This window comes from Pseudomonas sp. IT-P4, from assembly GCF_949767755.1.
Lineage (GTDB): Bacteria > Pseudomonadota > Gammaproteobacteria > Pseudomonadales > Pseudomonadaceae > Aquipseudomonas > Aquipseudomonas monachiensis.
The window spans coordinates 54,173-111,843 of sequence record NZ_CATKPX010000019.1 but is presented as its reverse complement, the minus strand read 5'-3'; the positions used below and the strand labels follow the sequence as shown (position 1 = coordinate 111,843).

The 57,671-nt window shown below is 60.7% G+C and carries 49 protein-coding genes (2 of these 49 running past the window's edge); 34 read left to right on the top strand and 15 right to left on the bottom strand.

What is annotated here, in order from left to right:
* Window positions 1-1,220: the 5' portion of a type VI secretion system tip protein TssI/VgrG gene (tssI, locus tag ACM6IT_RS04845; RefSeq protein ID WP_223542074.1), read on the bottom strand. It extends 631 nt beyond the left edge of the window; 1,220 of the gene's 1,851 nt are visible here — the first part of the coding sequence; it begins with the start codon at window positions 1,218-1,220; its stop codon lies off the left edge, out of view.
* 719 nt (window positions 1,221-1,939) lie between these two features.
* Here tssI and ACM6IT_RS04840 point away from each other — a divergent pair.
* The 5 genes from ACM6IT_RS04840 to ACM6IT_RS04820 all read left to right on the top strand — a co-directional run bounded on the left by ACM6IT_RS04840 (window position 1,940) and on the right by ACM6IT_RS04820 (window position 5,258).
* Entirely contained in the window at window positions 1,940-3,400 is a 1,461-nt protein-coding gene (locus ACM6IT_RS04840; protein WP_414917623.1) for a DUF6861 domain-containing protein, read from the top strand.
* An 8-nt stretch (window positions 3,401-3,408) separates the two neighbouring features.
* Entirely contained in the window at window positions 3,409-3,738 is a 330-nt protein-coding gene (locus ACM6IT_RS04835) for a hypothetical protein (protein WP_046820293.1), read from the top strand.
* Window positions 3,739-3,800: 62 nt separating this feature from the next.
* The gene (locus ACM6IT_RS04830; RefSeq protein WP_414917622.1) at window positions 3,801-3,968 is read left to right on the top strand and encodes a hypothetical protein; all 168 of its coding nucleotides are present in this window, start codon (window positions 3,801-3,803) and stop codon (window positions 3,966-3,968) included.
* Window positions 3,969-4,017: 49 nt separating this feature from the next.
* Window positions 4,018-4,281 carry a hypothetical protein gene (locus ACM6IT_RS04825; protein WP_414917621.1) on the top strand — a complete coding sequence of 88 codons (264 nt, stop codon included), beginning with the start codon at window positions 4,018-4,020 and terminating at the stop codon, window positions 4,279-4,281.
* A gap of 68 nt (window positions 4,282-4,349) precedes the next feature.
* Window positions 4,350-5,258 carry an immunity protein Tsi6 family protein gene (locus ACM6IT_RS04820; RefSeq protein WP_414917620.1) on the top strand — a complete coding sequence of 303 codons (909 nt, stop codon included), beginning with the start codon at window positions 4,350-4,352 and terminating at the stop codon, window positions 5,256-5,258.
* Between the two features lie 425 nt (window positions 5,259-5,683).
* Here the strand turns inward: ACM6IT_RS04820 and ACM6IT_RS04815 are convergent, their stop codons facing one another.
* From ACM6IT_RS04815 to ACM6IT_RS04800, 4 genes are all read right to left on the bottom strand, one after another.
* Complete coding sequence (locus ACM6IT_RS04815) at window positions 5,684-6,157, bottom strand: hypothetical protein (RefSeq protein ID WP_414917619.1); 474 nt, start codon at window positions 6,155-6,157, stop codon at window positions 5,684-5,686.
* 39 nt (window positions 6,158-6,196) lie between these two features.
* The gene (locus ACM6IT_RS04810) at window positions 6,197-6,403 is read right to left on the bottom strand and encodes a hypothetical protein (RefSeq protein ID WP_056723991.1); all 207 of its coding nucleotides are present in this window, start codon (window positions 6,401-6,403) and stop codon (window positions 6,197-6,199) included.
* Between the two features lie 117 nt (window positions 6,404-6,520).
* The gene (locus ACM6IT_RS04805; RefSeq protein WP_056723989.1) at window positions 6,521-7,063 is read right to left on the bottom strand and encodes a CbrC family protein; all 543 of its coding nucleotides are present in this window, start codon (window positions 7,061-7,063) and stop codon (window positions 6,521-6,523) included.
* A 28-nt stretch (window positions 7,064-7,091) separates the two neighbouring features.
* Window positions 7,092-7,619, bottom strand: coding sequence for a DUF4303 domain-containing protein (locus ACM6IT_RS04800; RefSeq protein ID WP_414917618.1), 528 nt, complete (start codon window positions 7,617-7,619; stop codon window positions 7,092-7,094).
* A 23-nt stretch (window positions 7,620-7,642) separates the two neighbouring features.
* Here ACM6IT_RS04800 and ACM6IT_RS04795 point away from each other — a divergent pair, with 23 nt between their 5' ends.
* Window positions 7,643-7,879: a DUF6966 domain-containing protein gene (locus ACM6IT_RS04795; protein ID WP_414917626.1), complete on the top strand. Its 237-nt coding sequence runs from the start codon at window positions 7,643-7,645 to the stop codon at window positions 7,877-7,879.
* A gap of 35 nt (window positions 7,880-7,914) precedes the next feature.
* Here ACM6IT_RS04795 and ACM6IT_RS04790 read toward each other — a convergent pair whose 3' ends face one another.
* On the bottom strand, window positions 7,915-10,080 hold the full coding sequence (locus tag ACM6IT_RS04790; RefSeq protein WP_414917617.1) for a M48 family metalloprotease: 2,166 nt from the start codon (window positions 10,078-10,080) through the stop codon (window positions 7,915-7,917).
* 702 nt (window positions 10,081-10,782) lie between these two features.
* On the opposite strand from ACM6IT_RS04790, the gene ACM6IT_RS04785 reads away from it, so the two are divergent.
* From ACM6IT_RS04785 to ACM6IT_RS04675, 23 genes are all read left to right on the top strand, one after another.
* Window positions 10,783-11,535, top strand: coding sequence for a hypothetical protein (locus ACM6IT_RS04785; RefSeq protein ID WP_056723983.1), 753 nt, complete (start codon window positions 10,783-10,785; stop codon window positions 11,533-11,535).
* Window positions 11,536-11,603: 68 nt separating this feature from the next.
* The gene (gene tssB / locus ACM6IT_RS04780) at window positions 11,604-12,137 is read left to right on the top strand and encodes a type VI secretion system contractile sheath small subunit (RefSeq protein ID WP_007978739.1); all 534 of its coding nucleotides are present in this window, start codon (window positions 11,604-11,606) and stop codon (window positions 12,135-12,137) included.
* A 10-nt stretch (window positions 12,138-12,147) separates the two neighbouring features.
* Window positions 12,148-13,650: a type VI secretion system contractile sheath large subunit gene (gene tssC / locus ACM6IT_RS04775; RefSeq protein ID WP_056723981.1), complete on the top strand. Its 1,503-nt coding sequence runs from the start codon at window positions 12,148-12,150 to the stop codon at window positions 13,648-13,650.
* Window positions 13,651-13,675: 25 nt separating this feature from the next.
* Complete coding sequence (tssE, locus tag ACM6IT_RS04770) at window positions 13,676-14,158, top strand: type VI secretion system baseplate subunit TssE (RefSeq protein ID WP_034150988.1); 483 nt, start codon at window positions 13,676-13,678, stop codon at window positions 14,156-14,158.
* The gene (gene tssF / locus ACM6IT_RS04765; RefSeq protein ID WP_414917616.1) at window positions 14,158-15,990 is read left to right on the top strand and encodes a type VI secretion system baseplate subunit TssF; all 1,833 of its coding nucleotides are present in this window, start codon (window positions 14,158-14,160) and stop codon (window positions 15,988-15,990) included. Before tssE ends, tssF begins: the two co-directional genes overlap by 1 nt.
* Window positions 15,954-17,024 (top strand): type VI secretion system baseplate subunit TssG, encoded by a 1,071-nt coding sequence (tssG, locus tag ACM6IT_RS04760; protein ID WP_056723977.1) that lies wholly within the window; start codon window positions 15,954-15,956, stop codon window positions 17,022-17,024. Before tssF ends, tssG begins: the two co-directional genes overlap by 37 nt.
* Entirely contained in the window at window positions 17,021-19,624 is a 2,604-nt protein-coding gene (gene tssH, locus ACM6IT_RS04755; protein WP_056723975.1) for a type VI secretion system ATPase TssH, read from the top strand. Before tssG ends, tssH begins: the two co-directional genes overlap by 4 nt.
* A gap of 23 nt (window positions 19,625-19,647) precedes the next feature.
* Window positions 19,648-20,403: a type VI secretion system lipoprotein TssJ gene (gene tssJ / locus ACM6IT_RS04750; RefSeq protein ID WP_082562940.1), complete on the top strand. Its 756-nt coding sequence runs from the start codon at window positions 19,648-19,650 to the stop codon at window positions 20,401-20,403.
* A complete protein-coding gene (tssK, locus tag ACM6IT_RS04745; RefSeq protein ID WP_046042543.1) occupies window positions 20,400-21,743 on the top strand; it encodes a type VI secretion system baseplate subunit TssK in 1,344 nt (447 codons plus the stop codon). Before tssJ ends, tssK begins: the two co-directional genes overlap by 4 nt.
* Window positions 21,740-22,453, top strand: a complete 714-nt coding sequence (icmH, locus tag ACM6IT_RS04740; RefSeq protein ID WP_409079355.1) for a type IVB secretion system protein IcmH/DotU — start codon at window positions 21,740-21,742, stop codon at window positions 22,451-22,453. Before tssK ends, icmH begins: the two co-directional genes overlap by 4 nt.
* A gap of 30 nt (window positions 22,454-22,483) precedes the next feature.
* Window positions 22,484-26,356, top strand: a complete 3,873-nt coding sequence (locus ACM6IT_RS04735) for a type VI secretion protein IcmF/TssM N-terminal domain-containing protein (protein ID WP_414917615.1) — start codon at window positions 22,484-22,486, stop codon at window positions 26,354-26,356.
* 31 nt (window positions 26,357-26,387) lie between these two features.
* Complete coding sequence (gene tagF, locus ACM6IT_RS04730; protein WP_056723967.1) at window positions 26,388-27,314, top strand: type VI secretion system-associated protein TagF; 927 nt, start codon at window positions 26,388-26,390, stop codon at window positions 27,312-27,314.
* The gene (gene tssM / locus ACM6IT_RS04725) at window positions 27,311-29,785 is read left to right on the top strand and encodes a type VI secretion system membrane subunit TssM (protein WP_414917614.1); all 2,475 of its coding nucleotides are present in this window, start codon (window positions 27,311-27,313) and stop codon (window positions 29,783-29,785) included. The genes tagF and tssM overlap by 4 nt, the downstream gene beginning before the upstream one ends.
* Before the next feature lie 163 nt (window positions 29,786-29,948).
* Complete coding sequence (locus tag ACM6IT_RS04720; RefSeq protein WP_034150979.1) at window positions 29,949-30,467, top strand: Hcp family type VI secretion system effector; 519 nt, start codon at window positions 29,949-29,951, stop codon at window positions 30,465-30,467.
* A gap of 94 nt (window positions 30,468-30,561) precedes the next feature.
* Window positions 30,562-31,659 (top strand): type VI secretion system protein TssA, encoded by a 1,098-nt coding sequence (tssA, locus tag ACM6IT_RS04715; RefSeq protein WP_414917613.1) that lies wholly within the window; start codon window positions 30,562-30,564, stop codon window positions 31,657-31,659.
* Window positions 31,660-32,025: 366 nt separating this feature from the next.
* Window positions 32,026-32,616 carry an amino acid synthesis family protein gene (locus tag ACM6IT_RS04710; RefSeq protein ID WP_007978708.1) on the top strand — a complete coding sequence of 197 codons (591 nt, stop codon included), beginning with the start codon at window positions 32,026-32,028 and terminating at the stop codon, window positions 32,614-32,616.
* Between the two features lie 44 nt (window positions 32,617-32,660).
* Complete coding sequence (locus tag ACM6IT_RS04705) at window positions 32,661-33,494, top strand: alpha/beta fold hydrolase (protein ID WP_056723956.1); 834 nt, start codon at window positions 32,661-32,663, stop codon at window positions 33,492-33,494.
* Window positions 33,491-34,972 carry an aldehyde dehydrogenase gene (locus tag ACM6IT_RS04700; protein WP_414917612.1) on the top strand — a complete coding sequence of 494 codons (1,482 nt, stop codon included), beginning with the start codon at window positions 33,491-33,493 and terminating at the stop codon, window positions 34,970-34,972. Before ACM6IT_RS04705 ends, ACM6IT_RS04700 begins: the two co-directional genes overlap by 4 nt.
* A 12-nt stretch (window positions 34,973-34,984) precedes the next feature.
* A complete protein-coding gene (locus ACM6IT_RS04695) occupies window positions 34,985-35,470 on the top strand; it encodes a flavin reductase family protein (protein WP_056723952.1) in 486 nt (161 codons plus the stop codon).
* A 71-nt stretch (window positions 35,471-35,541) separates the two neighbouring features.
* The gene (locus tag ACM6IT_RS04690) at window positions 35,542-36,993 is read left to right on the top strand and encodes an NAD-dependent succinate-semialdehyde dehydrogenase (RefSeq protein WP_414917611.1); all 1,452 of its coding nucleotides are present in this window, start codon (window positions 35,542-35,544) and stop codon (window positions 36,991-36,993) included.
* Between the two features lie 19 nt (window positions 36,994-37,012).
* A complete protein-coding gene (locus ACM6IT_RS04685) occupies window positions 37,013-37,402 on the top strand; it encodes a carboxymuconolactone decarboxylase family protein (RefSeq protein ID WP_414912859.1) in 390 nt (129 codons plus the stop codon).
* An 88-nt stretch (window positions 37,403-37,490) separates the two neighbouring features.
* Window positions 37,491-38,243: a GntR family transcriptional regulator gene (locus tag ACM6IT_RS04680; RefSeq protein WP_046042558.1), complete on the top strand. Its 753-nt coding sequence runs from the start codon at window positions 37,491-37,493 to the stop codon at window positions 38,241-38,243.
* A gap of 1 nt (window position 38,244) precedes the next feature.
* Complete coding sequence (locus ACM6IT_RS04675) at window positions 38,245-38,808, top strand: NUDIX hydrolase (RefSeq protein WP_056723948.1); 564 nt, start codon at window positions 38,245-38,247, stop codon at window positions 38,806-38,808.
* Window positions 38,809-39,604: 796 nt separating this feature from the next.
* On the opposite strand, the gene ACM6IT_RS04670 is transcribed toward ACM6IT_RS04675, so the two are convergent.
* The gene (locus ACM6IT_RS04670) at window positions 39,605-40,444 is read right to left on the bottom strand and encodes an AraC family transcriptional regulator (RefSeq protein WP_223542257.1); all 840 of its coding nucleotides are present in this window, start codon (window positions 40,442-40,444) and stop codon (window positions 39,605-39,607) included.
* Window positions 40,445-40,541: 97 nt separating this feature from the next.
* On the opposite strand from ACM6IT_RS04670, the gene ACM6IT_RS04665 reads away from it, so the two are divergent.
* Complete coding sequence (locus ACM6IT_RS04665; RefSeq protein WP_414912860.1) at window positions 40,542-41,459, top strand: LysR family transcriptional regulator; 918 nt, start codon at window positions 40,542-40,544, stop codon at window positions 41,457-41,459.
* A 136-nt stretch (window positions 41,460-41,595) separates the two neighbouring features.
* On the opposite strand, the gene ACM6IT_RS04660 is transcribed toward ACM6IT_RS04665, so the two are convergent.
* Window positions 41,596-42,510 (bottom strand): LysR family transcriptional regulator, encoded by a 915-nt coding sequence (locus ACM6IT_RS04660; RefSeq protein ID WP_056723942.1) that lies wholly within the window; start codon window positions 42,508-42,510, stop codon window positions 41,596-41,598.
* Between the two features lie 71 nt (window positions 42,511-42,581).
* Here ACM6IT_RS04660 and ACM6IT_RS04655 point away from each other — a divergent pair, with 71 nt between their 5' ends.
* A complete protein-coding gene (locus ACM6IT_RS04655; RefSeq protein ID WP_414912861.1) occupies window positions 42,582-43,622 on the top strand; it encodes an AraC family transcriptional regulator ligand-binding domain-containing protein in 1,041 nt (346 codons plus the stop codon).
* Window positions 43,623-43,772: 150 nt separating this feature from the next.
* On the opposite strand, the gene ACM6IT_RS04650 is transcribed toward ACM6IT_RS04655, so the two are convergent.
* Complete coding sequence (locus ACM6IT_RS04650; RefSeq protein WP_056723939.1) at window positions 43,773-44,579, bottom strand: class I SAM-dependent methyltransferase; 807 nt, start codon at window positions 44,577-44,579, stop codon at window positions 43,773-43,775.
* A 172-nt stretch (window positions 44,580-44,751) separates the two neighbouring features.
* Here ACM6IT_RS04650 and ACM6IT_RS04645 point away from each other — a divergent pair, with 172 nt between their 5' ends.
* The gene (locus tag ACM6IT_RS04645; protein WP_223542260.1) at window positions 44,752-45,129 is read left to right on the top strand and encodes a hypothetical protein; all 378 of its coding nucleotides are present in this window, start codon (window positions 44,752-44,754) and stop codon (window positions 45,127-45,129) included.
* A gap of 271 nt (window positions 45,130-45,400) precedes the next feature.
* Here the strand turns inward: ACM6IT_RS04645 and ACM6IT_RS04640 are convergent, their stop codons facing one another.
* The 4 genes from ACM6IT_RS04640 to ACM6IT_RS04625 form a co-directional block, all read right to left on the bottom strand.
* Window positions 45,401-46,834 (bottom strand): sigma-54-dependent transcriptional regulator, encoded by a 1,434-nt coding sequence (locus tag ACM6IT_RS04640; RefSeq protein ID WP_056723936.1) that lies wholly within the window; start codon window positions 46,832-46,834, stop codon window positions 45,401-45,403.
* A complete protein-coding gene (locus tag ACM6IT_RS04635) occupies window positions 46,803-48,296 on the bottom strand; it encodes a sensor histidine kinase (protein WP_414912862.1) in 1,494 nt (497 codons plus the stop codon). Before ACM6IT_RS04635 ends, ACM6IT_RS04640 begins: the two co-directional genes overlap by 32 nt.
* Before the next feature lie 101 nt (window positions 48,297-48,397).
* On the bottom strand, window positions 48,398-49,513 hold the full coding sequence (locus ACM6IT_RS04630) for an SCO family protein (protein WP_056723933.1): 1,116 nt from the start codon (window positions 49,511-49,513) through the stop codon (window positions 48,398-48,400).
* Between the two features lie 184 nt (window positions 49,514-49,697).
* Window positions 49,698-51,143: a sensor histidine kinase gene (locus ACM6IT_RS04625; protein ID WP_056723931.1), complete on the bottom strand. Its 1,446-nt coding sequence runs from the start codon at window positions 51,141-51,143 to the stop codon at window positions 49,698-49,700.
* 280 nt (window positions 51,144-51,423) lie between these two features.
* Here ACM6IT_RS04625 and ACM6IT_RS04620 point away from each other — a divergent pair, with 280 nt between their 5' ends.
* Together ACM6IT_RS04620 and ACM6IT_RS04615 are read left to right on the top strand one after the other, a co-directional pair.
* On the top strand, window positions 51,424-52,770 hold the full coding sequence (locus ACM6IT_RS04620; RefSeq protein ID WP_223541959.1) for a hypothetical protein: 1,347 nt from the start codon (window positions 51,424-51,426) through the stop codon (window positions 52,768-52,770).
* Between the two features lie 35 nt (window positions 52,771-52,805).
* Window positions 52,806-55,052: an Ig-like domain-containing protein gene (locus tag ACM6IT_RS04615; protein ID WP_414917610.1), complete on the top strand. Its 2,247-nt coding sequence runs from the start codon at window positions 52,806-52,808 to the stop codon at window positions 55,050-55,052.
* A 641-nt stretch (window positions 55,053-55,693) separates the two neighbouring features.
* On the opposite strand, the gene ACM6IT_RS04610 is transcribed toward ACM6IT_RS04615, so the two are convergent.
* Window positions 55,694-57,100, bottom strand: coding sequence for an FAD/NAD(P)-binding protein (locus ACM6IT_RS04610; protein WP_414917609.1), 1,407 nt, complete (start codon window positions 57,098-57,100; stop codon window positions 55,694-55,696).
* A 14-nt stretch (window positions 57,101-57,114) separates the two neighbouring features.
* Window positions 57,115-57,671 carry the 3' portion of a helix-turn-helix domain-containing protein gene (locus ACM6IT_RS04605; RefSeq protein ID WP_414917608.1) on the bottom strand. Its footprint extends 7 nt past the window's final position, so only the last 557 of its 564 coding nucleotides appear in the window; the start codon falls outside the window, past its right edge — the gene reads right to left on this strand; it ends in the stop codon at window positions 57,115-57,117.

The following is a 57,671-nucleotide window of genomic DNA, read 5'->3' as shown; positions in this document are numbered from 1 at the left end:
TGAAACTGCACCTTCACGCGGCCGAGTTCGTCGGTGAAGATTTCCTCCCCCGGCGGACCGACGATGATCGCGGTTTGCGGGCCGGAGATGGTCGGGCGCGGGGTAGTGAGTTGAGGGCGGAAGACGATCTTTTTGCGCACGCAGGCGAAGGTGTTGTAGTAGCTCGCCTGATGCCCGCTGAGGTAGTTGTTGTGACCTTCGCTTTCGACGCTCATCAGCAGGAACTGTCGATCATCGGCGGGGCCTTGGTCGTGATCGTAATGCTGCAGCAGTTCGAAGGTGTAGCCGGGTTTCATCGCGCGGCAGTTACTGGCGCCATGAAAACTCTTGCCCTTGAGCTCAAGTGCTTCGACCCGCAGCCGCAGCAGCGTTTCGCCTTCGTCGTAGGTGCCGTGAGTGTACTGGCCGGGGAAGTCGTAGATTTCGAAGTCGTCGACATCGCCCTGCTTGTTCAGGCTCTTCATGGCGACCGGTAAGCGATTGGACGGCTGACGATAATCGAAGGTCTGGACCGCCATTTTCCCGGACTGCAACTGGCGATTGCCGCTCCATTGGGTAATGGAGTCGGCGGTCTCGGTGACCGATGCCGTGTGGTAGCGGATCTGCGGTTGTTCAGGCAACGGCACCAGGGTGCTGGAGTCGTCGCAGATGATCATGGTGTGGCCTTCGGCGGTGTGCTCGAAGTAGTAGAACATCCCCTCTTCTTCCAGCAGGCGCTGGACAAAATTGAAGTCCGATTCCCGGTACTGGGTGATATAGGTGTAATGCTTGAGCGGCTTGCTCAGGCGGAACTCGTGCCGGGAAAACGCCGGGCACAAGGCAAACACCTGGGTGACGACATCTTCCACCGTGCAACCCTGGAAAATGCGCGTGTCGAAGCGGTTCTTCAGCATGGAGAACCAGGGGTTCAGCGTCGCCGTATAGCGAGCCATGCCGCCGTCGCTGCCGATGCTGGCAAACCGCGTGAGATAGCCCGCCAGGTAACGGGGCGTGGCGTCTGCCAGCTCGATTTCCAGAACCACGTGCTGGCCCATCATCGACTTCAGCTCGACGTCGGAGTCCTGGCACACCAGCAGCAACTCGAAGTTGTACGCACGGGACAGACCTTCAGTCCCCTTGAAGGACTCAAGCAACAATTGCTGTTCGGGGTTGGCGAGGTTCTTGAACTTGAACAGGCGCCGATTTTGCGGGGAAAGCATTGCGGCAAGGTCCATCAACATGTGTATCTCCTTGAAAACAGTGGAAAGCTACCGCCCTCTCTCAACCACTGCACATAACGAATCAGATAAGAGGGTCAAAACCCTGTTTGCCGCAACATTGAACCAGGCGAACACTTCGCCACCCTATGTTTTCGGTCTGAGGCACGAATCATCTGCAAGTTCTGCCAGAGGCCACCTGCAAAAAATCCTTCATTTTCATCGATTTTTTTAAACACCGAATGAGATCCCTTACACGCCATTGTGCGTCAGGAACTGCGACCGCAAGGCAGTATGAAAGTGCCATTACCCGGCAAAATATTTGAGAAATTTGTCACACTTCTACAAGTTGCACTGGTTCTCGAACGCGGGAAGGAGACACCCATGTCATGCACTGTGTCAACCCGCACGCAGTGCATGCGGGCACTTCCACGCACTTCGAACTCAGTTCGGGATAATCCCTGAAAAATAATTATCGCCACGCTGGCCACCCAGAAACGCCGATATATCAAGGATGAACGGGAAGTTAAGTGCCACTGATTGGCAACTAATGCCTTATTGCCATCATTGCCGAATGTAACGCGAATAACAAAAAATGGGATCCATGTTGAAATTTTCAACTCGCCCCGCAGTCTGAAGCAGGGCTGATAGCCATCACTTTGGCAATGATGTGAAGTCGGATATTCGACAGCTCGACCGCAGCAACAAGGAAGCGCCTTTCCCCCAAGGACAGTGATGAGTAAATGGATCTTTTAGCCAACGTGCCCAGCTGGGCCGATGTCGAACGCAACCTCGACCAGAAATTCAGCGAGCTGAACCAGGGCGTCAACGACGGCTTGCAGAGCGCTCACGACAACTGGAACGGCTTCACCCGGCGTGTCAGCAATGGCGCGAGCCAGGCCTATGGCTACATGGGTGGTCACCGCATCGATGCGGTGCATCAGGCGATGACCCTCTCCTACCCGATCATCCAGATGGACCTCAAGCGCAAGTGGGCCTCGATTGAAATCGAGCAGATCCTGCCGGTGCTGCTGCAACTGGTCAAGGAAGTCTCGATGATTCTCGGCGGCAGCGTAGCGATCGGCACCGTGGCCGGCGGCGCAGCGGGGGCCTTCGCATTCGGCGTCGGCGCTGCCCCCGGAGCCGCTGCCGGGGCCGGTATCGGCTTGCAGGTCGGCAACCTGATTCTCATGGGCCTGGGCCTGTCAGCCATCGCCGAGTATTTTTACCAGGGCCTGCCCGCCTGCCTCTCGACCTTGCAGGAAGGCATCGCCACGGCCTGGCATGCCGAAGAAGGCGTCAAACCGTCCGGCCTGGACCCCAGCGGCGGTTCCGCCGCACTGGTACAGGAACGTATCGAACGCGCGGCACGACAACTGGCTCGCGGACAGGAGCAACTTGTACTGCTGCTACTCACCGCCATCGTCACCTACCTGACCCGGGGCCAGATGAAAGCGGGTGTGATGAACAGCATGGAAAGCATCGCGACCCGCAGTGCGAAGCTTCAGGCGGAGATATCGAACAAGGAGCTGGCGGGTTGGTTGGCAAGGAATGAGCACAAGTTGCTGGCTCGGGATGAGTTGCGGGTGAAGGAACCGGCGCCTCTTCAGAAGGCCGAGCCGGAGACAATGCGTGAGTATTACGCCAAGCAGGACCCTGACTTCGTTTCGGTGGAGGATCAGGTCAAGAAGGTCAAAACCTTCCAGACCAAGGGCTTGTCGAACGAGCAAATCGAAGGCTTCCTGAATACGCCTGACGGGGAAAAACTGCTGGGCAAACTGCAAGCGGCTGCCCCTGACGCTGATGCAACAACCATCTACTCACGGGCGTTCGACCAGGTAGCTTCCGGCTCCACCATCCCCGAAGTAAGGTTAATGGATTCGCCCCTTGTGAAAATCGTACCCGAAGGCCAAGGCGTTTCACCTTACTCGCCGTTCTTTACCACTCATGAGGAGCTACAGGCAGCCGCGAACTCCGGGAGGACACTGGCTGATTCGTTCGGATTGCCGTTGAGCAGCGAATCAACCACCTATTCGATCTACGAGATGGCACCATTGAAGCCAACCGAGGTTTTTGTCAGTAAAGTCGCCCCTACATCAGAATTGAGCGGTGCAATCCAGAGAACCGGTGAATCATTCCAATATCTGACACCTAACCGTGCCGAGTGGGGAACACCAAAATTGATCGGAACCACAGCTAACTAGAGCCTCCTATGGATATCGAAAAACTTAAAGAAAAGACCCTGAAGCTACGGGCAGCCATCGATGCATTAAAGGCAAAAGACCCTGCTGCAGCTAAATTGGATCTAGAACTGGCCCCTCTGATGGATTTGGCCGAGCGTGGTCAAATCCGCACACCTATGGAATGGCGGGATATCCCTGGACGCTATCTGTTCACTGAGGAGGGGTTGCAGCAATATGCAGAGCTTGAGCACGCTTTTGCGGAGTTTAAAATCGAACTGATCGGAGGAGAATCCCCGACGCTACGTCGACTGAAAGCCCAGATGGAAGAAAAGAAGAACAGTAATCCGAAACCTACATAAGCACATAAAATGCCGTAGCCCCTTGACTCAAGCAAGGCGTACTGCAACGCGGTAAGGATTGAATGGCTATTCAGAAAGGCGAGCGTTTCGCCAACGAAGACATTATTCCTGGCCACCGCCTTTTCGACGAAACAAATCTGAGAATGCTGGGTGATCTGAACGGCGCTTACGCGAACTTTTACATTGAGCTGATTGGTGGTCGCGACTGGTCATCGTACAAACTCATTTAATCCAGAATGCGCGAAGATAAAAACCGCCAACCACCAGATCAAGGACACGATGAAATTCAGTGACGTTTTCAAAAGCCGTGAACATATGTTTGCCTTAGGCGTCGAGGAGACTACAGGTCGCCTTTACCTGTCGATTCCAGTCAGCAACGGCATGGTCGACTACGAGGAGTATTACCAAATTGACCGGGCAAACTTCGATTTCTTCCAAACGGATCTTGATACGGCCCTGGCGTTTGCCATGAGCTGTCGCCGCAGAGAGCTGGATGGCCTGCTGATTGTGCAGCCGGGGGCCAATAGAGGAACGGCTATCTAAGGCAAGCTCGTCACTCCGGACCAATGGACCGCTGTCCTCGAAATCAAAATCCTTGAACGGCTACCTCCATGTCAAAACTGCTGAAGCGCTTGAAAACCTTTTTCAGACAAAAGCCCGCTCCTCCACCCGCCCCCACCGAGCAGGTTGTCGATGCAGCCACCTTGACCGAAGTGGACAAGCAACCTTCCCGAGTGGAAAGGAACCTGTCCTGGCTGCCGAGCAATCGTGAGCCAGAGGTTTTTGTACCGTTGATGCCCCCTGCCTGCCCGGACCTGACGCTAGTGGATGCCCTCCTGTTGCAGCGTTATCGGGTATTCGTCATCGCAAATGACCGGGCCGGATGGACATCAGAGGCGATGATAAACCGCGATAAAGCCAGCCAACTGGCTCGTGACTTGTACGGCAAGGGGACAGATATTGGTTATTGTCGAGGTACCGAATCCTCGTTCGAAATCTATTGGCTCATACAATGTGCGGCCATTGTTTCGCTGTTGGCCCATGGACCACAATCGGAACAATTCCTTACCTATAGAAAACATGTTGACTCCAATCGAGACTCTGCCCGGATTGGAGAGCAGGTCCGAATGTTTGATCAATACGTGGCGTCGCGCAGCAATCAAGACGTTGGTACCGAGAGGGACCGCCTCTTGAAAACGCCGACAACTGCCCTCGACTACATTGACAATGCGATCACCATCACCGCCCTGAGATACAACGGCTGTCCAGAATTCCAGATTTATTCAAGCTCGTTAATCCAGTTGCAATTCATCAAGAACGTGTTGCTGGGCGTTGAAAAAGATAAAGCCCGGTTGCACCAATTGACCATCGGCGTTTGGGCCAGCAAAGAGTTTGAAGCCGACGATCCTGAACTTGCTGGCGTAGTGGGGGATGCCTTCTACATAGGCATTCAGATCGCACGCGGTCTGAAGATTCAGCTGCCTAACGGGTTGCCACCGGAAAGTCTTCCTCGCACATGAAATTGCTGCGACTTCACGGATAACGCTAAAGGTAACGTAGTGACCGAAACGTGGTACCGCGGCGACAACGGAATCCTATGGATAGCGAATCGTAAGCGTCTGGCGAACACACCGTATTAAGCGTCCGGCAAAGTCATCTACCCAGCCCCGAAAAGCCCAGACAGGGTGTGCACTTAAATTTAAGTTGGCACCAGTTCCAGGTAGTGTGTCAGCGCTACCCAGCGCTTCAGGCTGTAATCGAGGGTTTTGGCGGTTGCCGCACTGTTGGGAACGTATTGGTTCAGCCATCAATGTTGTACTGGGCTTTGTATTGAATCGCCGGGTTCACGCCGATGGCGTTCGCCACCACTTCTTTTTATTCCGATGCAGTGGCCGGCGCTGGTGATTGCGGTTGTCTGCGCAGTGGTTGCCTTGCTGAAATAAGCTTACCGACCGCTCGGCAAGGGCGGTCGCGTTTCGACTTGCTCAAGGCTTACACGGTAGGTGGTGTAAGTGTCGCCGTCTTCAAGGTAGAGGTTGCTCCGGTAATTCGAGACTGCGCCTTTGAGTTTGATGTGCAGGCCGTTGGAGACACGCTGGATTACCACGTCCTTCAAGTCAGTGTCCGAAACCAGGAAGGCCGGGGTCTTGCCGAGGCGTACCGTCATCGCCTCATTATTCCTGCCGCCGCCATTGTTGACGTAGAACCTCAGGCTTTTGGGCTCATCTGGATCCCTGGCATCTTGAACGATGTAGATCGACTGCCCCGGAATGAAGTCTTGCTTCAGGACTACCTCGGAAGGAAATTCCGGTTTGTGCAGGTACGCATAGATGAAAACGCCTACAAGGCAGAGCAAAAAGATAATCAAGAGATACTTTTTAACCCTGACTACAAGAGTTTGCAGTTCGGTCTTGTTCATGGGATTCAACTGTAATCGAAGGTGAATAGCACCAAGCCTTCAATCGGCTCTGTTTGCACCGGCCGTCCGGTAATGGTAGCCATGGCACCCGTCCCGCTCGTTCAGCTCGCCGACAAAGCCCTCGTACGGTTCCAACGGGCTGAGCATGTGCAGCACGCCCGACCACTCGGGGTTTACGGTGCTGATATCTAAGCTGAACAAAGGGTGCAGATGGTTGGCCAGTTCCAGTTGATCGGCGACAAACACGTCTTCACAGGTGGGAACGGCAGCATGCCGGTGGAGACTTTGGTGAAGTCGGGGGTGTGATCGTCGGTCATCAGAGATTCTTCCTTGTGGGTCGCCACGGATTGAGCACTTTGGGTATCAATGGCTGTCTTGGTAAGCGCCCAGCGTGGCGCAGTGGCGACATTTGAACAGGTAGGCGGTAGGCCCATGATCCTTATCCAGGGCATTTAAGAACGCTCGCCACTGTGGACCGTCCTCCAATCCTGTTGAGTCCTGAACGGCGGCGATGGCTGCTGGGCCCAGTTCAAGCAACTCTGCATGGCCGGCCTTACCGACAAACTCGGCTGCGTCGTCGCAGTGAGTCAACCAGCACTCTTGCTGCCAGCCATTAAAACCAGGCGTGCGCTGGCTGACTTCGGCGATCTGCTCCTCGCTCAGCGTGTCTTCGCCGTCCAGGCCGATACTCTCGTCATCGACAAACGTTGCGCCCAGACGCTGGTGCGCACTCCCGTCGGCAATGCACCAAGGGCAGATGCAGTTTTCGTATTCATCAATGGCGTATACCGGGCCCACATAAATGTAGCCTCGCGCCTGATTGCAGCTCACGCAAGTGGCGTAAGAGGCTTGCACCGAACCGCTACCGACGGGATCGGGATGATAAATAAAGTGGGGCAGTGTCATGTACGCATCCTTGTTAAGTGCATGCCTTTCATTGCTCGACCCACTCTAACCATGTCTTGAATTCGAGGGCTTGCTCGGGGGTATTGAGTTGCGTAATCCAGGCGATTTCTTCCGGCACGCTTTGAGAGTCAGAGACTGCGAATACATAAATGGCGTTCTCAAACGCGCACGTCGTCAGCGGCTTCAAGGCCGCAACACAGTGTTCGAAGACGAGTGCGCGGTGACGTTCAAAATCTTCATCGGGAATCGAATCAGCCAAGTCCCACAACAGGCTCGACAGGACGTTGAAGTGTTCGCCACCGAAGGTTTCGTGGCTCCATTCAGCGGGTGACCATTTGAAATACGCCTGCTCAGCAGGTTCTTCAGCCTGCACGCGCGCCAAGTGATCAGCCGTGTTGAACGACGGCACCAGCGTCCGCGCATCCGCGTCTGAGTACAGCGCAAACCCACAGACATCGGCGGTGGGGTGCGCTTGGCGAAATTGCTCGATGGCCTTCTTGCACGCTACCTGAACATCTCGCTGAAAATGGTCGTTGATCTGGCCCGAGTCGCTCATTCAAAAAAGAACCTCATGAAACCATCCATATCCGTGCCCTCAACATCGCCGACCACTTCCCTGGCCCTGAACAGAAAGGCGGGCGGCCGCTGCCCCAGGATACGGCGTACGCGTTGTTTCATCTGATGTCGCTGTACGGCGGCATGGGCTCAATCAACGACGTTGTTCTGTATGAAAATGCAAAACCCTTGCTGGACGAAAACAACGAACTGCAAGGGCTGCTATCAGATCTTCATCAGCTTTGCGCAGGGAGCCATTGAACCCGGCGCCCCACGCTTGCCAATGCTGAAAGCCTTCAGGCCTGCTCGAATCGCTGCTGCAGCAAGTGCCGCGCAGTGCCTGCATTGAGGTAGGTGCCGATCAGTTCCGCCAATTGCTCATTCTTGAGCTTTTTGTCGTCCCGACAGAACTGAATCAACTGTAACTGGACCCAGCGCTTTTTCTTGTCGAGCTTCGCATCAGGCGAAAAGAACGAGCGCGAGGCCAACTCAGGCATCGGAGCATCGTCTTCCAGCAGCAGATTCAAGTGCAGCCCCTGGCCCATTTGCAGACCAAAATCAGCGACGTGCCGGATCGGCAGTGGTGCCTTGAGGTTGGCAAAAACGAAGTGCTCGGGCGTCAGCAACAACGCGGTCTTGTTCGCCCGCTTGAGCAAGCGCAACGAGAATGGCAGCAGGCATGCCATCAATACGACGAGCACCCCACCAGCAGCCAGTATCATCGATTTGTTACTCCCTGAAGCCTGCGGCAACAGCCACGGCAAGACCAGCAGCCCCAAGCCCAACAACATGAAAAGCGAGAAACAAATCAAGGTAATCCACCCGCGCAATCGTGCGCCTTCATGCAGTCGGACTTCCTCCGTGGCATTGCCGGCATGGCTACGCAACTCCTGCACAACCGCCGCGTCCTGCTCCACGTAGTGGCCGAGGAAGTCCTCGGTAATGCGCGCACGCAATGCCTGGGGGGCGGCGAAATAGTGATCCATCGCGGCGCAGGCTTGTGCCGCGTTGATCGGGCGGGTGCCGCGGCTGACGGCCTCTTCGACCGTGACTTGCAGGGACGCCAGCCGCTCAAGATTGGAGGGATGGGTGTCCGATGGATGCGGCAGGCTGGCTGCCATTTCCTCCTCGGGCAGGGTCAGCGGCTGCGCGGCCAATTCCTGCACGACGCTGGTTGGCAAGTCGTGGGGCGGGACGTACCCGGCACCCGGGTTGGTCGCTTGCGACACACGGGTAAATACACACTGTTGCAACAACGGGTCGATGGCCGAAATACGCACCAGCGCCGAAGCGATGGCAATGTTCCCCGCCAACTGCGCGCCCGCCGCGTCCGCCGCCAGTTCCCGCACGCGGCTCCAATGGTTCACCGCGTGATCGAAACGCTCCATGAAATACTCACCGAGCATGAAGGCCGGCCACAGCGTCGTGCGTTGCAGCACATCGCTTTGCAGCATGGTTTCGGCAATCACGCCGAGACTGCGGCCGATACCCTCGTAGATCGGTACGAAACGCAGGCTGTACTCGGTATCGGCACCGGCGAAGTGCGCCAGTTCGTGACCGATGACCGCGCCGGTTTCTGCCGAATCGAGCAAGCCCAGGTACAGCATCGGCACGTGCAGGGTGCGGCCTTTGAGCGCGGTGCCTGACGGCAGCAGGTTGACGTCGCTGGAGGTGACGTAAAAGCCTTCGGTCATGCCCAGCACGATGTGCTCGGGTGCCAACGCGCCGAGTTGATCCGCCAGCTGGCGAACATAGGCCCACAACGCTGGCGCCTGTTGCGGTGTGGCCACCTGGCCCAGAACGTTCATCGGTGTGGACTGGAACATGCGCAGCATGACCGGCAGCTGCTTGCCCATCTGCCAGATCGAATACAGGAAACCGAGCATCAGCATCAACACGATGAGCATCAGTTTGAATTCACCGGCGGCCATTTTCCCCATGTGCCACAGCCCCAGGCCTTCGAAACCGAGAATGGCCGCTACCGCCGCGCCCATGGCGACAATGTGCCCCACCAGCAGATACGGCAACAGGCGACTCACTCGGCTGAAGGTGTGCAGCAATCGTTCACGGGAATGGCTCGCGCGGGCACCGGCCCAACGCAGACCCAGCAGCCCCAGCACGCCGACCAGGGAAGCCAGGAGGCCGAGGGTGACGGCACCCTTGGCCAGGTTGCTCATCACGGCAGCCACCGGTTGCAAGATGGTCAGTTCGTGCTCGGCCTGGGTAACGCGCGATAAAGCCAGGTGGACACCCATGCGTTCACCGTTGATATCGACTGTGGCCGAGCGGGAGAACGGTTTGGCAACCATCGCTTCGAGTTCGACATGCATCTCGCCCAGTTCGGCGTTGATATCAGCGAACTCCTTGATGCTCTCGGTACTGCGTTGTAACTCCCAGGCGCCAAACAAACCAAGGCAAAGCGGCAGGAGAATAAGTACGGCAATGAGTTTCAACGTTCTCATGAGACAGGGCCTCAATAGTCGCGTCGCCTTACATCCGTGGCGCGCATAAATTCCATTTAACAAAGGCCCGGAAGCCCTCACGCTATTGCACGGCCCGACATGAAAGTTATGGGGCGCAGTCGTACCTGGCGCGTTATACAGAAATATCGTCGATATGTAACGCCATAGTGCCCGAACACTCGTTCAGCAATGGAATGGACGCCTCGTATATCCCGGACACCTCGAGATGCCATCACTTCCTTGTCGGTTATATGACACTTATCCTTCAACCTTTTCCTCAGCGGATCATCAAGCGGGCATTGGGTGAACCGGTTCACCTTTTTTCAATTTTTTTCAATTAAAAATTGGATCCATTATTTGCCTGAAACCATTGAATTTATTGGGTTTCAGACACTTCCGCCATTCAGATCCGGCAAATGATGGCAACCAGACATCATTGCGACACGTAACAAAAAAAAGAAAAAATCCCCGCCTCGTAGGAACTTTCCTACACATCCTGTTGCCATACACGACGTTACTGGCAACTCGATATCCATATGCCAGCATCGCACTCCCAATGATTCCTGGCAGTGTGATTTTTTGATGTGAAACATCAGCAATCACAACTCGTGAACAGACGTTCAATCGAGAAATTAGTCGCTGCGCACGTACTCCCGTGTATATCCGGGTAGTCGTCGCGCAGTGTTCAAGGACGATGTACCGATGACTCAGACGTTTTTTGATGTTGAAGCATTGATCAAGCTGCGAAGCCAGACCCGGGCCATTTCCGATGCGCTCAAGGCGCAGGCTTCGGACTACCTGGCGACCCTGGCTTTGCTGATCCGTCCGCAAGCGTTTTTCGGTGAGTACCTGCAGGGTGCGCAACGCAGCAGCGGCCGCGAAACCCAGCACCACTTCAAGGAACTCAAGGAGCTCTACGACCGCATCGGCTCGGGTGCTCCGTTCCAGCTGGTCAACGAACTCGAAGTGCCCCTCAACCTGCTCAGCACCACTCCGCAACTGTTTGCGCTGGAGTACGACAAGGTGCTGTCCCAAAGCGGCCAATCCATTCGCATCACCAGCCCCGTGCGCTGGGTGGTGGGCTTCAGTTCGTTCGACCTGGCCCGTTTTCGCACCGTCATCAAAGACCCCAATCGCAGCAGCGCCGAACTGTACCGCTTCGTGGTGCATTACCTGGTGCTGTTCTACTGCCTGAGCAAGTCGCCCGGCATCAGCCGCCTGCTCGAAGGCCTGCGTTTTCCCGTCAGTTTCGAACGCTTGAAGGAGTTCGGCGACCTGCCCTTCTGCGTCATCAGCTCGCCGGTTCGCTCGCAACTGCCCGACGAGGCGGTGATCCGCAGCAGTACCCAGATCGCCGGCAACACCAGCTTCGAAGAGCTGGTGGGCCACGCCAACATCATGGAAATGAACGATGAAATCCGTCAGCGCCTGCTGCTGACGATCGAAGGAATGTAACGCGCCCGGCCAGGCATTGGACCGACACGCAAACGACTTGCAGCGAATTGATCGCACAGGAGATCACGATGGCGAAGAAGGAAAGTACCCAGCACAAACTCGACCGCGTTCGCGCGCCTCGGGTCCATATCACCTACGACGTGGATATCGGTGACGCTCAGGAAAAGAAAGAGCTGCCCTTTGTCGTCGGTGTGCTGGGCGATTTCTCCGGCAACCCGCTGGAGCCGCTGCCGAAGCTCAAGGACCGCAAGTTCATTTTCATCGACCGCGACAACTTCAACGGCGTGCTCAAGGGCATCAAGCCGCGCCTGACCTACCGCGTCGACAACACCTTGGCCAAGAACGGCACGCAGCTGGGGGTCGAGCTCAACTTCAACGCCCTCGAAGACTTCGAACCGCAGAACGTGGTCAAGCAGGTCGAGCCGCTGCGCAAGCTGCTGGAAGTGCGCAACAAGCTGGCGGACCTGCGCAACAAGATGGGCGGCAACGACAAGCTCGAAGAGCTGCTGATGGACGTGTTGCAGAACACCGAGAAGTTGAAAACCCTGGGCAAGGAATTCGGCCGTGAAGCCGCCGTTCCAGCCACCGACGGCAAAGCGTAGGAGCCTGACGATGAACGACAAGCAAACCGTGACTCAACAGGACAGCACGCTGGTTGAAGTGGATAGCTTCACCGCGCAATCCTCGTTGCTCGACAGCATCATTTCGCAAAGCCGCGTGGCCCGCTCCGAGACCGAGCGCACCCGCACCCGCGACCTGATCGGTGAATTGGTCAACCAGATCCTGGAAGGCGAAATGACGCCGAGCAAGGACCTGATCGCCGTGCTCGATGCGCGCATCGCCGAGATCGACGCGATGCTCTCCGAGCAGATGAACGAGATCATGCACGCCAGTGAGTTCCAGCAGCTGGAAGCGTCCTGGCGCGGCCTGAAGTATCAGGTCGACCAGACCGAAACCAGTACCACGCTGAAGATCCACCTGCTCAATGCGTCGAAGAAAGACCTGGTGCGTGACCTCAAGGCCGCTTCCGAATTCGACCAGAGCGCGCTGTTCAAGAAGATCTACGAAGAAGAATACGGCACCTTCGGCGGTGCACCGTTCGGCATGCTGTTGGGTGACTACGAGTTCAACCGCAGCCCGGAAGACATGTACCTGCTCGAAGAGATTTCCCACGTCGCCGCGGCCGCCCACGCACCGTTCATCTCGGCGGCCTCGCCTGAGCTGTTCGGCTGGGATTCGTTCACCGACATGTCCGGACCACGGGACCTGGCGAAGATTTTCGACACCGTCGAATACGCCAAGTGGAAGTCGTTCCGCGCCTCCGAAGACTCCCGTTATGTCGGCCTGACCCTGCCCCACGTGCTCGGTCGCCTGCCTTACGGCCCGGATACCACGCCGGTCGAGGAATTCAACTTCGTCGAAAGCGTCGATGGCCGCGACCACAACAAATACCTGTGGATGAACGCCGCCTACGCGCTGGGCACCCGGGTCACCGATGCGTTTTCCCGTTACGGCTGGTGCGTGGCGATCCGTGGTGTCGAGGGTGGTGGCCTGGTGGAAGGTCTGCCGACCCACACGTTCAAGACCGATGACGGTGAAATCGCCCTCAAGTGCCCGACCGAAATCGCCATCACCGACCGCCGTGAAAAAGAGCTGTCGGACCTCGGTTTCATTCCGCTGGTGCACTGCAAAGGCACCGACTACGCCGCGTTCTTCGGCACCCAGTCGGCGCAGAAGCAGAAGCAATACAACACCGACATCGCCAATGCCAACGCCCGGCTTTCCGCGCAGTTGCAGTACATCTTCGCCACCTCGCGCATCGCCCACTACATGAAGGCGATCATGCGCGACAAGATCGGCAGCTTCGCCTCGCGCAAGGACGTCGAGCTGTTCCTCAACAAGTGGCTGTCGAGCTACGTGCTGCTGGACGACACCGCGAGCCAGGAAGCCAAGGCCAAGTTCCCGTTGCGCGAAGCCCGCGCCGAGGTGTTCGAGGTGCCGGGCAAGCCGGGGGTGTACAAGGCCGTGACCTACCTGCGCCCGCACTACCAACTGGACGAGCTGACCGCTTCGTTGCGCCTGGTCGCTGAATTGCCGCAATCGACCCGCGGCTGATCGGGCACATTGCCAGGGAGGCACCATGACCAGTCAACACAAGCTGTTGCCATCACTGCTGGACCGATTGCTGGACGATCGTCCGCATCAGTCCATCGAAGCGTCATCGCAGCGCTTGTGTTCGCTGGCCGATTACAAGGCCAGCATCGTTCGCGACCTGGAAATCCTGGTCAACACCCGCCAGTCCCTGGTCGCCAACGAGCTGGACGGTTTCGTCAACCTGAGCGGCAGCATCCTCGACTACGGCATGCCGGATTTCACCAGCCGCAGCGTGCTTGATCCGAAGGATCGCCTGTTGATCCAGCGGCAACTGGAGAAAGCGATCACGGTCGGCGACCGGCGCTTTCGCAGCGTCAAAGTGCAACTGCTCGCCCAACAGACCGGCCAACGCATGCTGACCTTTCGCGTGGACGCGGTCCTGCGCCTGCAAGACGTCACCCGCCAGGTGTCCTTCGACGCGGTGCTGCAGGTCAACACCCAGGAATACAAAGTGCAGAACCTCAACTGATGCTCGACGATCTGCTGCCCTATTACGAAAAGGAACTGTCGCACCTGCGCTTTTTGGGCCAGGAGTTCGCGAGCCAGTACCCGAAAATCGCTTCGCGGTTGCTCATCGAGGGCGATAACTGCGAAGACCCGCATACCGAGCGCTTGATCGAGGCCTTCTCGTTCCTGTCGGCGCGGGTGCACAAAAAACTCGACGACGAGCTGCCGGAAATCGTCGAGTCGTTTCTCGAGGTGCTGTACCCGCATTACCTGCGCCCTACCCCGTCGATGTCGATCGTCGAATTCAATCTGGGCAAGCAGGAAAAAGTCACCGAAGCCTTCCGTGTGCCCCGGCATACCGAACTCAGCGCCAACCCGATCGATGGCGTGGTGTGTAAATTCCGCACCTGCTACCCGGTCGAGCTGTGGCCGGTGTCGGTGCAACAGGCATCGTTTATCGAGATGGAACGCTCGGCGTTCAACGGCCACAGCGCTGACCTGGTCGCGCGCCTGCGCATCGGCCTGGTGGCGACCTCCGACGTGTTGTTCGGCAAGCTGGAACTGGACAGCCTGCGGTTCTTCCTCGACGGCGAAAGCACGTTGATGCTGCAACTGTACGAACTGCTGTTCAACAACCTGGCCAAGGCCACGCTGAGCTTCGAAGATCAGGGGCGCACCCGCGAGGTCGTCTTGCCGGCCAACGCGTTGAAAGCCGTCGGTTACGGTCTGGACGAAGGCCTGGTGGACTACTCCGAGCGCTCGTTCCTCGGCTACCGCCTGCTGCACGAATACTTCACCTTCCCCGACAAATTCATGTTCTTCGACCTGTCGGGTTTTGCGCGGATTCTGGCGGGCAAGGACGTCGAGAAAGTCGAGGTCAATTTCTACTTTTCCGACTACGACCTGAGCGACCGCCTGGCGCGCCTGACGCAAAACATCGGGCGCAATAACTTCAAGCTCAATTGCACGCCGATCATCAACCTGTTCCGCCAGCAGGCCGAGCCGATCAAGTTGACCCACGCCCAGCACGAATACGCAGTGACGCCGGATGTGCGCCTGCAAGGCTCGGCCGAAGTGGTGTCCATCGATCGCGTGCGGCGCGTGCGCAAGGTCGGCGGCATCGATCAGGTCGGCACCTGCCATCCGTTTTTCGAACCCCGTGGCGATCAGGGCCCGGGCCAAAGCTTCTGGATTGCCCGGCGCCGAGCGGTACAGAGCGGCCAGCGCGATGGCTCGAACGTGTTTATCCGGGTGGTGGATCGCGAGCTGGGGTTGATGGAGGCCAACAACGATGCGTTGAGCATCCGCCTGACCTGCAGCAACCGTGACCTGCCCCTGATGTTGCCGTTCGGCGGCGAGCGCGGCGATTTCAATATCCCCGGTAACTCGGTGATCAAGGACATCCGCTGCCTGCGCAAGCCCACCGCCACCGCGCGCGTGCCCTTGGGCAACGGGGTGATCTGGCGGCTGATTTCGCACCTGTCGCTGAACCACATGTCGCTGGTGTCCCGCGGTCGCGAGGTGCTGCTGGAGCTGTTGTCGCTCTACAACTACCGCAACGTGTCGGCGATCCGCAAACAGATCAACGGCATCGTCTCGGTCAGCAGCGAACCTGTGGTCGCGCGCATCGGCCACCCGCGGCCGAACTTCGTGCGCGGCGTCGGCATCACCCTTAATTTCGATGAAAGCCAGTACACCGGCAGCGGTGTGTTTTTGTTCGGCATGGTGCTCGATCACTTCTTTGGTCAGTACTGCTCGATGAACAGCTTTACCCAATTAACCCTTCGCACCTTGCAGCGCGAAAAGAGAGTCGTCCAATGGCCACCGCGAACCGGCGATCAACCCCTGGTCTGATCGACCAGGCACGGGCTGAGCCGCACCGATTCGAGTTTTTCCAGTTGGTGCGCTTGCTTCGCCTGCATTACAGCAGAACCGGGCGCATGGACCTGCAAACCCGACCGCACGAAGACCCTTTGCGTTTTCGCTCGCAGCTGTCGCTCAACTTCCCGGCCAGTGAAGTCAGCGATTTGCAATTCGAGCGTGAAGGCAAGGTGTCCGTGGCCGGCCTGCCGCTGTCCGAGATGCAAGTCACCTTCATGGGGCTGGTCGGGCCGTCGGGCGTGTTGCCGCGTCCGTACACCGAGCTATTGATTGAGCGGCACATCCAGTACCGGGATGACGCGGCCCATGCGTTCCTCGACATTTTTTCGCACCGCATGACCACGCTGTTCTATGAGGCCTGGCAAAAGTACAAGTTCTACATCGAGTACGAACGCAACGGCACCTCGGATTTCGACCGCTACCTGCTCAACCTGGTGGGTTTCGGCCCCGAAGCGCAGAAGCAGAAATTCGACAAACAAGGCTCACCCCTGCGCCGTGAATTGTTCAGCTATTTCTCCGGCCTGTTCGCCCAGAAGCCACGCAACGCGTTGAACCTGGAAGTGATGCTGGCTTTCTATTTTTCGCTGCCATTCAAGGTCAAGCCGTTTGCCGGTCGCTGGCTGAAACTCGACGCCAGCCAATGCACGCAACTGGGGCGCAAGAACGCCGTGCTCGGGCAAAGCGCCGTCGCCGGCAATCGGGTCTGGGACTATCAGTCGTGCGTGCGCATCGAGATGGGCCCGCTGGAACTGGCCGACTATCAACGCTTCCAGCCAGGCACCGAGGACTACCGGAAGCTGGTGGAACTGGTGCGTTTCTATGTGGGCGCGGAACTCGATTTCCAGTTGGCGCCAAAGCTCAAACCGCAGTCCGTACCCGTCGCCCGCCTGGGTCGCCAGGGCAATCTTTCGCTGGGCCGGCTCGGCTGGCTCAAACGACCAGGCGTCGACGTGGAACCCTCCCGTTGCGCGCTCTTCCACATTCCTTTTGATGGGATCTCCCTGTGAACCTGAAGTCCCTGTTCGCCAAGCTCAACGACACCAGCCGTACCGCCACCGAAAGCGCCGCGGCACTGTGTCTGTCGGAACACCACTACGATGTCGAAATCGAGCACCTGTTGTTGCAATTGCTCGACGGCCACGACAACGACCTGCCGGCCATCCTGCGTCATTACGACGTGGTGCCTGAGCGCTTGCAGGCGCAGTTGGTGACGGCACTGGGGACGTTCAAGAAGGGCAATACGCGCACCCCGGCACTGTCGCCGCACCTGACCCGCATGATCGAACAGGCGTGGGTCCTGGCCTCCATCGAGTTCGGCCAGGCACAGATCCGCACCGGTCATCTGTTGCAGGCTTTGCTCGATGACGACGAACTGCGCCGGGTGGTGATCGCGGGGGCGGCCGAGCTGGAGAAGATCAACGCCGACGATTTGCGCGTGAACCTCAACGCCTTGGTGGAAGGCAGCGCCGAATCGGCCCTGGCCAAACCGCTGGGCACTGCAGAAGCCGCCAACACCAGCCCGGTCAAAGGCAACGGCAAGACACCGGCCCTCGATCAGTACACCATCAACCTCACGCAAAGCGCTCGCGAAGGCCGGATCGATCCGGTACTGGGTCGCGAGTTCGAGGTGCGGCAGATGGTCGACATCCTCACCCGCCGCCGCCAGAACAACCCGATCCTCACCGGTGAGGCTGGCGTCGGCAAAACCGCCGTGGTCGAAGGCCTGGCCCTGCGCATCATCCAGGGTGACGTGCCGTCGGTGCTCAAAGGTGTCGCCATCCATACCCTGGACCTGGGCTTGTTGCAAGCCGGTGCCGGGGTGAAAGGCGAATTCGAAAACCGCCTCAAGTCAGTCATCGAAGAAACCAAGCGCAGCCTGCACCCGATCATTCTGTTCATCGACGAAGCGCACACCCTGATCGGTTCGGGCGGCCAGGCCGGGCAGAACGATGCCGCCAACCTGCTCAAGCCAGCCCTGGCTCGCGGCGAATTGCGCACCATCGCGGCGACCACCTGGGCCGAGTACAAGAAGTACTTCGAGAAAGATGCCGCCCTCGCCCGTCGCTTCCAGGTGGTGAAGGTCGAAGAGCCGGACGAAGACAAGGCGATCCACATGCTGCGCGGCCTGCTGGCCAAGATGCAGGAACATCACAAAGTCACGGTGATGGACGAAGCGCTGGTGCAGGCCGTGCGCCTGTCCAATCGCTACATCACCGGGCGCCAACTGCCGGACAAAGCCGTCAGTGTGCTGGACACCGCTTGCGCCCGGGTCGCCCTGGGGCAATCGGCACAGCCGGGGCCGCTGGAAGACTGCAAGCGCCAGATCGACAATCTGCAGGCGGAGATCTCGGTACTGCAACAGGAAGCCGCCAAAGGCAGCGACCATGCCCGCCGCCTGACCGCCCTCAACACCGAACTGCTGAGCGAACAGCAGGCCCGCGATGCCCTCGAACAGCAATGGCAACGCGAGCTGCAACTGGTGGAAAAACTCGGCGCCCTCAGCCATCCGGAAAATCAGGCACCGGATACCCAGGAGATTGCCGCGGTGCGCGCCGAACTGGCCAGCGTCCAGGGTGAGCAACCGCTGGTGCATGCCCTGGTGGATGGCGGCACCATCGGTGAAGTGATCTCCGGCTGGACCGGCATCCCGCTGGGCAAGATGCTGCGCGACGAAATCGACACCGTGCAGCGCCTGCCGGCATTGCTGGGCGAACGGGTGCTCGGCCAGGACCACGCACTGCAGGAAATCGGCAAGCGCATCAAGATTTCCCGCGCGCGCATGGAAGACCCGAACAAACCGATCGGCGTGTTCCTGTTGCTCGGCCCGAGCGGCGTCGGCAAGACCGAAACCGCACTGGCGCTGGCCGACACCCTGTACGGCGGCGAGCGTAACGTCATCACCATCAACATGTCCGAGTACCAGGAAGCCCACACCGTCTCCAGTCTCAAGGGTTCGCCTCCGGGTTATGTCGGCTATGGCGAGGGCGGCGTGCTGACCGAAGCCGTGCGGCGCAAGCCTTACAGCGTGGTACTGCTCGATGAAGTGGAAAAGGCCCACCCGGACGTGCTCGAACTGTTTTTCCAGGTGTTCGACAAAGGCGTGCTGGATGACGGCGAAGGTCGCGAGATCAACTTCCGCAACACCGTGATCATCCTCACGTCCAACACCGGCACCGACCGCATCATGCAGTGGTGCCTCAATGCCCAGCCGCAACCGACGCCGGAAGATATCGTCGAAGGGCTGCGTGACGAATTGAACCAGGTGTTCAAGCCGGCCTTCCTCGGCCGCCTGACCATCGTCCCCTACTACCCGGTCAAGGACGCGATTCTGGAGCGCATCGTCGCACTCAAGCTTGCGCGCATTCGCCAGCGCTTCGAGCGTAATCATCAGGCTGTCCTGAGCTATGACGAGGCGCTGGTCAAGGCCATTGCCTCGCGCTGCACGGAAGTCGACAGCGGCGCCCGCAACATCGACAACATTCTGTCCAAGACCCTGATGCCGGAACTGGCGCAACGGGTGCTGGAGCGCATGGCGCAGGACAAACCGATTCAGAGTTTGAACATCGAGTTGGGCAGCGACGGCGATTTCGCCTATCGCCTGAACTGATCGGGCATTTACAGGTAGTGGTCATGGACAAGAGATATTCAGGGAAGCGTCCCGCGAAAACGGCATTGGCCAAATGCCTGACGGCGGTGGCGATGATGGCGGTACTGAGCGCCTGTGGCGTCACCGACCGGGTCGGCAAGCGCGTGGACGACACGTGGGCCGGCGACATGCTGTTCGACGACAACGAGAAAGTCATCCTGACGTCCGACGGCGGTAACCAGCTCAATCCCGACGCGTCCGGCAAACCGCTTTCGGTGGTGCTGCGCGTGTACCAGCTGACATCGCTGGAGCGCTTTGCCTCGGTGGATGCCGACTCGCTGTGGGACGACCCGCAAAAGGCTCTCGGTAATACGCTGATCGAAAACCGCGAAATCACCCTGTTGCCGGGCATGGGGCAAGTCGACAAGTGGCCGCTGAACAAGGCGGCGGGCTATGTCGGTGTCGCGGCTTTTTTCCGCACCGACGAGAACAGCCACTGGAAGGTCGCGTTTGATGCCAACTCCCTGCGCAAGGACGGCATCTGGTTCTCCTCCGACGGTCTGCGGGTGCTGGTGGACAACAACACCGTGTCCGCCGTCAGCGGTGTCGATGTCCTGGACAAACCCAAGACCCAGGAGCAACTGGCCAAGGCCACCGCCCAGCCCGACCCGTCTGCCGAACCGACACTGACCGAACGTGTTCAGGACGCCGTGGTGCAAAAGGTCCAGGACAAAGCCGTTGGCTCTGCGCAAAAAGCCGTGGACTCGAAATTGAATTCATTATTGGAAGGCGCTCAATGAGTAAGCAAAGCCGGGTGATGTGGTCCGAAGGCATGTTCCTTTTGCCACAACATTTCCAGTATCAGGATGAGTTCCACCAGCATCAGCTGGCGCAGGCGACCCTGCGCAACACGCCTTTTCACTGGGGCGTGCAGTTGCTGGAAGTGGACGAGGAAGCCCTCGCCACCGGCTCCCTGCAACTCAAGCGGCTGAAGCTGGTGTTCCCCGACGGCAGCCTGTTCGACGCACCGCAGCACGACCCGCTGCCGGCGGCTCGTGACTTGAAGGATTTGCTCAAGGGTAACGACCTGAAGGTCTACGCCGCGCTGAAGCTGCCGGAGCCCTTCGGCCTGAATTACGTCGAAGACGGCCAGGAACAAAAGACCGGGCGACGCTTTCGCAAGCAGTTCGACACCTTGCCGGACCTCAACGAAGGCGACCTGGAAAACGAAATCACCAGCCTGCGCCTGAACGTGGTGATGCTGATCGACGGCGACAACCTCGATGGCTACACCTGGTGCCCGATTGCCCGGCTGTCGCGCAACAACATCGGTGGCTTCAACCTCGACGGGCATTTTGTGCACCCGACGCTGCACCTGGGCACCCACGACACCCTGATCGGACTGGGCAAGCGTTTGCTCGGCGCCCTGCAATCCAAGAGCAAGGCGCTGTCGGGCCGTCGTCGCGAGCGCGCGGACCAGATCGCCGAGTTCGGCTCCAGCGACGTGACCCTGTTCTGGCTGTTGAACACGGTGAACCGTGCCCACCCGGCCCTGGCCCACCTGCTTGCGCATCCACGCCTGCACCCCGAGCGCTTGTATCTGTTCCTGGCCGAACTCGCCGGCGGCTTGCTGACGTTCTCGCTGGACACCCAGCTCAACGACATCCCCGAGTACGACCACCACGACCCGGCGGCCTCGCTGGTCAAGCTCGACGAAATGATTCGCGTGCTGCTCGACAACGTGGTGCCGAACCAGTGTGTGGTGATCAACCTGACCCAGACCAAACCCTCGTACTGGCAAGGGCAGTTGCACGACCCACGACTGGCGGAGGCGGACTTCTACATCTCCGTGCACGCCGACATGCCGGGGGCGAGCCTGCTGGAACTGGTGCCGCGAGCGTTCAAGGTCGGCTCGCCGGAAGACATCGAAGTGGTGGTCAACAGCGCCATGCCGGGGGTCACCCTCAATCACTCGACACGCCTGCCCAATGCGATTCCGGTGCGACTGGACAATCACTACTTCTCCATCGAACCCCATGGCCGGGTGTACGAGCGAATGATGAGTGCCCAGGCCATCTCTTTCTATGCGCCCAGCGCGTTCACCAACCTCAAGCTTGAACTGATGGCGGTACTCAAATGACCGAAGCCGTACTGCAAGGCGCCGTTGCGGCCGCCCGTGAAAAACCGACCCTCAAAGATCTGGTGCAGGATTTCATCAGCATGGCGCTGATCGTGCGCAAGGGTCGCCAGGTGACTTCGGTCAGCGCCTTCGAGGCGAGCGTCGACACCTTCTTCAAGGCGCTGGAACGCGATGCCCGTGGCGCCAACTACAGCGTTGAACAGGTGAAAGACACCCAGTACGCCCTGTGTGCCTTCCTCGATGAAAGCGTGTTGCGCTCCGGGGACAACGAGTTGCGCCGGCACTTTGAATTGCAGCCGCTGCAGTTCCGCTATTTCGGCGTGCACCTGGCCGGCGAAGGTTTCTTCGAAAAAATCGATGCACTGCGTGGCGACGTCAAACAGAACCTCGACGTGCTCGAGGTTTACCACCTGTGCCTGGCCCTGGGTTTCGAAGGCAAGTTCAGCCTCGGGCAAAAGGACCAGCTGCGCTACCTGGCCAATACCCTGGGCCAGGACATCGCGCGCTTTCGCAAGACCCCCAAGGCCCTCTCGCCTGACTGGGCGTTGCCCGACCAGGTCTCGCAGATGCTGCGCCATGAGGTGCCCCTCTGGCTCTACCTGGCGCTGATTGCGCTGGTCTGCGCGGGTGTCTACCTGACGCTGGACTGGTTGCTGGGCAAAGACCTGGCCGCATTGTCCGAACAAATCAGCCAGCTGTTCAGTGCCTGAAAACAGGTCAGGTAATCGAGTCAGGAAGACATGAAGACATTATTGCGCTCGTTGAAAAGTTTTTGGTTCCTCGTTCCCGTCCTGTGGCTGGCGAGCCTGGCGGTCTGCTGGTTCGTGGCCCCGCACGTGAGCTGGCTGCGCGGTTATGCGCTGGAGGCAATGGCGATCGTCAGCGCCTTCTACCTGCTGATCATTGTGCTGCGTCAGTACAAGCGCATCCGCGCCGAGCACAACCTTGAAAACCTGGTGCAGATCGAAGTCGATCGTTCGCTCAAATCCACTGGTGAATTCCGCGATCAGCAAGTGCTGCGCGAACGCCTCAAGCATGCCATCGCCATGCTGCGCGCCGACCGTTCGGCCGGTGGCGGCGGTTCGTCGGCGCTTTACGATTTGCCGTGGTACCTGGTCATCGGCATGTCGGCAGCGGGCAAGACCTCGTTGCTGACCCGTTCGGGCCTGTCCGCAAGCATTGCCAGCAGCGCCAATGACACCGAAAGCGGCACCCAGCATTGCGATTGGTATTTCAGCCCCGAGGCCGTGATGATCGACACGGCCGGTCGCTACCTGCGGGACGACCCGTCGGCCAGCGAATTCGCCGCCTTCCTGCGCATGCTGAAAAAGCAGCGCAGCAAGGCCGCGGTCAACGGTCTGGTGTTGGTGGTGAGCCTGCCGGAACTGCTGGCGTGCAGCGCCGCCGAGCGCAACGAACTGGCCGCCCAACTGGTGTCGCGCATCGAGGAATACAACGATTGCCTGGACGCCAGTCCGCCGATCTACCTGATGCTGAGCAAGACCGATCAACTGCCGGGCTTCAGCCAGGCATTTGAAGGCCTGGACCTGAACGAGCGCCAGCAACCGCTGGGCATGACCTTCGGCTTGTCCGAGATCCGCAACCAGGGCTTGCGCCCGGTGCTGGATGCCAAGCTGGCCAACCTGCACGGCCATATTCGCCGTCACGTCGACGCCCAGATGATTGCCTTGGGCGCCGATGCCAACAGCGCCCTGCTGAACTTCCCGAACTATTTCGCCGAGCTGTCGGGGGTGCTGGAGCAGTTTCTCCAGCACTTCGCCGAGACCGGTCGCAGCGGTGCGCCACTGTTGCTGCGCGGGCTGTATTTCACCAGCGCCTTGCAGACCGACCAGCAGTTGAGCCAGGTGTATGAAGACGACCTGGCCGAGTCGTTTGCATTGCAAGCGGAACATGAGCAACCGCAGCCAAGCAGCGGCAAGAAAATCAGCGACCGCAGCTACTTCATCACCGATACGTTCCGTCGGGTGATCTTCCCCGACCGTGACCTGACCCTCTATCAGTCGCGCCTGGGCAAGAACACCTCCGCCAGCCCTGCCCTGCTGGGCCTGGCGGTACTGGCCGGGGTTGCGTTCATTGGCTGGCAAGGCCTGTCGTTCCAGAACAACCGCCAATGGCTGGCCACATTGCGCGGGCAACTGACCGAGCTGCAACAGTCCCCGGAGCGTGCCGGGTTGCTCGCTTCGGGCCAAGGCCTGGAACTGCTGCGCGAGCAACTCTCGGCCATCGAGAAGCACCGTGCCAAAGGCGTGCCGCTGCAACTTGGCGCAGGCCTTTATCGTGGTGATGACATCTACCGCGTCGCGCAGGCCGCCTACTTGCAGCAACTGCGTACCCAGGCGCTGGAACCGGTCACCTTGCAACTGCAATTGCAGATGCGCGCCTTCAATGAGTTCGCCAAGACCATGGATGCGCAGAACAGCTTTGTGCCTGCGTCAAACAAAGCCGACTCGCTCAAGGCCCGCGTGCAGGGCCAGAAACTGCCGGTGCGCTTGAATAACCTGCCGCGCAGTGGCGGTGATGTTGCCAGCCGCCTGACCGGTGCCGCCAAGGGTGCCGCCAACAAGGCACGGGGGGACGCGCTGACGGCACTGCGCAACCCTGCCACCGCGAGCGATGCCGCTGATTTGTCGGCGACCACCGGTGGGCTTTCGCTGTCCGAGGAAATGCTCGGCCGGCTGGATGAGCGGCAAGTCGCGTCCATCATCGAGTCCTACAACGCGCTGAAGCTCTACCTGATGCTCACGCAACCGGGCACCCATCCAGACCCTGAATTCGTCGGCGCTGCATTGCCGGTGGCCTGGGCGAACACCGCCAGTGCCGACAATCCTGTCAGCACGGCGGTGATTCAGGACAACTCGCCGGTCTATGTGCAATTGCTCAAGAATGGCCAGGCACCGACCTTGTCGCGCAACGAGCAGCTCATCAGCGAAACCCGCAACAGCCTCAAGTCCTTCATGATTTCCAGCTCGCTGGTCGACCGTGAATACCTGCGCCTGCAACTCGAATCCGGCCGTCAGTTCCCGGCCGTTGGCTTGAGCGACCTGGTGCCAATGCCCGGCCGCCAGTTGCTGTACGGCACCGAAGCGGTTCCGGCGATTTTCACCCGCCAGGGCTGGGAGCAATTCGTCAAGCCAGAGCTGATCAAACTGGTGTCGGGCAACCTGCAAAACGAATCGGACTGGGTGCTCGACGGCGAAGGCGCCGACAGCATCGTGCAGAAGGCCAACTTCATCCGTGAATTCATGACGCGCTACAAGCGCGACTACACGCAAGCCTGGTACACCCTCATCGACAGCGTCGGTATTCGCCATTTCACCGACATGGCCAATGCGACCCAGCAACTGTCGCTGCTCAGCGACGTGCAGAACTCGCCGGTGAAAATCCTCCTGGCGGCGGTCAACGACAACACCCAATGGGATGTCCCTGCCCCTCGCGAAACCCTGCCAGCGGGCATCAAGCCCGATGACGGATTCTGGAGCAGCGTCACCGGGATTTTCGACGGGAAAAATGCATCGCCAAGCACGTTGACTTCACCTTTGCCAGCGGTCGACGACGGCAGCCTGGCCAAGCGCTTCGAGCCAGTGTCGCGGGTGTTTGCGGTGCAAAACGCCGAAGGCGCCGACAGCACGATCATGGACCGTTACCTCGCGGCCCTGCGCAAACTCAAGGTGCGGATGAACAATATCCAGCGCTCCCAGGACGTTGGCAAAAGCAGCAAGCAGCTAATCAGCGAAACCCTCGAAGGGCTGCCAAGTGAAGTGACCAGTGTGCGCAACTATGTCGAGACCACCGTCGACACCAGCCAGGGCGGTCTGTCCACTTCGTTGCAAGGCCTGTTCAGCTCACCGATCCAGTTTGCCTGGGAAACCCTGCGCGACCCGGCTGGCCAGCAGATTGCCAAAGCCTGGGCACAGCAGATTGCCAAGCCGTGGGAACAGGTCATGGCGCACCGTTACCCGATTGCGCCCGGCAGCCGCAACGAAGCGTCGGTCAAGGATCTGCAGCGTTTCGTCGACCCCGAATCCGGGCTGCTGCCGAACTTCAAGCGCAACGAAATCGGCAATCTGTCCGGTGGCGAAGGCCTGGGGATGAGCAGCAACAGCAAGGCAACGCCGCTGGTCAACCCGAACATGGTCAACAGCATCGACAAGGCCAGCTCGTTGGGCCAGGTGATCGCCAGCCTGTCTGACCGCGACAACGGCTTCGAGATCATGCTCGAACCTTCCGCCAACCTGACCGACATCATCTTCACCCTCGACGGCCAGGTGCAGCACTACCGCAACGGCAAGACCAGCTGGAGCCGCTTCTCGTGGCCGGGCACGACCACCACGCCGGGTGCTCGCCTGGATGTGGTCACCCTTTCCGGCGAACGCATCACGGTGTTCGACTACCCGGGCCGTTGGGGCCTGCTGCGGATGAACGACAGCGCGCGGGTCAACGATCTGGACGGTATCCAGCAACGCTTCAGCTGGAACACCAGCAGTGGTCCGGTCAGCCTCGCCGTGCGCAACTACGGCGGCGTCAAGCTGACGGACCTGGCCAACGTCAAGGCATTGAGCGCGCTCAACGCCAAAGAAGGTCAAGCGCTGTGAGCCGCCGAACCTTGAGCCCGGGAACCGCCCAATGATCGGTTGTTTCGGCAAGGTGCCCGCGAGCCCGGACTTCGTCAGCCTGCAAGGTGCGGGCGACGACGTCTGCGAGTTCGATAGCTGGCTGCAAGGCGCGCTGGCCGCCCTGCAGCATCGCGAAGACTGGCGCGAGCTGTTCGACGGGTTGCCGCTGTGCTTTTTCAGCTACCGCGCACGCAGCGGCAACTGGTTGCTGGGCGGGCTGATCAGCTCGAGGGATTCGAGTGGACGGCGCTATCCGTTTTTCATTTTCCAGACCCTCAAGGCCAGCGAAGCCGAGCCTCTGGTCAATCCGTTCACCCTCGGCGAATTGTTCAGCGGGCAGATCAGGCCGTTGCTGCACTTGGCCGTCCAGGGCGAAAGCACCTCGGTGCTGTTCGACCGCATCAAGGCCCTGCGCCCGTTGCAAGGCCAGGACTTCGAGTTGTTCCGGCGCGTGCATGACAAGTTCCTGGTGAACTTCAACCTGCGCGATATCAGCACCGCGCTCGAAGGCGCCTACCCGGAATTCGTCACCAACGCCGTGTTGACCCGGCTTCAAGCCCTCAGGCGGCACCTGGCTCATGCGACGCCCATCGGCATCGCCCTGCCCTTGCCGGCGGAACGGGGCTTGAAAAATCCGACCGCCGATCTGTGGGTCACCTGGCTGACACAAATGACCCCGGAACGCGCCGTGCCGCAGATCAGCCTGCTGGCGGACGACTTCATGCGTCCCCGGCTGATCTGTTTTGCATCGCGCCAGACCAGCGACGCCTACCGCGTGCTGACAGGCATCAGTGACCGTTCGCAGAGCTACGACGTACTGGCGTCCTTCGATGCCTTTGACGAGCACCACCGCACACACGCCTTTCCCGAAATCGACCGCCCTCTGGGTGACGTTATCGACCGTTTTGTCGATGCCCTGGATTCGAAGCCTGTATGAACAAGATCAAGTATTACTTCTTGCGCTATCAACCCTACATCCTGGGGGTGTGCTTTTTCCTCACGATCTTCGTGGTGTGGGGCCTCGGGCGTGCATTTGATTTCAGTTCGCTCAACAGCCTGCTGACCGGCATCGGTGTGTTCCTGGTGCTGTCCGCCGGTTATGTGCTGCTGCTCTATCGGGGCGTGTCCCGGCATCACAATCTCGAAGGCCTGCTGCGCGAGGATGCCGATCAGGCGGTGTTGAACGCGAGCCCGGCGGATCGCGAAGAAGTCAGCCTGTTGCGCGAGCGTCTGTTGCAGAGTATCGAGCGCTTGCACAGCAACAAGCCACGGGGCAGCAACCCCAAGGATGCGCTGTATGCCCTGCCCTGGTACCTGGTGGTCGGTCAGCCAGCAGCGGGCAAAAGCACCATGCTCTACCAGTCGGGCCTCAACTTCCCTTACGCCGAGCGTGAGGGCGTGCGAGTCGCCGGTCTGGGTGGCACCCGCAATTGCGACTGGTTCTTCAGCTCCGAAGCCGTGCTGCTGGACACCGCCGGCCGCTACATGAACAACCAGGAAGAGGCCGGCAAATGGCGCGCGTTCCTGCAACTGCTGCGCCAGCATCGCCAGCGCCGGCCGCTCAATGGCCTGATCGTCACCGTCAGCATCCACGACATCCTGCAAGCCTCGCTCGAAGATCAGGAGCGCATCGCCAAGCGCCTGCGCGAACGCATCCAGGAAACCCATGCCCTGCTGGAAGTGCGCCTGCCGGTGTACCTGGTGTTCACCAAGTGCGACCTGGTGCCGGGTTTTGCGCCCTTCTATCGCCAACTCGATGAAACCGCACGCGGCGAAGTCATGGGCAAGACTTTCTCCCACAAGGGCTATGAGCAGGCCGACTGGGGGCAGCGTTTCGGCGTCGCGATGGACGAGCTGGTCAGCTATTGGCACCAGGTGGCGAGCCAGCAGTTGGTCACTCAAGACATCCAGATCACCCGGCAGGATTCGGCGGTGTATCGGTTTCCGCTGGAACTGGCAGCCCTCAAGCCACGGCTTCAGCTGTTCGTCGATGCCCTGTTGCGCGCCAACCCTTATCAAAGTGCGGAACTGCTGCGCGGCTTCTATTTCACCAGTGCACTGGACGCAGACCAGCCGGAACTGGGCGGACACGCACGGCAAGTGACGGAGCGCTTTTCCCTGGAAGGTGATCGGGAGATCGCCAACGGTCACGCGCAGCCGCGCCCGTTGTTCATCAACAGTCTGTTCCGCAAGGTCATCATTCCCGACCAGCATCTGGTGGCGCTGTACACCACCAACCACCGCGAGCGTCGGCGCCGGGCGACCTGGATCGGCGGTGCCGCACTGGTCGCTGTGCTGCTGTGCAGCCTGTTGGGCTGGTCATACGTCAACAACAAAAACACCTTGCAAAGCCTCTCGGCAGAACTGACCCAGGCTGGCATCGACAACCGTTCTGTACCCGCTCAGTACACCGATTGGCAAACCCTCGATCGCCTGCGCTTCTGGACCGCGCACTACTACGCGCAGCATCACGACGAAGGTGTGCCGCTGCGCATGCGCCTGGGGCTCTATCAAGGCCACAAGGTAGAACCACTGGTGCGCAGCCGCTACTTCGACCGCCTGGAAAGCGTGATGCTCAAGCCCACGGCCGACAACCTGACCCGCTCGTTGTATTTGCTGACCACGCTCAAGGTCTATCAGCGCAACGCCAAAGAGTTGATGCCCGTGACCGGCGTGGACAGCGTCGAACCCAAGGCCCTGCCCAATGACAACCGGGCGCAATCCATCGCCGGTTTCGGCAAGGCAACGCTGGACACCTACGTCATGTTGTCCCGTGCACAACGGGAAAAGGCCGACCCGGCGTTCCTGAAAGCGAAAATCCCGGATTACTGGTACCCGGCGATTGCCCGTCAGGTCGGCAATGCCAGTGTCGCCGCTTCGGACTATGAGTTCGCCAGCCGTCAGATCAATTTCTACAGCGACCAGATCCACGAGCCGGACGTGCCGCGGATCCTCGACAACGCGTTCCTGATCTCCAGCTCGCGAAACTACATCAACAGCCTGCTGACCCAGTCGTTGCGCTCGATCGAAACCATCACGCTGGAGTCGGACACCCTGTTCGCTTTCGCCCGTGCGGACTTCCAGAGCCTGAAGACTGAAGGCCAGAGCCAGCTCAGCGCGATCGCCGGCAAGCTGCTCAGCACCCCGAACATCGGAAAAATCATTATCGCCGGGCACGCCGACCAGCTCGGCGATCCCCAGGGCAACCTGCAGGTTTCCAAACAGCGGGCACAAACCATCAAGACCTACCTGGTGGGCAAAGGCGTACCCGGCGAGCTGGTCGAAGCCGTCGGCGAAGGCAGCAACAAGCCCTTGGTCAAGTGCGACATGCAGCAGCCAAGGGCCCTGCTGATCCGCTGCCTTGAGCCTAACCGGCGAGTAGAAATCGAAGTGCGGGCACTCAACTGAGCATGCGCGCCTTGTGAAGAAATACCGGTATCCGGGTCATCTCGACGAGAGGCCCGGGCCGGCATAAGACACCTCTGTTGATTGTTTCGAAGAGGTTAAAACGAAGGGCTGCGACCTGTTTGCAGGTGACATCCCTTTAAATGAAGGTAAGGAGAAAATAGAAATGGCATTTGACGCATACATCCAGATCGACGGCATTCCAGGTGAAGTTCTGGACGACAAACACAAGGATTGGATCGAAGTGCTGGGCTACGAGTACGGCGCAACCCAGGCGACTTCCGCGACGGCCAGCTCTTCGGGCGGTGCTTCGTCGGAGCGTGTTGCGTTGAGCGACTTCAGCATCCGCAAAGCCGTGGACAAGGCTTCCGCCAAGCTGTTCGAAGCCTGCTGCAAAGGCACGCACATCGCCAAGATCCAGTTGAACGTGAACCGTGCCGGTGGTGACAAGGTCACCTACCTGACCATCAACCTGGAAGAAGTCGTGGTGTCGTCGGTCAAAGCAGTCGCCGGTGGCAGCCAGAACGGTGAAGACAAATCGGTTGGCGATCTGCCGATCGAAGAAATCAGCTTCAACTTCGCCCGCATCAAGACCACCTACACCCAGCAGAGCCGTGCCGATGGCCAGGGCGGCGGTAACGTCACCGGTGGCTGGGATCGCACCGCGAACAAGGTTTTCGCATAACACCGTTGCAATGACGGGCCGCGCACGCGGCTCGTTTTCGGCACCGTGCCTGCCCGGCGGGCGCGGTGTTCTTTTAGTCTGATCAGAGTTTCCCATGTCTGAATATCTCAACGACCTTTCGCTGGCCGAACTGACCGCGCCCATCAATGAGGGGGGCGGCGAAGACCTGAGCTTTTCCACCTTGTTCGATCAGGTGAAAGAAGCACGGCGAGCAGACCCCGATTACCTGACCCAGGGTGACTGGCAAACCGATCTGAAGTCATCCGACTGGGATCTGACCCTCACCCTGGCAGCCCAGGGCCTGGCTCGACAGAGCAAGGACCTGATGCTCGTCGCCTGGCTCAGCGAAGCCCTGGCGCACAAGTACCATTTCACCGGTATCACCTTCGGCCTGACCCTGGCCGAACGCCTGCTGGACAATTTCTGGACCGGCCTCTTCCCTTCCCTCGAGGATGGGGTCGATGAACGCGCTGCCCGCCTGGCGTGGATGAAAACAACCCTGACGGATGTGGTGGGCGGACTGCCGATCACCCAGGGCCAACAGTACGGCCTGCTGCGTTATGACGAATCCCGGCATGTCGAAAACCTGGCGTTGCAGAACCCCCAGGCCATGCGCGCCGCCCTCGACGAAGGCAAGATCAACGCCGAGGTGTTCCAGCGTTCGGTGGTGCTGACCGACTCCGATCACCTGCGCCAGAAAGCCAGCGAAATCGCCGCCAGCCTGAAGGCCTGCCAGCAACTGCAGAGCACTGCCGACAGGCTGTTCGGCCACGACGCGCCGAGTTTTGCCGGGCTCCATGACGTGCTGTCCCGCGCCGGGCAACTGGCCGAGAAACTGCTAAAGGATCGCGGTATCGAACTGAACCCGGCCCCTGTCGCGCCCACCCCGACCGTCGCCGAAAGCGCTGGCGCACAACCCGCAGGTGCCGCAATGACCCAGACCCGGCAAGACATCCCCGTCACGCCGCTGCGCACCACTCCGCAAACCCGCGACGAAGCGTTCACCCTGCTGGCTGGCATCGCGCAGTTCTTCAAGCAGACCGAACCCCAGAGCCCCGTCCCCTACCTGATCGAACGCGCGATCAAATGGGGCAACATGCCGCTCGAGGGTTGGCTCAATGATGTGATCAAGGACAGCAATGTGGTGGACAACATCCGTGATGTGCTGGGGACCAAAGACGCGAAGTCCTGACGACCATCAGGTAATGCCATCCCCTTTCTGCTAGCCCCCCTGAAAGATCAATCGATACCCCGTGGCGAGGGAGCTTGCTCCCGTAGGACTGCGAAGCAGTCCCTTTATTTGAGCCGCTACGCGCTGGTGCACCAGCCCGGCCCAACGGGAGCAAGCTCCCTCGCCACAGATATAACTGTCGTCCCTTCCTCAACAACATTACCCACCCCACCCGGCGTGAACCTGTGCCCGCCGTTTGTCCGCTGCTGCCCACTGCGCGAACTTTTACCTGCCATCCAGCCAGAAACTCCGTTCAGGGACTTGTGCTTCCGGTATTATGGTATACCATCAGACGCACAGACACCCAAAACCTCTACGGAGCAGCTCATGAGTTTCGAAATCCGCAAGATCGTCAGCTATGTCGAAGAAACCTTTATTGAAGGCGGCAAAGCCACCGATAAGCCCGTGACCATGGTCGGTCTGGCCGTGGTGATGAAAAACCCCTGGCTGGGCAACGGTTTCGTCGAAGACCTGAAACCGCAGATCCGCGCCAACTGCTCCGACCTCGGCGCGCTGATGGTCGAGCGTCTGGTGGGCATCATTGGCGGTGCCGAGAAAATCGAGGCCTACGGCAAGGCTGCGGTGGTCGGCGCCGATGGCGAAATCGAACACGCTTCGGCGGTGATCCACACCCTGCGCTTCGGTAACCACTACCGCGAAGCGGTCAAGGCCAAGAGTTACCTGAGTTTCACCAACAAGCGCGGCGGCCCGGGCACTTCGATCCAGATCCCGATGATGCACAAGGACGACGAAGGCCTTCGCTCGCACTACATCACTTTGGAAATGCAGATCGAAGATGCACCCCGTGCCGACGAAATCGTCGTGGTCCTGGGTTGCGCCGACGGCGGCCGCCTGCACCCGCGCATCGGCAACCGCTACATCGACCTGGAAGAACTGGCAGCCGAAAAAGCCCAGTAACCGGCCAGCAGAACGACAACAAGAAGGCATTGCAGGAGCGCTCCATGATTCGGCTCACCGCTGAACTCACCCCGGCTGGCACCAGTTACCTGGCGACCGGCCAAGGCCAGCCCGTGGTCTTGATCCACGGCGTGGGCCTGAACAAAGAAATGTGGGGCGGCCAGATCGTTGGCCTGGCCACGAAGTACCGCGTCATCGCCTACGACATGCTCGGCCATGGCGCCAGCCCACGCCCGGAAAGCGGTACGCCGCTGCTCGGCTATGCCGACCAATTGCTGGAGCTGCTCGACCATCTGCAATTGCCCAAGGCCACGGTGATCGGTTTTTCCATGGGCGGGCTGGTGGCGCGGGCGTTTGCCCTGCACTACCCGCAACGCCTGGAGGGCCTGGTGGTGCTCAACAGCGTGTTCAACCGCAGCGCCGAACAGCGCGCCGGAGTCATCGCCCGCACCAGCCAGGCCGCCGAACACGGGCCGGACGCCAATGCCGAAGCGGCGCTGTCGCGCTGGTTCAGCCGTGAATACCAGGCCGCGAATCCGGCGCAGATCGCCGCGATTCGCCAGACCCTGGCCGGTAATGATCCGCAGGGTTACCTGACCACTTATGAACTGTTCGCCACTCAGGACATGTACCGCGCCGACGACCTGGCCAGCATCCGGGTGCCGACGTTGATCGCCACCGGCGAACTGGACCCCGGCTCGACCCCGGAAATGGCCAGGCAACTGGCCGAACGCATTCCCGGTGCGACCGTTGCCGTGCTCGCCGAGCAACGGCATATGATGCCGGTAGAGTCGCCGCGCCTGGTCAACCAGCTGTTGCTGGAGTTTCTGCAGACCGCGCACTCCCAACAAAACCAGATCAAGGGGATCGTTGCATGACACTCGCACGCTTCCAGATGTGCATCGGCGGTGAATGGGTCGATGCCCTGTCCGGCAAGACCTTCGAAAGCCTCAACCCGGCGCTGGCCGAACCTTGGGCCGAATTGCCCGATGCCGACGAAGCCGATGTCGAGCGCGCCGTACAAGCCGCGCAAACCGCGTTCGACAGCCCGGCCTGGCGCGGTTTGACCGCCACCGCTCGTGGCAAACTGCTGCGACGCCTGGGCGACCTGATCGCCGAAAACAAAGAACAACTGGCGCAGCTGGAAAGCCGCGACAACGGCAAGCTGATCCGCGAAACCCGTGGCCAGGTTGGTTATCTGCCAGAGTTCTTCCACTACACCGCAGGCCTGGCGGACAAGCTCGAAGGCGGCACCCTGCCGCTGGACAAGCCAGATCTGTTTGCCTACACCGTGCACGAAGCCATGGGCGTGGTCGCCGCAATCATTCCGTGGAACAGCCCGCTGTACCTGACCGCGATCAAACTTGCCCCGGCCCTCGCGGCGGGCAACACCATCGTGATCAAGCCGTCGGAACACGCCTCGGCAACGATTCTTGAACTGGCGCGTCTGGCGCTGGAAGCCGGGATTCCACCGGGCGTAGTCAACGTTGTCACCGGTTACGGCCCGAGCACCGGTGCCGCCCTCACCCGCCATCCGCTGATCCGCAAGATCGCCTTCACCGGCGGCGCGGCCACGGCGCGGCATGTGGTGCGCAGCAGCGCGGAGAACTTCGCCAAGCTGTCGCTGGAACTGGGGGGCAAATCGCCGAACATCATCTTCGCCGACGCCGACCTCGACAGCGCGATCAACGGCGCCATCGCCGGGATCTACGCCGCCTCCGGGCAGAGCTGTGTGTCCGGTTCGCGCTTGCTGGTGCAGGACGAAATCTACGATGAGTTCGTCGGCCGCCTGGTGGAACGCGCCCAGCGCATCCGCATCGGCAACCCCCAGGACGACAGCAGCGAAATGGGCCCGATGGCCACCGCGCAGCAACTGGCCGTGGTCGAAGGCCTGGTGGCCGATGCCATCGCCGAAGGTGCGCGTCTGCGTCTGGGTGGCAAGCGTCCGGAGAGTCTGGGCGACGGTTGGTTCTACGAGCCGACGCTGTTCGAATGCGACCGCAACTCGATGAAGATCATGCAGGAAGAAGTCTTTGGCCCGGTGGCCTCGGTCATCCGGTTCAAGGACGAAGCCGAAGCGCTGGCGATTGCCAACGACTCGCAGTTCGGCCTCGCCGCCGGCATCTGGACCCGAGATTTGGGCCGTGCCCATCGCCTGGCCCGGGACGTGCGTTCGGGGATCATCTGGGTCAACACCTACCGCGCGGTCTCGGCCATGGCGCCGATCGGCGGCTTCAAGAACAGCGGCTATGGACGCGAAAGCGGCATCGATTCGGTGCTGGCCTACACCGAGCTGAAAACGGTGTGGATCAACCTGTCCCAGGCACCGATGCCTGATCCCTTCGTGATGCGCTAGGAGTCCTGGAAAATGATCGAACCCGGCATTTACAAAGACGTCATGAGCTCGTTCCCGTCCGGGGTCACGGTGGTCACCACCCTGGACCCGGAAGGCGGCATCGTCGGCATCACCGCCAGCGCCTTCAGTGCGCTGTCGATCGATCCGGCACTGGTGCTGTTCTGCCCCAACTACGGCTCCGACACCTATCCGGTGCTGCGCGACAGCAAGCAGTTCGCGATTCACTTGCTGTCCGCCGAGCAGACCGCCGAAGCCTATGCCTTCGCCGGTAAAGGCAAGGACAAGGCCAAAGGTATCGAGTGGCACTTGAGCGATTTGGGTAACCCGATCCTCGCCAAGGCGACGGCGATCATCGAGTGCGAACTGTGGCGCGAATACGACGGCGGTGATCACGCGATCATCGTCGGCGCGGTGAAGAACCTGATCCTGCCCGCGCAACCGGTCACGCCGATGATCTACCACAAAGGCAAGCTGGGGCCGCTGCCCACCCTGGCCTGATGGTTGAACACAATCCCCCTGTGGGAGCGGGCTTGCTCCCACAGGGTCCACCACTTTACTCGGGAGCCGGCATGAGCCCAGCAGCCTCGTTACTGTTCCGTCAGCAGGCCTACATCAACGGCCAATGGCTGGACGCGCCGGATGGCGCCTGTCAGGACATCTTCAACCCGGCCACCGGTGAACTCATCGGCCGGGTGCCGAACCTCGGTGCCGAGCACGCGCGCCAGGCTATCGAGGCCGCCAACAAAGCCTGGACGGCCTGGCGCGCACTGACCGCCAAGGAGCGCAGCAATACGCTCAAGCGCTGGCATGCCTTGATGCTGGAGAACGCCGACGCCCTGGCTGAAATCCTCACCCTCGAACAAGGCAAGCCACTGACTGAGGCCAAGGGTGAAATCCTCTATGCCGCGAGCTTCATCGAGTGGTTCGCCGAAGAGGCCAAGCGCATCTACGGCGACACCATTCCCAGCCACAAGGGTGATGCGCGCATTGTGGTCAGCAAGGAGCCGATTGGCGTCGTCGCGGCCATCACGCCGTGGAACTTCCCGGCGGCGATGATCACCCGCAAGGCCGGCCCGGCGCTGGCGGCCGGTTGCCCGTGCATCGTCAAGCCGGCCCCGGAAACGCCGTTCTCGGCGCTGGCCATGGCCGCACTGGCGGAACAGGCCGGCATTCCAGCGGGCATCTTCAACGTGGTCACTGGCGATGCCATTGCCATCGGTGGTGAGCTGACTTCAAGCCCTCTCGTGCGCAAGTTGTCGTTCACCGGCTCCACCGGGATCGGAAAATTGCTGATGGCCCAGTGCGCGCCGACCCTGAAAAAAGTCTCGCTGGAACTGGGCGGCAACGCGCCATTCATCGTCTTCGACGACGCCGATCTGGAGCGTGCCGTCGATGGCGCGCTGATCGCCAAATTCCGCAACGCCGGGCAGACCTGCGTCTGCGTCAACCGCTTCCTGGTGCAAGACGGCATCCACGACGCCTTTGTCGCGCGCCTGGCCGAGCGGGTTTCGCAGCTCAAGGTCGGCAGCGGTTTCGATGATGGCGTCACCCAAGGGCCGCTGATCAACGAGCGTGCCGTGGCCAAGGTCGAAGACCACGTGCAAGACGCACTGGCCCACGGTGCACAACTGCTGTGCGGCGGCGAGCGCCATGCATTGGGTAACGGCTTCTTCCAGCCGACCGTGCTTATCGGCGTCACCACGCAGATGAAGGTCGCGCGGGATGAAACCTTTGGCCCGCTGGCCGCCGTGTTTCGCTTCAACACCGAGGCCCAGGCCGTCGAGATGGCCAACGACACCGAATTCGGCCTGGCCGCCTACTGCTACACCCGCGACCTGGGCCGCGCCTGGCGCATGAGCGAGGCACTGGAATACGGCATGGTCGGGATCAACGAAGGGCTGATTTCCACCGAAGTCGCACCGTTCGGCGGCATCAAATCTTCAGGCTTGGGCCGTGAAGGTTCCAAGTACGGCATCGAGGATTACCTGGAACTCAAATACACCTTGATGGGCGGCCTCTGAGCCCACGGGAGCGACGCAAATGAGCAACGAAAAATACGAAAAAGGCCTGAAGATCCGCACCCAGGTGCTGGGCGAGACCTACGTCAACCGTTCCATCGAGAACGCCGACGACTTCACTCGACCGTTGCAGGAAATGGTCACCGAATATTGTTGGGGTCATGTCTGGGGTCGTGAGGGTTTGTCGCTCAAGGAGCGCAGCATGATCAACCTGGCGATGATCTCGGCCCTCAACCGGCCCCATGAACTCAAGCTGCATGTGCGCGGCGCCTTGCGTAACGGCCTGAGTCGTGAGCAAATACGCGAAATATTGCTTCAGGTCGGCATTTATTGCGGTGTCCCCGCTGCCGTAGACAGTTTCCGGCTCGCCCGTGAAGCCTTCGCCGAAGCCGATGCCGAGGCCTCCAGTTAACCCTTGGCTGTTTGATCTGACCGGGCACCCAGATTCCCGTAATCGAAGTGTTCTTTTTGCATGGACAGCCACAATCAGAGCGGACCCCATGAAACGCCTGCCACTCGACGACAGCTTCAAGGTCAATCGCAACCCCGTTACCCTGCGCGAAATCGTGCTGGATAAACTGCGAAGCGCCATCATGAACTTCCAGCTCCTGCCGGGAGACCGTCTGGTCGAACGCGATCTGTGCGATCGCCTGGGCGTCAGCCGTACTTCCGTGCGCGAAGCCTTGCGTCATCTTGAATCCGAAGGCCTGGTGGAATTCGCCGACGCCAAGGGCCCGCGTGTCGCGATCATCACCCTGGCCGATGCCGTGGACATCTACGAGCTGCGCTGCGTGCTCGAAGGGCTGATCGTTCAGCTGTTCACCCTGCGCGCCAAGGCCAAGGACATCAAGGCCCTGGAAAAAGCCCTGGAAGAAAACCGCAAGGCGTTGAAAGACGGCGAGCTGCAACAGGTCATCGACTCGGTGCAGGGTTTCTACGACGTGCTGCTCGAAGGCTCGGGCAACCATGTCGCGGCCACTCAGTTGCGCCAGTTGCAAGCACGCATCAGCTACCTGCGCGCAACCTCGGTGTCCCAGGAAAACCGTCGCGGCGCCAGCAACCAGGAAATGGAACGCATGGTCGAGGCGATCAAGGGCGGTGACCCGCTGGCCGCCCACCAGGCATGCGTCGACCATGTGCGTGCAGCCGCTGCCGTGGCCCTGGACTACCTCAAGCGCAAGCAGGAAGAAACCGGCGACATCCCGGCGATCACCCAGCCCATCGCGCTGAAAGAACCGCGCATAGGTCGCTGACATGTTCAGCCCGAGCTTTTGCCCCAAGTGCGGCAGCGCAGACCTTAGGTCACAGTTGCCGCCGGGCGATACGCACGAGCGCCTGATGTGCCGCGGCTGCGGCTACATCCATTACGTCAATCCGAAGATCATTGCCGGCTGCATCATCGAGCAGGACGGCAAGTACCTGTTGTGCCAGCGCGCCATTCCACCGCGCCCCGGCACCTGGACCCTGCCGGCGGGCTTCATGGAAAGCGGTGAGACCACCGAGCAGGCGGCCTTGCGCGAAGTCTGGGAAGAAAGCGGCGTGCGTGCGGAAATCGTCTCGCCCTATTCGATCTTCAGCGTGCCGCAGATCAGCGAGGTGTACATCATCTTCCGCGCCATCGCGCTGGAGATCACCGGGCAGTACGGGCCGGAAACCCTCGACTACCAGTTCTTCGCGCCTGAGGATATTCCCTGGGACAGCATCTACTACCCGGCGATCCGGCAGATTCTTGAGCGCTATATCGAGGAGCGCCAGGCCGGGGTGTATGGCATCTACATGGGTAATGATGACAGCGGGAAGATTCACTTTATTCGCTGATGCTGCGGGTTTTGACCGTGTACATATCCGTTTCTTTGGTAACGGCCGCTTAAGGTTCCGCCCTTACGGCGGGTCACTTGGAAAAGCCTGCGCGGCCCGGCGCAAAGTAACCAAACGCTCTTGCCCCTGACATTCGGCCTCACGAGGGGGCGTGCACCGCAACAGCGCCCGAGGCGGCCTACCGGCCTGGTTCTGATGTGTGCGTGTTTCCCTGTAGGAGCTGTCGAGTGCAACGAGGCTGCGATCTTTTGATTTTTGACAATGTCGAAGGGTGCGGAAAATCAAGATCAAAAGATCGCAGCCTGCGGCAGCTCCTACAGGGGGGAATGCGTTTAGCCGAAAGAGATTGGTCGGCCATAAGGCCGCCATCGTCGGAACGCCGCCCGGACCAAGCTCGCTCCCACAGAAGAGCAAAGGCAGAGCAGCCCACACCACCGCGTCGCTTCTCACCACTCATCAGGCCGAGCGTTAGCTCGCCTGCAGCTCTTGATCTTGATCCAACCGCCCCCTCGGCAGGCTGAGTGGAGGTGTTCATCCGGGGATGGGCGCGCAGCGCCGTTCGACGCAGTCGAACTCATTGCATGTAGGTCGAAGCGAAGCCGACCGGAGGGCAATGCCCCTGGATGAATACCGCAGCGAAGGAACCCCGAGCCCCAGCGAGGGGCCGTACGTTCGGGGCGAGACCTTTGGTTCCTTTGGGCTGGGCCGGCACTCCGGCGTTTGCCAAAGGGACTCGCCGTAAGGGCGAAACCATAAGTCGCCGTTACCGCAGCAACGGATATGTACTCAACCAAAACTACAAACCAAGACGAAACTGCTTCGGAGTAATCCCGAACTGCTTGCGAAACGCCCGAATGAAATTACTCGGTTGCCGATACCCCAACCGCTCGGCAATCCGCTCGATCGGCTGATCCCCCGCCGTCAACCAGTGCCGCGCCATCTCCAGGCTGTCACTGCGGGTATGCTGCACCGCCGCAGTCTGCCAGTGCCGCAACATACTCTGATGCAAAAAACCGTTGGCCCCGAGCAGAGGCTCATCGAGACTGGCAGCCGGCAGGCTCAGGCACGGATGTGAACCCTCCAGCACCTCGACACCAGCGCTACGCAACCATTGCCCGGCAGCCTGTTGCGGTGTCAGTTGGACCGCGATGAACACCTTGGCCGGCGCTCGCCCCAAACGTCGGGCGATGTTGCGCACCAACGTCAGGGTCGCCGCATCGAGGCCGAAAAAATGTGGCTGCCGGTCAGCACTGCGCAAGTGCAAACGAGCCTGCCCGTCACCCTCCTCCAATTCCGCCACCACGTAATTGGTTACCCGCGGCAGGAAATCGGTGAAACACGCCAGGCTCGCCCGCAGGGTCGCGGCGGAGTCCAGCAGAATGTTCAACCCCCGCAGCGTAGTGGTCGCCATGCCGTTGACCAGATCGCAACCAAACGACACCCCCGCGCCCGCACGTTCGCATTCACTCCACAGGCGTTCGACCAGATGCACGGGCACATGCAGGTCCTGCCCTTCGAGCAATGACAGGCAGATGCCGGCCCGTTCCAGCAGTTGGTCCTGACACAGGCCGGACTGCCGGGCATGGCTGAGAATGGTGCGGGTGAAGGCGCTGGAAATGAACAGTTGAGGGGTCATGGCAGGTTACGGCGAGAAGACAGGCGTGTACTTATGCCAGCCTCTGTGCTATCGATCCAATGCATTAAAAGTATCCGCCGAATGCAGGAGACGCATGATGGACCTACGACAACTCCGCCACCTTGTCGCCCTGGCCGATTACCGCAACTTCGGCCGGGCCGCCGAGGCGATCAACCTCAGCCAACCCGCCTTCAGTCGCAGCATCCAGACCCTGGAGCGCGACCTCGACTGCGCGCTGGTAGAACGCAGCAGTCGCGAATTCCGCCTGACTGGCCAGGGTGAACTGGTGCTGCAACACGCCCGGCGCCTGCTCGCCGGCAGCCAGGCCTTGCACAACGAACTGACGCAATACAACGGCCTGACCGGTGGCGAGTTGCACTTCGGCTGCGGCCCGTACCCGGCCCAGGTGCTGGTGCCCGAGGCGCTGGCGGAATTCATCCAGGCGCACCCGGCGATCCGCATCAGTTTCCACCAGGGCGACTGGGAGCAACTGGCGGTCTGGCTTCGTGAGCAGCAGATCGAATTCCTGGTGGCCGACGCGCGGTACTTCACCGGCGACCCGCAATACCAGGTTCAGCTGCTGCGCCCTCGACGCGGGCGGTTCTTTTGCCGTGTCGGTCATCCCTTGGTGCAGCAGCAGAACCCGACCCTGCGCGCCCTGCTCGACTACGCGGTGGTCGGCACGCGGATACCGCCGATGATCCGCAAGATCCTCGCCGACGTGCAGGGCGAGGCAGACTTCAACCCGAGCGTGGAATGCGCGCAATTCGATGCGATCCGCCGTGTGGTGATGCGCTCCGACGCGGTGGGTATCGCCACCGTGGAGGCCTTGGCCGAACTGGTCGATCAGGGCCTGATCCACCTGCTGGAGTTTGCCGATGTGCCCAAGGACGATCCCGGCCTGCAATTGCACTACGGCATTGTCAGCCGTGCCGGGCATTCCCTGACACCGGCCGCGCTGGCGATGGTCGATGCGGTGCTGTCGGTTGACCGGCGCTTGCTGGCCTCGAATTAAGGCCTGCCTGCAACGCCGCAATCCTTGTGGGAGCGGGCTTGCTCGCGAAAGCGGTATGTCATTCAACAATGATGTCGACTGACACGGCCCCTTCGCGAGCAAGCCCGCTCCCACAGGGGCTGATTTCACCACGAAGTCACGCACGCCGCGCCAGCGCCTGCAATGCCCGGGGCTCACCGAGGGCGCGCAGCAGGCAATGCATCGCCTCCTCGCGGCTGCGCTCGAAGCGATAGCGCGACTCGATGTACAGCGCCAGTTTCAATTCCACCGGTTCGTCCAGGGGCAGCGGCACGTGTTGCAGGCCCAGCACGTTGGCGACCCGGCTTGGCAGGCTGATGCCGAACGGCTGGCGATCGGCGATCAGCTTCGCGGCCAGGGTGCTTTGGGTGCTCATCGCCACATTCCGCCTCAGGCCTTTCAAACCAAGCTGCAAGTCCACCGGGCTGAGCCCGTCGCGGCGGCTGGATACCTGGATCTGCGGCTGCTCCAGATACGCCTGCAGGGTGCGCGGCGGTTCCTTGAGCGCAGCGCCATAGGCGAACACGTAATGGTCGGCGGGCAGTGCCTGTTTGTGCAGGCCGGCAAGTCCGGCCAGCGGCTGGTCGAGGTCGATCAGGATATCCAGCTTGCCGCTGGCCAGGTCCTGCAGGGCGTCACGGCGCCGGGGCTGGAAATAACGCACCTGCCAATCGGCGTGGGGCGATTCGAGCAAGGCATCGAGCAACACCGGTTGCAGGCAGTCCAGACAACTGATGCGCAGCAGCGGATTGCTCTGCCGCGCGGCGGGAATCATGCGCAAGCCATCGCGCAATGACTCTAGCGCGGCACGCACGTAGTCAGCCAGACGATGGGCGACCAGTGTCGGCGTCACCCCCAGGCGACTCTTGATGAACAGCGGGTCGCCGCACAATTCCCGCAGGCGACGCAACGCATTGCTCATGGCCGGTTGCGACAGACACATCACCTCGGCCGCACGGGTGACGCTACGCTGCTGGTAAATCGCATCGAAGGCGAGCAACAGGTTCAAATCGAGCTGGCGTAAATCAAGCATGGTCTTGCTCCGGCAAATCGCTTAACGTCGGGCAGCCTAACCAGTGTTCCGGAACAAGCTGTGAGCCCTACATGACAAAAAGCGATCAGCCACTGCACGATCAATCGATACCCAACGCGTTCTATGCGCCGACCCTGTTGCCGGCGATCGAAGAGTTGCTGGCCCGTGGCGTGGACCGGGACAGTATCGAAGACCTGTTTCGCCGCAGCCTGTTCGAGTTGCGCACGCCATTCATGCGCATTCCGCTGTTCATGTCGCGGCGCTTCTGGGCGTTTGCCCTGGAGCAGACCGGCGACCCGCTGATCGGCCTGGCGGCTGGCCGGCGTTTCGTTTCCACCGCCACCAACGGACTGACATACCTGTTCGACGTGGCCGCCTCACTGGACAGCGCCTGCCAGTATTTCGTGCGCTTCTTTCCGTTTTTCAACGGGCACTTCCAGGCCCGGATCGTGCGCGGCGACGACAGCGTCGAATTACGCCTGCTCGACCGTGGCAGCGTGAAAGCCAGCGCGGCGACCACCGATTACATCCTCATCAGCCTGTGCAGCATGTTGCGGCGAAAGTTCCTCGCCAGCGGCCTGGAGCGTGATCCGGTTCTGGGCGTCGGGCTGGCCGGCGCTTGCACGGCCAATGCGCAGGACCATCAACAAGCCTTTCGCGCACCGGTGCAATGGGGACAGGCGCAGCACTCGATCCGCCTCGATCCGCAGCTGTTCGTCATCCCGTTGACGCCGGGCAATCATGACCTGGAAAACACGCTGATAGAGCTGCTGGAGCAGACCCGACGCAACAGCGAACCGACCTTGCTCGAGCAAGTCTGCGACCATTTGATCGGCGACCTCGCCGGGGCCAACTGGCAGCAATTCTGTACCACCCAGCACTTGCTCGAGCGCACCGCCGCCCGACGCTTGAAGGCATTGGGCTGGAGTTTTTCAGAGTTGCTCGACGAATACCGCCGCTACCGGGCCGAAGACTTTTTGCAGGGAACGGACCTGGAGCTGGTGGAGATCTCCGACCGCCTGGGCTACAGCGATGTGCAAAGCTTCAACCGTGCCTGCCTGCGGTGGCTGGGGTGCGCGCCGGGAGCCTGGCGAACCCGGCAAGGTCAATAGAAAACCACGCCCGTGCGCCACGGGTGCCTTGGTTTTTTGCGTCCCCCCATTTTGTCGTTTGCAAGACCGGCGTACGACACTGAACACCTTTGGGAGCGAGCTTGCTCGCGATGGGGCCAGCAGGACCCGCACACTATTGAGCCCAGGGCATCAGCCCTTCACCACCACCCACGTAAAACACAAAGGCAGCTGCGCCACCTGCTGTTGATAGCGGTCATAGAGTTCTTCGCGGTTGGAGTGCGGGTATTCCCTGAAGTGACGGATCTGCAACCCTGCCGCAATGGCCGCGCTGAAGAGGTCGCCCAGGGTGTGGACGAACCAGTAGGACGGCGCGGCTGGCTGTTCGATCTTGCCTTCGTAGACGATCGGTTCGTGCTGTATGAACGGTTCGCGGCGGAAGTATGAACTGGCCAGACGAAAAGGATCGGCCGCCTCGGGGTCGAGCATTTCCAGGAACGGGTGGGTTTCGTAAACCACCAGTGCGCCACCCGGCTTCAGCGTGCGCGCCACATGGTGGAAGAACTCACCGATGTCCGGCATCCAGTTCAAGACCCCGATGGTGATCAGCGCCAGGTCAAAGCGCTCCTGCAGTTCGACCGGCAAGTGGTGGATGTCCGCTTCGATGAATTGCGGCGCGTGGGGCGAGCGGGACGCCAGTTCCCGTGCCTGCCCGAGAAAGGCTTCAGACTGGTCGACGCCCACCACGCTGCGCGCCCCCAAAGCGAACAGCGACAGGCTTTCACGACCGTTGTTGCAGCCCAGTTGCACCACGTCCTTGCCTTCGACACCCGTCTGGGTCAGCAAAGCGGTCAGGGTGTCATCCAGGCAGGAGAAATCCGCGTGTTCCACGCCCTTCAACAAGGCTTGCCATTCGCTGGAGTCCTTATGGTGACGGGCGGAATCATTCCAGGCCTCGCGGTTACTGGCGATGGCTTGTTCTTTTGTCGGCAGTTCCATTGCATGCTCCAGGGTCCGGGTCGTCGATTTGACCGGCCGGAGTCTAGATCAACCTCATCCGGGCAGGTGTTGTGAACTTGTAATCCGCGCAGCATCGACGGCTGTCCACGGCGCCAGCTATAGTTAAAGACCTTGAGGGTAATGTGGTTAAACCGATCTAGCAGGTGTTGCCATGAAAAAGACCGACCTGACGCTTTTGCTCGCCGTCTGCCTGGGCGCAACCGCTGTCGTCCACGCCGACGACTTGCCCACCACCAACTACAGCAGCGAATTCAACTATTACGGCGCCGACCAACCCTTCGCGCACCCCGCACCACCGTCGATGAACATCATCCCGCCGGGCTCGTACATCCCGACCGCACCCGGGAATTTCATCCCGGTTTCCAGCGAGCACGTGTTTTCCGACTCGCGCCTGCCGACAGTGGCCGACGCCACGGTCCGGGTGTTTATCCGCTCCTACGATCCGGAGCGTGGCGTGTACGTCAACCAGGAAGTCGAGAACCCCAGTTGCATGATGTCCTGTCTGAGGGAAGGCCCGGTGTTGCAGTGAACACTAGGGGGCGTTCTCAATTAGTTTCCCCACCGCGTTGTCGCCTTAAAGCTGGCCAGGCAAGGCGTAGGCCGCTGGGAATGGTTGTTCCCTTTCCAAGGCCTGCAAAGCAGCATGGCCAGCTTTAAGGCACAACCCGAAGGGCCGGGCCTGCTGTTGTGCAGGGCTGTGTTGCTCGAAGCTGATTTGGAATGACCAAACTACGCTTCTCGCGCCTTGCCCTGCACAACAGCAGACCCGGCGCGGTAGGGAAACTAATTGAGAACGCCCCCTACCACTGGCGCTTGTCCGGACGGGCGAGGCCGAGTTTTTCGATCCGGTAGCGCAACATGTCACGGCTCAGACCCAGCAGGCGTGCCGATTTGGTGACGTTCCAGTCGGTCTTGTCGAGCATCTTGCGCACCATGTCGCGCTCCACTTCCGGCAGGTTCATGGAATCACTACCGTTGAAGGACGCACGCTGTTCGCTGAAATGTGCTGGCTCGTGATGAAACATCGGTGGCTCATCCATCAGGCTCAGGCAGACGTTCAGCTGATGGGCGGCAATGGTGTCGCTTTGCGCCAGCAACACGGTTTGCTCCAGCATGTTGCGCAATTCGCGCACGTTGCCCGGCCAGCTGTAGCTGAGCAGCAAATCTTCGGCCTGGTCGCTGAAATGCAGGTTCGGCTTGCCGTAGCGTTTGCCATGTAGCGCCAGGAAGTGCCGGGCCAGCAGCAGGATATCGGCGCCACGGGCATACAGGCGCGGCACCTTGATGGAAATGATGCGCAGACGGAAGAACAGGTCACGGCGGAATTTGCCTTGCTGGACCATCTGTTCGAGATTGCAGTTGGTGGCGCTGATCACCCGCAGATCGACCTTGCGTTCCTTTACCGAACCGACCCGGCGAATGGTCCGGTCTTCCAGCAGTTTCAGCAGCTTGGCTTGCAGCAGCAAGTCCATTTCACCGATTTCATCGAGGAACAGCGTGCCGCCGTCGGCCGCTTCCACCAGCCCCATGCGACGATCCTTGGCGTCGGTGAAGGCGCCCTTCTCGTGGCCGAACAGTTCCGATTCCACCAGATTGGACGGGATCGAAGCACAGTTGAATTCAATGAACGGGCCTTTGGCGCGCGGGCCGTCGAAGTGCAAGGCCCGGGCCACCAGTTCCTTGCCGGTGCCTGTCTCGCCTTCGACCAGTACCGGCGGCAGGTCGCTGTTGGCCATGCGCCGCTCGGCGTCGAGCAACTGGGTGATGGTGCCCTTGAGGTACGCCATCGGTGCCGATTCGCCAATCAGTGCCTGTACCCCCGACTTCTGGGCCTCGCGCTCCTGGTAAAACGACAGCGTGCGCTCCATGCGGTCGGTGGCCAGGGCCTTGTCCAGCAGCAGCTTGAGCTCTGGCAGGGCCACGGGTTTGGTGACGTAGTGAAAGGCGCCCTCTTTCATCGCCACCACGGCGTCTTCGACGTTGCCGTAGCCGGTCATCATGATCACTTTCAGATCCGGCGCGCTGATGCGCAGCTTCTGGATCAGGTCGTGACCACTCATGCCTGGCAACGAGTTGTCGGTCAGTACCACGTCAGGCGCGAAAGAACCCAATTGCTCCAGTGCATCTTCAGCCGAGTGGCAGACGGTCACCTCGAAGTCCTTGCGCTCCAGGTAAGTCTGAATATTCTCGGCGAGGATTTCGTCATCCTCGACCAGCAGAATGCTGTGCTCCATATGCCCCTCCCGTTGCCACTTTGAAATTGAGACAAACACGGGTTCCTTCCTGCTCCCGGCTGGTCAGTTCGACCGAGCCGTCAAACCGCTCCATTATTCTTTTGACCAGGGCCAGGCCCACGCCCAACCCACCTTGCTTGGTGGTGAAAAACGGCTTGAAGACCATTTGCTGCTGTTGTTTTGAGATGCCCTTGCCGGTGTCGGTCAATGTCATTCTCACGTCGCCGGACACCGAGGAATCGATCTCGATCGTCAGCACGCCGCCCTTGGGCATTGCTTCCAGTGCATTAGCAAACAGGCTATTGAGTATTTGCGTGAGCAGCACCTGCTGGCTGACGACCGGTGGCACGCTGACAGGAGAGAAACGCACCTCGACGTCCGACCGCTTGATCAGGGACTCAAAGGCACTCAGGGTGTCTTCGAGGGCCAGCACCAGATCGACCGTTTCACAGTCGTCATTCATCGGCCGCAACGACACCAGTAATTCACGGACCCAGCGCGACATGCGGTCGACCTGACTGATGATGTCGCCAATGTTTTTCTGTGCGGTCTGGCTGGCGATGTCCTGGGCCAGTTCGGCGCTGGAACGGATATTGGCCAGCGGGTTGCGCAAGCTGTGGGCCACCGCCGAGGACATCTCGCCAAGGGCGACAAAGGTCTCGTTGGCGATCAGTTGTTTCTGCTGGCTCTGCAACAGCGTCGCCGCGCGCCGCACGATCCAGAACAAACCCAGGTAAATGGCCGCCCCGCCGATCAGCGTGGCCAGCCAGATCGCCTTGAAGCCACGCTGAATGCGCTCCACCAGATCCAGCGGCTCCTTATAGATTTCCACCATGGCAATCACTTTGCTTCGGTCGGCGTTGAACATCGGAATGTAGTTCTCGACGAACAAATACTCCGGTTCGCGCAGCAAGCGCTGCTCGGGACGCTCCTCATCGATTTCGTGGTAGCTGGTGGACACCGGCGATTTCATTTCGAAGGACTCGTCCAGTTCAAAGTCATCTTCGATGCGCACGCCAATCAAATCGGAGTTGGTCGACCAGACCACGGTGCGGTCCAGGGCGTACACCGTCGCCAGCAGGATGTCCGGCAGATGCCTCACATGGTCGAGAAACTCAGCGCGGGCGGCGGCCCGGGATACGGGGTTGACGTCGGGGTAGGCATCGTCCATGCGCGGGTCAAGCATTTCACCCATGGTCCGCCCTGGGGCAATGCCGGCATGCCGGATTTCGGCCTCGCCAATGGACTGGATGAACTGGGCGGTCAGCATCGAATCACGCTCGATACTTTCATCGACAACAAAGCGCGTGGAGATGTAACCCAACCCCAGTGCCACCACAGCGATGATCAGAAAGCTTGCCAGGGAAAACCAGCGCAGCAAGTTGAACTGCGGCCGCCAACCCTTGCGTTGTGCTACCGGAGCCTGCGGCGCAGCTACTTTTTGTTGTTCGAGTATCTGCATGGCTGTGTCCTGGGTGCCTGAAATCGAGCCTTTTCAGCCGCTTTCAGGATCAGTGTAGGTGGCATTGACTGCCTTGACCGACCCGCGTGATTTTTTTGACACTACTGCACCCGGGGCGTCTCGGGGTGCGCGACCGAATGATGTTGTTCAGGCTCCTCCTTCACACTGACCAATGGCGCCGCTGGCGGATGCTGACGGTCGGTTTCTTCTCGCAGGAAATCGATGAGGGACTGGGCGGATTTCGCATCCAGGCGCAAGTTGGGCATCGAGATCCGGTTGTAGCGCTCGAACAGCTCCATCGCAATCGGGTCCTTTTCCTCGAGCATGCGGTCAGGTTCGCGGATCCAGCGCTTGAGCCAGGCCGGATCGCGCTGGTAGGTCACACCGATCAGGTCCGGGCCGATGCTGCGCAAGCCGATGCCCTGCCCGTCCAGCGGACCGAGGCTGTGGCAAGAGGCGCAGCGGGTGCGAAACAGCTCTTCGCCATTGCTCGGCGGGCGAATTTCCGGTGCATCGACATAGCTTTCTTCGACACTGGGCTGTTTCCAGTTATGCAGGGTATTGGCCAGTTGATCGGCCAGAATCCACGGGTTTTCGAACGGCGAGGCTTTCATCCAGCGACCCGTTGCCTGGTTGCCGACGATAAGACTCAGGTTGTGGTCCTTATTGCGCCCGTTATCGACGCCTTCGATGAACAGCCCCAGTTTTTTGCGCAGGTCGGTGACGTCGGCGAATTCCCCTGTGAGGAATTTCCACCCGGGCCCGACCTGGAAGCGTTGCGCATAGGCCTTGAGCACCTCGGGGGTATCGCTCAAGGGGTCGATGCTGATGGAGTAGAAGAAGATGTCCTTGCCGACCCGATCCCCCAGCAGTTTCTGCACCTGACGCAAGCGCGCGGTTTCCAGGGGGCAGGAGTCGCTGCACGAGGTGAAAATGAAGTTGATCACCACCACCTTGTCTTTGATCAAGTCATCGAAAAAATGCAGCGGCTGTCCGTCCTGGTCGGTCAACGGGGTGTTGGGGAAATAGTCGGCCCCCCACGGAGTGACGGCTTCAACGACAGCGGATTCGCCAGTGGATGCCGGGGCAGGTGCGGGCGTCGACGTCGGCTGGCTGGCGACCAGCAGTTGGCTGGCCAGCAAACCGGTCACCAGCATCAGCACCAGGTGCATGCCCAGGGCTCGTGAGCGTGGTGAATGTATCTCTTTTTTTTCCATCACCAGCCGCCTCGATGTGGTGAAGGGGGTAATGGTGGTTTTGCAAGGACCTCGCCAATCATGTGTTTTTCTATAAAAAAGTACTAACACTCCATAAAACAATGATTTATCAAAATCAATGGGCGATGACCGGGGAGATGACCGGGGATTGATACCCAATGTTGGGGGTAGTTCATCCCCGTTTTCAGGTGGCCAGAACAAATGACAGCCGCACAGTGGTGCCCTCGCCTTCACTGCTGTCGAGGCTCACCGCACCGCCAAATCGCTCCATGATCCGCTTGACCAACACCAGCCCGACGCCCAGCCCGCCCTGCTTGGTGGTGAAAAACGGCCGGAAGGCCATTGTGCGCTGTTCTTCGCTCATGCCTTTGCCGGTATCGCTCACCCTCACGCTGACGCTCTGGGCATCGCACGGTTCGATTTGGATGGTCAGGGTGCCACCCGCGTCCATGGCCTCCACCGCATTGGACAGCAGGCTGTTGAGGATCTGGGTCAGTTGCACGTGTTGGCTCAGCACCATGGGCGTCTGGTCCGGCTCGAACACCACGCTGACCCTGGCCTTGCCGATCTGGTGCTCGTAAGCCATCAGGCTGTCATGCAGGGCCGCCACCAGGTTCACCGGTTCCGCCTCGTCATTGAGCGGTCGCAGGGACTGGAGCAACTCCCGCACCCATGTCGACATGCGATCGACCTGGCCAATGATGTCGTTGATGTTCCTGTGTGCCGGGCCGCTGTCGAACTCTATCGCCAACTCGGCGCTTGAACGGATGTTCGCCAAAGGATTGCGCAGACTGTGGGCGACCGCCGAGGACACCTCTCCCAGAGCCACAAAGGTTTCGTTGGTGATCAATTGCTTTTGCTGCGTCGCCAGCAGGATCGCCGCCCGCCGCACGATCCAGTACAGCCCCAGGTAAATAAGACCGCCGCCCAGGGCGGTCGCCAGCCAGATCAGCACCAGGCCGCGCTCCATGCGGTTGATCAGGTCCTGCGGTTCCTTGTAGATCTCGACCATCGCCGTGACGGTGCTGCCATCGGCGTCCAACAGGGGGATATAGTTTTCGATGAAGATGTATTTGGGGGGCTCCACAAACTTCTGCTCCATGCGGGATGTGTCCACACCGTGGAAACTGGTCGACACCGAAGTCTTGGCGTTGAAAGCACGGTCGAGGTCTTCATCGGCACGGTTGGTGATGCCCATCAAGGCCGGATTGGTCGACCAGATCACCATGCGGTCGGGGGCATAGATGTTGGCCAGGATCACGTCCGGCAAGTTTTCGATGTGGTCGAGGAATTCATCACGGGCACTGGCACGGGACAGCGGGTCGACGTCAGGAAAGTCCTTGTCTTTTCGTGGGTCGAGCAACTCGCCCATGGTCCTGACGTTGGGAATCGCCACATGCCGCACTTCGGCCGCGGCAATCGCCTGGACGAATTGCGAGGTCAACAGCGCATCGCGCTGCACGCTTTCGGTAATCACGAACCGCGTGGACACCGCCCCCAGCGCCACCGCCACCGTGCCGATCACCACCATGCTGACCAGTGAAAACCAGCGCAGCAGATTGAACGGCTCCTTGCGCGTGTTCAAGCGAACTTCGCTGTCGGTCGCAAGTACTTTGGCGATGGTGTTCATGGACACGGTTCCCGGAAACCCCCTATAGGTTTATAGCCCAGCCATGGCCGTTTGCCCGAACCTGGGGACTGCGATACCCCACCCACCCCGCGGCCCCGTCACCCCCAAAGCGGGGGACAGTTGCCCGCGCCATAACCTCCCGTACTGCCGCCAACGATTGCGCCAAGGCCTTTACTGCGGGCTTCTCACGGGCGTTTTTGCCGATTGGTATGGAAGTTGCCGATATCCCTGCCAACTGCCCCATCCCCAAGGGGCAGGTACTTCGACAGAGGGAATACCCATGCACCCGTTACTGTGCAAAACCGCGACTGCCCTGGTCATGACCGCTCTAGCCCAAGGCATGGCCCAGGCAGCGCTGTTTGCCGTAGACCCCGGACCCTACCTGCCAGCCAATGGCAATTTCGCCGCCTGGTATCAAGACAGCCACGGCCGCACCCTTGACCTATGTTTATCAAAGGCTGTCAGTTCCAGGGTTGCCAGCGCGCCAGGCGCTCCGACTTACATGTGCTCGCTGATCCCTAATCCCGGCATTTTCGATGACAATCAACCGTTGGTCTTTCCGACCAATTTCCCCGACGAAGCGTTCTGGGCCACAGGCGAAACAACCATCGTCGATGCCGCCCGAGGCATCGACCTGACCTATGTCTCGGCGCTCGAAGCAGCCTTCAGTGGTGGGGATCCACTGGAGGGTGACCAGATCAGCTTCGCCCGCATTCGTGTTCGCATCGACGTGCCCACCGCCGGCACTTACGTCATCACCCACCCCTACGGCGTCGAAGTGTTCAACGTCGACACTCCCGGCCGACGGGCGATCAACATGACCCGGGACATTGGCATCGGTGCGCCGAAAACCTACGACGGCGCGCTCAAGGGCGATGTCGGGCCGTTCCTGCGCAGCGTCAACGGTCCCTACACCGAAACCAACCCGAGCACTGGCCAGGCCGAACAATTCGTCGGTGATCCGAACCTCGCCGAAGCCGTCACCGGCAGCCCGTTCAACACCAACTACGTGCGCATCGAAGGCCCCAATGGCCTGGACTTGCGCACCAACCTCTTCGCCGTATCCGGCAAATTGTCGAAGGTGGTCCGGCCGACCCCGGTAATCGCCGAGCGCAGCACCTACTCGCGACAAGCCGGCACCAGCGCCCCGGTGGCCCAGCAGGACGTGTTCGTGTTGGCCCCGCCGCCACCGGCCACCGTGACCCTGGACAGCAACAACCCGGTACTGAACTTCACCGAAGCGAACACCACCGGCCACTGGTATGCGCAGTCGCCGAACAATCCGACGCTGCCGAGCACCTTGCAGGTGACTGCCGACAACCACCTGGCCATCGCCAGCAGCACGCCGACCATTTTGCCCATGCCGCTGACCGACCTGGTGACGATCTCACGCGCCGAGTACAGCCTGAGCACCGGGCAAATCACCATCGTGGCCTCGACCAGCGATGAAACGTCGCCTCCGGTGCTCACCGCCAGCTCCGGCACCGGTATCGCCATCGGCGCCTTGAGTGGTGACGGCGCCGTGAAAAGCCTGGCCACCGGCATCTCGCCGATTCCGCCGGCCCAGGTTCGTGTGTCGTCCTCCAATGGCGGCAGCGATACCGAAGAAGTGGTCATCGTGCAATGAACGCCCACATGCCCGGATCCTCATCAGGAGGCATCATGAACAAATGGCCACGCCTGGCGCTCAACGCCCTGGGACTGACTCTATCGCTGACCGGCAGTGCCTTCGCGCAACTCGCCGCCGTCGATCCCGGCCCTTACACCTTTGCCACCGGGAAATTCCCGATCTGGTATCAGGACACGAATTTGCTGTCGATGGAGTTGTGCCAGTCCCGCGCCGCCAGCTCGCGGGTGGCCGCCAGTGTGCCACCGGCCTACATGTGCACCCTGCTGCCGACGCCGGGTATTTTCGATGACACCCTGCCGATGGTGTTCCCGGATAACTGGCCAGACGAAGCCTTCTGGTTCCTTGCCGAGACCAGCATCCCCAACGACACCGCAGGCTATGGCATGGACGCCTATGTCGCCGGGATCGAGGCCGCATTTGCCGGTGGCAACCCGCTCGATGGCGACCAGGTCAGCTTCGCGCGGATTCGCATGCGGGTGAACATTCCCGTTGCCGGGACCTACACCATTACCCACCCCTATGGCGTGGAAACGGTGAACGTCACCACCACCGGGCGTCGTGCGATAAACATCACCAGGGACGTCGGCATCGGTGCGCCGGGCGTTTTCAGCGGTGCGGTCAACGGAGCGATCGGGCCGTTCCTGCGCAGCGTCAACGGCCCCTACACCGAGGTGAACCCGGACTCCGGCGCCGTCGAAACCTTCGTCGGCGACCCCAACCTCACCGAAGCCGTGACCGGCAGCCCCAACAACACCAACTTCGTGCGCATCCAGGGTCCGGCCGGGGCTATCCAGACCAACCTGTTCACCCTGTCCGGCAAGGTGCTCGACAACCGCGCGCAAACCGCGGTGGACATGACCCGTGCCACCTACCGCCGGATAGCCGGCACGGGCGGCAACAACACCCGGGTCGAAGTGTTTGCCAAAGCCACCAACGGCTCGACCCTGTGCTTTCGCGAAAGCATCGCCCTGGTCCCCGGCCCGCCTGTATCGCCCTGCCAGACCAACATGGTGAGCGATAACAACGGCGTGTTCTTCGCCCAGCATCTGCTGGTCAACGGGACGGTGCCGCCAGTCGTGGTAGTCACCGCCACCGACCCCGCCGGGACCACTCGCCCGACCGCGGTGTCGAGCAAGCTCTCGGACGTGGTGAAAATCCAGACCGCCCGTTACAGCTGGAGCAACCACAGCCTGCTGATCGAGGCCACCTCCACGGACGAAGTGGTGGTACCGGACATGGTCGCCCAGGGTTACGGGCGGCTGTCGAAAACCGGAATCCTGCAGCGCCTGACGGTGACTGACCTGACCCAACCTCCTGCAACCGTGACGGTCAAGTCCGCCGCTGGCGGCAGTGACACCGAGCCCGTTGTCGTCGTGGGTACGGCGCCGGACAGCGGCCTGAACCAGCGGCCGCTTGCGGTTGCCGACGCTGGCAGCACCAGCTTCGGTGTGCCGCTCACCCTCAACGTGCTGGCCAATGACAGCGACCCGGACGGCAATACCCCGCTGAGCATTACTGCGCTGACCCAACCGGCCACCGACCAGGGCTCCGTGGCATTGAGCGGCACTACGGCGGTGGTCTACACCCCTCCCGCTGTCGTCAACGCGCCGCTGACCGCGACCTTCACCTACAAGGCCCAAGACGTCAAAGGCCTGGCCTCGACGACAGCGGCAACCGTGACCATTACCGTGGCGCCTAACCGGCCTCCGGTGGCAGTCGCCGATGCCGCCACGACACTGGGTGTGGCGATTCCAATCAACGTGCTGGCCAACGACACCGACCCAGAAGGCAATGTGCCACTCGCGGTCGCCAGCTTCACTCAGCCACCGGCAAATCGCGGCACCGTCAGCAGTAACGGCACGGTGCTCACCTATACCCCACCGGCCACCATCACCACGGCCTTCACCACGACCTTCACCTACATCGCCCGGGACAGCTTCGGCGCCCAGTCGACGTCGCCGGCCACGGTCACGGTGCAGGTCTCGCCACGGCCCGCGGCGGAAACCTTCGCAGTGACCACCGCAACGGTGAGTGCCCGTTCCAATAACCGCTTCACCTGGAACTTTGCCGGCACCTCATCGGTGACCACCGGCAACACCATCACTATCAAGGTCACCACGCCGACCGGGCTCGTCACCCTGGGCACCACCGTACCGGTGAACGGTCGCTGGCGGTTGACGGTGAACAACACCACCACGGTCGTACCGTCGGCGAACCCGACCGCCACGATCACCTCGTCCCAAGGCTCCGTGCGGACAGTGCCGGTGATCGCCAACTGAGCCTGCGCCCCATTCGCCACGTTGGTTGATGGGGCCGGCTTGAACCCTATGGAAAAACGCGGCCTCGGGTGGGGGCCGCGTTTTTTTGCCGGGTTTGTTCGTCTGTGAGAATTGAGTCGGCTGACAGGCCGTCATCGCGAGCAAGTCGGATCGCCGCACCGTCGCTCCCACAGAAGAGCAAAGGCAGAGCGGCGTACACCCACGCTCTTCACCACTCATCAGGCCGAGCGTTAGCTCGCCTGCAGCTCTTGATCTTGATCCACCCGCCCCCTCGGCAGGCTGAGCGCAGGTGTTCATCCGGGGATTGGCGCGCAGCGCCGTTCGACGCAGTCGAACACATTGCATGTAGGTCGAAGCGAAGCCGACCGGAGGGCAATGCCCCCGGATGAATACCGGAGCGAAGGAACCCCGAGCCTCAGCGAGGGGCCGTACGTAAGGGGCGAGACCTTTTGGTTCCTTTTGGGGCGTTTGCCAAAAGGGACTCGCCGTAAGGGCGAAACCACCAGCCGCCGTTACTAAGGAAACGGATATGCACTCAGACCCACAACCTGATCGACGAGTCCCGTCAGTGGCACACTGGCAAGAGGCGCTGGCTGAGCGCCAACACACCGCGCTGACTGCGCGGTGTGTTGAATGAACGACTAGCGCACCAGTCGCTCGGCCAACGCCTTGGCCTGGCTGGCCACATCGGTGACGGCGGTACTTTCCCACCACATCCCGCGCAACGGCGGGCCCATGGCAAACAGACGACTGGCGGGATGACCCTCGGCGTCCAGGACCGCGCCATCGACTTCTGCGGCGATGCCCAGAGCCAAGGGCCCGGGCCGGACCAGGCCACGGGCAAGCAGTTGCCGTGGCAACGGTCTCGCGACCCGGCGCCAGTCGTACTCGATACCGCTGGAATTGATCAGGGCGGCACCGCTGACCACGCAGGTCTGCGCCTCGCCGCGCCGTCGAAGGCGAATACTCACCTCGCCATTCAGCGAGGGCTCAAGGCCCTGGTAAGAGGCTGCGTGAATACGTAACCGCCCTTCTTTATACAAGCGCTCCACCAGTTCGGCGCTCAAGGGTGGCGAGCGGTGATGGTGGCTTTCCCACCACGGTCGCACATGTCGCACGAACTGCCGACGCTGTATATCCGTCGCCTGATGCCACAAGCGGCCGATGTGTGCCCGCACCGTGTCCAGTGGCGCTTGCCAGTCGATGCCCAGGGCGATGGCGTCCCGGCAGTGGCGACGCAATTCACGCATCAACTGGCGGGGTGTGCGGATGTTCTGATCTTCAGCGAGAAAGTCCACCCAGGCCGGCGGCTGGCGGCGCACATGGGGCAGCAGGCCATGGCGGGAAAACACTTCGATCGGCCCGCGATGCCCGGCCTGCTCCAGGGACACCACGGCGTCGACCATGGTCAGGCCCGAGCCGATGATCATGACCGTCGATTGCGGATCGAGTCGCTGCATGGCTGTCACGTCCCACGGATCGAGGGCCGCCGCATTCAAGCCGCTGGAGCGGGTTTGTGGCGTACGCGCGGCGGGAAACATCCCGGTGGCCAGTACCGCAAACGCGCCCTGCACGCATCGGCCGTCGCTCAAGGTCAACCGCACGGCATCGGCATCGGCTTGCAAGTCGACCACTTCGGCCTGCACATGCTCGACCGTCGAACCGTTCAAGGCGCCCACCGCCTGCGCTTCGGCCAGGCGTTGCCGGGCGTACAGGCCGAATACGCCCCGTGGCGGAAACAGTTCGCTGATCGGCACGTGCTGCTGATCCGACTCCGGCCAGCCGCCCGCCTCGATGTACCCGGTCAGCCATTGGGTCAGGTCGTCGGCGTTGTCCGGGTCGACACTCATCCGCGCCGCGTTGCCGTTAAGGGTATGGCCCGGTTCCACCGCGCTGTAGGCTTCACCCCGCCCCAACTCGGCCCGGGGCTCGAACACCAGCACCCGGCGCCGGCCCGGCAAACGCATCAACTGCGCCGCCAGCATCGCGCCACTGAGGCCGCCGCCGACAATCAGGATATCGGCGTCATTGGTCAAGTTCTGGCCCATCGTGCACTCCCTGTTCAGATCACCACATTACGCACAAACTTCGCCGCCACCGCCCCGTCGTTGCGATAACAGTGCGGCTGGTTGCTGGCGAACATGAAGAATTCACCCGCCGCGATATTCTGCGCCTGGTCGCCGAGCATAACGGTCAGGCAACCTTCGAAGACATAAATCTGCTCGCTCCAGCCATCGGCGTCCGGTTCCGACGGATACACCTCGCCCGGCTGCAGGCACCACTCCCACTGCTCGACTTCACGGCTGGCCTGGGCCTTGGAGAGCAACACCGCCCTGCTGCCGGGGATCGTGCCGGTCCAGGCCAGTTCATTGATACGACTGGGATCCCGGGCGTCGGGGGCCTGGATCAGATCACTGAAGGCGACGTCGAGGGCTTCGGCCACCCGGTCGAGGGTGGTCAGGCTGACGTTCTTTTCCCCCGCCTCGATCGCCACCAGCATGCGACGGCTGACACCGGACTTTTCGGCCAGCGCCGTCTGGCTCAGTTCGGCGACATGACGCAAACGACGGACGTTTTGACTGACGTGCTGGAGGACCGATGCCCGTTGGGTAGAATCTT

Bases quoted from the DNA above. Each gene is read 5' to 3' on its own strand.
- ACM6IT_RS04840 (WP_414917623.1), top strand. From the start codon at position 1,940: ATGGATCTTTTAGCCAACGTGCCCAGCTGGGCCGATGTCGAACGCAAC.
- ACM6IT_RS04835 (WP_046820293.1), top strand. From the start codon at position 3,409: ATGGATATCGAAAAACTTAAAGAAAAGACCCTGAAGCTACGGGCAGCC.
- ACM6IT_RS04830 (WP_414917622.1), top strand. From the start codon at position 3,801: ATGGCTATTCAGAAAGGCGAGCGTTTCGCCAACGAAGACATTATTCCT.
- ACM6IT_RS04825 (WP_414917621.1), top strand. From the start codon at position 4,018: ATGAAATTCAGTGACGTTTTCAAAAGCCGTGAACATATGTTTGCCTTA.
- ACM6IT_RS04820 (WP_414917620.1), top strand. From the start codon at position 4,350: ATGTCAAAACTGCTGAAGCGCTTGAAAACCTTTTTCAGACAAAAGCCC.
- ACM6IT_RS04815 (WP_414917619.1), bottom strand. From the start codon at position 6,157: ATGAACAAGACCGAACTGCAAACTCTTGTAGTCAGGGTTAAAAAGTAT.
- ACM6IT_RS04805 (WP_056723989.1), bottom strand. From the start codon at position 7,063: ATGACACTGCCCCACTTTATTTATCATCCCGATCCCGTCGGTAGCGGT.
- ACM6IT_RS04800 (WP_414917618.1), bottom strand. From the start codon at position 7,619: ATGAGCGACTCGGGCCAGATCAACGACCATTTTCAGCGAGATGTTCAG.
- ACM6IT_RS04790 (WP_414917617.1), bottom strand. From the start codon at position 10,080: ATGAGAACGTTGAAACTCATTGCCGTACTTATTCTCCTGCCGCTTTGC.
- ACM6IT_RS04785 (WP_056723983.1), top strand. From the start codon at position 10,783: ATGACTCAGACGTTTTTTGATGTTGAAGCATTGATCAAGCTGCGAAGC.
- tssB (WP_007978739.1), top strand. From the start codon at position 11,604: ATGGCGAAGAAGGAAAGTACCCAGCACAAACTCGACCGCGTTCGCGCG.
- tssC (WP_056723981.1), top strand. From the start codon at position 12,148: ATGAACGACAAGCAAACCGTGACTCAACAGGACAGCACGCTGGTTGAA.
- tssE (WP_034150988.1), top strand. From the start codon at position 13,676: ATGACCAGTCAACACAAGCTGTTGCCATCACTGCTGGACCGATTGCTG.
- tssF (WP_414917616.1), top strand. From the start codon at position 14,158: ATGCTCGACGATCTGCTGCCCTATTACGAAAAGGAACTGTCGCACCTG.
- tssG (WP_056723977.1), top strand. From the start codon at position 15,954: ATGGCCACCGCGAACCGGCGATCAACCCCTGGTCTGATCGACCAGGCA.
- tssJ (WP_082562940.1), top strand. From the start codon at position 19,648: ATGGACAAGAGATATTCAGGGAAGCGTCCCGCGAAAACGGCATTGGCC.
- tssK (WP_046042543.1), top strand. From the start codon at position 20,400: ATGAGTAAGCAAAGCCGGGTGATGTGGTCCGAAGGCATGTTCCTTTTG.
- icmH (WP_409079355.1), top strand. From the start codon at position 21,740: ATGACCGAAGCCGTACTGCAAGGCGCCGTTGCGGCCGCCCGTGAAAAA.
- ACM6IT_RS04735 (WP_414917615.1), top strand. From the start codon at position 22,484: ATGAAGACATTATTGCGCTCGTTGAAAAGTTTTTGGTTCCTCGTTCCC.
- tagF (WP_056723967.1), top strand. From the start codon at position 26,388: ATGATCGGTTGTTTCGGCAAGGTGCCCGCGAGCCCGGACTTCGTCAGC.
- tssM (WP_414917614.1), top strand. From the start codon at position 27,311: ATGAACAAGATCAAGTATTACTTCTTGCGCTATCAACCCTACATCCTG.
- ACM6IT_RS04720 (WP_034150979.1), top strand. From the start codon at position 29,949: ATGGCATTTGACGCATACATCCAGATCGACGGCATTCCAGGTGAAGTT.
- tssA (WP_414917613.1), top strand. From the start codon at position 30,562: ATGTCTGAATATCTCAACGACCTTTCGCTGGCCGAACTGACCGCGCCC.
- ACM6IT_RS04710 (WP_007978708.1), top strand. From the start codon at position 32,026: ATGAGTTTCGAAATCCGCAAGATCGTCAGCTATGTCGAAGAAACCTTT.
- ACM6IT_RS04705 (WP_056723956.1), top strand. From the start codon at position 32,661: ATGATTCGGCTCACCGCTGAACTCACCCCGGCTGGCACCAGTTACCTG.
- ACM6IT_RS04700 (WP_414917612.1), top strand. From the start codon at position 33,491: ATGACACTCGCACGCTTCCAGATGTGCATCGGCGGTGAATGGGTCGAT.
- ACM6IT_RS04695 (WP_056723952.1), top strand. From the start codon at position 34,985: ATGATCGAACCCGGCATTTACAAAGACGTCATGAGCTCGTTCCCGTCC.
- ACM6IT_RS04690 (WP_414917611.1), top strand. From the start codon at position 35,542: ATGAGCCCAGCAGCCTCGTTACTGTTCCGTCAGCAGGCCTACATCAAC.
- ACM6IT_RS04685 (WP_414912859.1), top strand. From the start codon at position 37,013: ATGAGCAACGAAAAATACGAAAAAGGCCTGAAGATCCGCACCCAGGTG.
- ACM6IT_RS04680 (WP_046042558.1), top strand. From the start codon at position 37,491: ATGAAACGCCTGCCACTCGACGACAGCTTCAAGGTCAATCGCAACCCC.
- ACM6IT_RS04675 (WP_056723948.1), top strand. From the start codon at position 38,245: ATGTTCAGCCCGAGCTTTTGCCCCAAGTGCGGCAGCGCAGACCTTAGG.
- ACM6IT_RS04670 (WP_223542257.1), bottom strand. From the start codon at position 40,444: ATGACCCCTCAACTGTTCATTTCCAGCGCCTTCACCCGCACCATTCTC.
- ACM6IT_RS04665 (WP_414912860.1), top strand. From the start codon at position 40,542: ATGGACCTACGACAACTCCGCCACCTTGTCGCCCTGGCCGATTACCGC.
- ACM6IT_RS04660 (WP_056723942.1), bottom strand. From the start codon at position 42,510: ATGCTTGATTTACGCCAGCTCGATTTGAACCTGTTGCTCGCCTTCGAT.
- ACM6IT_RS04655 (WP_414912861.1), top strand. From the start codon at position 42,582: ATGACAAAAAGCGATCAGCCACTGCACGATCAATCGATACCCAACGCG.
- ACM6IT_RS04650 (WP_056723939.1), bottom strand. From the start codon at position 44,579: ATGGAACTGCCGACAAAAGAACAAGCCATCGCCAGTAACCGCGAGGCC.
- ACM6IT_RS04645 (WP_223542260.1), top strand. From the start codon at position 44,752: ATGAAAAAGACCGACCTGACGCTTTTGCTCGCCGTCTGCCTGGGCGCA.
- ACM6IT_RS04640 (WP_056723936.1), bottom strand. From the start codon at position 46,834: ATGGAGCACAGCATTCTGCTGGTCGAGGATGACGAAATCCTCGCCGAG.
- ACM6IT_RS04635 (WP_414912862.1), bottom strand. From the start codon at position 48,296: ATGCAGATACTCGAACAACAAAAAGTAGCTGCGCCGCAGGCTCCGGTA.
- ACM6IT_RS04630 (WP_056723933.1), bottom strand. From the start codon at position 49,513: ATGGAAAAAAAAGAGATACATTCACCACGCTCACGAGCCCTGGGCATG.
- ACM6IT_RS04625 (WP_056723931.1), bottom strand. From the start codon at position 51,143: ATGAACACCATCGCCAAAGTACTTGCGACCGACAGCGAAGTTCGCTTG.
- ACM6IT_RS04620 (WP_223541959.1), top strand. From the start codon at position 51,424: ATGCACCCGTTACTGTGCAAAACCGCGACTGCCCTGGTCATGACCGCT.
- ACM6IT_RS04615 (WP_414917610.1), top strand. From the start codon at position 52,806: ATGAACAAATGGCCACGCCTGGCGCTCAACGCCCTGGGACTGACTCTA.
- ACM6IT_RS04610 (WP_414917609.1), bottom strand. From the start codon at position 57,100: ATGGGCCAGAACTTGACCAATGACGCCGATATCCTGATTGTCGGCGGC.